At 64.6% G+C, this 56,500-nt stretch carries 54 protein-coding genes (1 of these 54 only partly in view); 30 read left to right on the forward strand and 24 right to left on the reverse strand.

The window, feature by feature from the left end; genetic code table 11:
* The 5 genes from NG900_RS23715 to pqqA form a co-directional block, all read right to left on the reverse strand.
* On the reverse strand, positions 1-643 hold a 643-nt coding region (locus tag NG900_RS23715; RefSeq protein WP_252684372.1), incomplete at its 3' end, for a radical SAM protein.
* Entirely contained in the window at positions 615-887 is a 273-nt protein-coding gene (gene pqqD, locus NG900_RS23720; RefSeq protein WP_252684374.1) for a pyrroloquinoline quinone biosynthesis peptide chaperone PqqD, read from the reverse strand. The genes NG900_RS23715 and pqqD, both read right to left, overlap by 29 nt.
* The gene (gene pqqC, locus NG900_RS23725; RefSeq protein WP_252684376.1) at positions 868-1,578 is read right to left on the reverse strand and encodes a pyrroloquinoline-quinone synthase PqqC; all 711 of its coding nucleotides are present in this window, start codon (positions 1,576-1,578) and stop codon (positions 868-870) included. The genes pqqD and pqqC overlap by 20 nt, the downstream gene beginning before the upstream one ends.
* Positions 1,575-2,495, reverse strand: a complete 921-nt coding sequence (pqqB, locus tag NG900_RS23730; RefSeq protein ID WP_252684378.1) for a pyrroloquinoline quinone biosynthesis protein PqqB — start codon at positions 2,493-2,495, stop codon at positions 1,575-1,577. The genes pqqC and pqqB overlap by 4 nt, the downstream gene beginning before the upstream one ends.
* Before the next feature lie 155 nt (positions 2,496-2,650).
* Positions 2,651-2,725: a pyrroloquinoline quinone precursor peptide PqqA gene (pqqA, locus tag NG900_RS23735; protein ID WP_009277446.1), complete on the reverse strand. Its 75-nt coding sequence runs from the start codon at positions 2,723-2,725 to the stop codon at positions 2,651-2,653.
* A gap of 109 nt (positions 2,726-2,834) precedes the next feature.
* Here pqqA and NG900_RS23740 point away from each other — a divergent pair, with 109 nt between their 5' ends.
* A complete protein-coding gene (locus tag NG900_RS23740) occupies positions 2,835-3,779 on the forward strand; it encodes an alpha/beta fold hydrolase (protein WP_252684380.1) in 945 nt (314 codons plus the stop codon).
* Here NG900_RS23740 and NG900_RS23745 read toward each other — a convergent pair.
* Positions 3,765-5,786, reverse strand: a complete 2,022-nt coding sequence (locus NG900_RS23745; RefSeq protein ID WP_252684382.1) for a sigma-54-dependent Fis family transcriptional regulator — start codon at positions 5,784-5,786, stop codon at positions 3,765-3,767. The genes NG900_RS23740 and NG900_RS23745 overlap by 15 nt on opposite strands.
* A 265-nt stretch (positions 5,787-6,051) precedes the next feature.
* Between NG900_RS23745 and pedF the strand changes: the two genes are divergently transcribed.
* Together pedF and NG900_RS23755 are read left to right on the forward strand one after the other, a co-directional pair.
* The gene (gene pedF / locus NG900_RS23750; protein ID WP_252684384.1) at positions 6,052-6,537 is read left to right on the forward strand and encodes a cytochrome c-550 PedF; all 486 of its coding nucleotides are present in this window, start codon (positions 6,052-6,054) and stop codon (positions 6,535-6,537) included.
* Between the two features lie 109 nt (positions 6,538-6,646).
* On the forward strand, positions 6,647-7,513 hold the full coding sequence (locus NG900_RS23755) for a substrate-binding periplasmic protein (RefSeq protein ID WP_252684386.1): 867 nt from the start codon (positions 6,647-6,649) through the stop codon (positions 7,511-7,513).
* A gap of 74 nt (positions 7,514-7,587) precedes the next feature.
* Here NG900_RS23755 and NG900_RS23760 read toward each other — a convergent pair whose 3' ends face one another.
* On the reverse strand, positions 7,588-8,055 hold the full coding sequence (locus tag NG900_RS23760) for a hypothetical protein (RefSeq protein ID WP_252684389.1): 468 nt from the start codon (positions 8,053-8,055) through the stop codon (positions 7,588-7,590).
* A 290-nt stretch (positions 8,056-8,345) separates the two neighbouring features.
* Positions 8,346-9,146 (reverse strand): MipA/OmpV family protein, encoded by an 801-nt coding sequence (locus NG900_RS23765; protein WP_252684391.1) that lies wholly within the window; start codon positions 9,144-9,146, stop codon positions 8,346-8,348.
* A gap of 220 nt (positions 9,147-9,366) precedes the next feature.
* Between NG900_RS23765 and NG900_RS23770 the strand changes: the two genes are divergently transcribed.
* Positions 9,367-11,103 (forward strand): alkaline phosphatase family protein, encoded by a 1,737-nt coding sequence (locus NG900_RS23770; protein WP_252684393.1) that lies wholly within the window; start codon positions 9,367-9,369, stop codon positions 11,101-11,103.
* A 65-nt stretch (positions 11,104-11,168) separates the two neighbouring features.
* Here NG900_RS23770 and NG900_RS23775 read toward each other — a convergent pair whose 3' ends face one another.
* On the reverse strand, positions 11,169-11,447 hold the full coding sequence (locus tag NG900_RS23775) for a hypothetical protein (RefSeq protein WP_252684395.1): 279 nt from the start codon (positions 11,445-11,447) through the stop codon (positions 11,169-11,171).
* 405 nt (positions 11,448-11,852) lie between these two features.
* On the opposite strand from NG900_RS23775, the gene NG900_RS23780 reads away from it, so the two are divergent.
* The 3 genes from NG900_RS23780 (at position 11,853) to NG900_RS23790 (ending at position 13,142) form a co-directional block, all read left to right on the forward strand.
* Entirely contained in the window at positions 11,853-12,065 is a 213-nt protein-coding gene (locus NG900_RS23780; RefSeq protein WP_252684397.1) for a signal peptidase, read from the forward strand.
* A 143-nt stretch (positions 12,066-12,208) separates the two neighbouring features.
* Entirely contained in the window at positions 12,209-12,769 is a 561-nt protein-coding gene (locus NG900_RS23785; protein WP_252684399.1) for a MerR family transcriptional regulator, read from the forward strand.
* The gene (locus tag NG900_RS23790; protein WP_252684401.1) at positions 12,669-13,142 is read left to right on the forward strand and encodes a carboxymuconolactone decarboxylase family protein; all 474 of its coding nucleotides are present in this window, start codon (positions 12,669-12,671) and stop codon (positions 13,140-13,142) included. Before NG900_RS23785 ends, NG900_RS23790 begins: the two co-directional genes overlap by 101 nt.
* Here NG900_RS23790 and paeA read toward each other — a convergent pair.
* Complete coding sequence (paeA, locus tag NG900_RS23795; protein ID WP_252684403.1) at positions 13,082-14,398, reverse strand: polyamine export protein PaeA; 1,317 nt, start codon at positions 14,396-14,398, stop codon at positions 13,082-13,084. The genes NG900_RS23790 and paeA overlap by 61 nt on opposite strands.
* Positions 14,399-15,049: 651 nt before the next feature.
* Here paeA and NG900_RS23800 point away from each other — a divergent pair.
* The 6 genes from NG900_RS23800 to NG900_RS23825 all read left to right on the forward strand — a co-directional run bounded on the left by NG900_RS23800 (position 15,050) and on the right by NG900_RS23825 (position 23,468).
* Positions 15,050-16,441, forward strand: a complete 1,392-nt coding sequence (locus NG900_RS23800; protein ID WP_252684405.1) for a TackOD1 domain-containing metal-binding protein — start codon at positions 15,050-15,052, stop codon at positions 16,439-16,441.
* Between the two features lie 3 nt (positions 16,442-16,444).
* Entirely contained in the window at positions 16,445-17,776 is a 1,332-nt protein-coding gene (locus NG900_RS23805) for a glycosyltransferase family 2 protein (protein ID WP_252684407.1), read from the forward strand.
* Between the two features lie 52 nt (positions 17,777-17,828).
* Positions 17,829-19,979, forward strand: a complete 2,151-nt coding sequence (locus NG900_RS23810; protein ID WP_252684409.1) for a TolC family protein — start codon at positions 17,829-17,831, stop codon at positions 19,977-19,979.
* On the forward strand, positions 19,976-21,013 hold the full coding sequence (locus NG900_RS23815) for an HlyD family secretion protein (RefSeq protein WP_252684411.1): 1,038 nt from the start codon (positions 19,976-19,978) through the stop codon (positions 21,011-21,013). The genes NG900_RS23810 and NG900_RS23815 overlap by 4 nt, the downstream gene beginning before the upstream one ends.
* A gap of 142 nt (positions 21,014-21,155) precedes the next feature.
* Complete coding sequence (locus tag NG900_RS23820; RefSeq protein ID WP_252684413.1) at positions 21,156-22,424, forward strand: D-amino acid dehydrogenase; 1,269 nt, start codon at positions 21,156-21,158, stop codon at positions 22,422-22,424.
* 111 nt (positions 22,425-22,535) lie between these two features.
* On the forward strand, positions 22,536-23,468 hold the full coding sequence (locus NG900_RS23825) for a glutamate/aspartate ABC transporter substrate-binding protein (protein WP_252684415.1): 933 nt from the start codon (positions 22,536-22,538) through the stop codon (positions 23,466-23,468).
* A 71-nt stretch (positions 23,469-23,539) separates the two neighbouring features.
* Here the strand turns inward: NG900_RS23825 and NG900_RS23830 are convergent, their stop codons facing one another.
* From NG900_RS23830 to NG900_RS23855, 6 genes are all read right to left on the reverse strand, one after another.
* On the reverse strand, positions 23,540-24,289 hold the full coding sequence (locus NG900_RS23830; RefSeq protein ID WP_289813959.1) for an amino acid ABC transporter ATP-binding protein: 750 nt from the start codon (positions 24,287-24,289) through the stop codon (positions 23,540-23,542).
* Positions 24,286-24,978, reverse strand: a complete 693-nt coding sequence (locus tag NG900_RS23835; RefSeq protein ID WP_252684417.1) for an amino acid ABC transporter permease — start codon at positions 24,976-24,978, stop codon at positions 24,286-24,288. The genes NG900_RS23830 and NG900_RS23835 overlap by 4 nt, the downstream gene beginning before the upstream one ends.
* Before the next feature lie 2 nt (positions 24,979-24,980).
* Complete coding sequence (locus NG900_RS23840) at positions 24,981-25,676, reverse strand: amino acid ABC transporter permease (protein WP_252684418.1); 696 nt, start codon at positions 25,674-25,676, stop codon at positions 24,981-24,983.
* A 60-nt stretch (positions 25,677-25,736) separates the two neighbouring features.
* Complete coding sequence (locus NG900_RS23845; protein WP_252684420.1) at positions 25,737-26,582, reverse strand: ABC transporter substrate-binding protein; 846 nt, start codon at positions 26,580-26,582, stop codon at positions 25,737-25,739.
* A gap of 361 nt (positions 26,583-26,943) precedes the next feature.
* Positions 26,944-27,522 (reverse strand): hypothetical protein, encoded by a 579-nt coding sequence (locus tag NG900_RS23850; RefSeq protein ID WP_252684422.1) that lies wholly within the window; start codon positions 27,520-27,522, stop codon positions 26,944-26,946.
* An 89-nt stretch (positions 27,523-27,611) separates the two neighbouring features.
* Positions 27,612-28,403 (reverse strand): IclR family transcriptional regulator, encoded by a 792-nt coding sequence (locus NG900_RS23855; protein ID WP_252684424.1) that lies wholly within the window; start codon positions 28,401-28,403, stop codon positions 27,612-27,614.
* A gap of 310 nt (positions 28,404-28,713) precedes the next feature.
* On the opposite strand from NG900_RS23855, the gene NG900_RS23860 reads away from it, so the two are divergent.
* The 10 genes from NG900_RS23860 (at position 28,714) to NG900_RS23905 (ending at position 37,323) form a co-directional block, all read left to right on the forward strand.
* On the forward strand, positions 28,714-29,403 hold the full coding sequence (locus NG900_RS23860; protein WP_252684426.1) for a 3-oxoacid CoA-transferase subunit A: 690 nt from the start codon (positions 28,714-28,716) through the stop codon (positions 29,401-29,403).
* Positions 29,400-30,062, forward strand: a complete 663-nt coding sequence (locus NG900_RS23865) for a CoA transferase subunit B (RefSeq protein WP_252684428.1) — start codon at positions 29,400-29,402, stop codon at positions 30,060-30,062. Before NG900_RS23860 ends, NG900_RS23865 begins: the two co-directional genes overlap by 4 nt.
* 25 nt (positions 30,063-30,087) lie before the next feature.
* The gene (pcaF, locus tag NG900_RS23870; RefSeq protein ID WP_252684431.1) at positions 30,088-31,290 is read left to right on the forward strand and encodes a 3-oxoadipyl-CoA thiolase; all 1,203 of its coding nucleotides are present in this window, start codon (positions 30,088-30,090) and stop codon (positions 31,288-31,290) included.
* 7 nt (positions 31,291-31,297) lie between these two features.
* Positions 31,298-32,659, forward strand: coding sequence for a 3-carboxy-cis,cis-muconate cycloisomerase (locus NG900_RS23875; RefSeq protein ID WP_252684433.1), 1,362 nt, complete (start codon positions 31,298-31,300; stop codon positions 32,657-32,659).
* A gap of 21 nt (positions 32,660-32,680) precedes the next feature.
* Positions 32,681-33,490 carry a 3-oxoadipate enol-lactonase gene (pcaD, locus tag NG900_RS23880; protein WP_252684435.1) on the forward strand — a complete coding sequence of 270 codons (810 nt, stop codon included), beginning with the start codon at positions 32,681-32,683 and terminating at the stop codon, positions 33,488-33,490.
* Positions 33,483-33,881, forward strand: coding sequence for a 4-carboxymuconolactone decarboxylase (gene pcaC, locus NG900_RS23885; protein WP_252684437.1), 399 nt, complete (start codon positions 33,483-33,485; stop codon positions 33,879-33,881). The genes pcaD and pcaC overlap by 8 nt, the downstream gene beginning before the upstream one ends.
* Positions 33,882-33,958: 77 nt before the next feature.
* Entirely contained in the window at positions 33,959-34,828 is an 870-nt protein-coding gene (locus NG900_RS23890; RefSeq protein ID WP_252684439.1) for a branched-chain amino acid ABC transporter permease, read from the forward strand.
* Positions 34,825-35,859: a branched-chain amino acid ABC transporter permease gene (locus NG900_RS23895; protein WP_252684441.1), complete on the forward strand. Its 1,035-nt coding sequence runs from the start codon at positions 34,825-34,827 to the stop codon at positions 35,857-35,859. The genes NG900_RS23890 and NG900_RS23895 overlap by 4 nt, the downstream gene beginning before the upstream one ends.
* The gene (locus tag NG900_RS23900) at positions 35,856-36,629 is read left to right on the forward strand and encodes an ABC transporter ATP-binding protein (protein WP_252684443.1); all 774 of its coding nucleotides are present in this window, start codon (positions 35,856-35,858) and stop codon (positions 36,627-36,629) included. Before NG900_RS23895 ends, NG900_RS23900 begins: the two co-directional genes overlap by 4 nt.
* Positions 36,622-37,323 carry an ABC transporter ATP-binding protein gene (locus tag NG900_RS23905; protein ID WP_252684445.1) on the forward strand — a complete coding sequence of 234 codons (702 nt, stop codon included), beginning with the start codon at positions 36,622-36,624 and terminating at the stop codon, positions 37,321-37,323. Before NG900_RS23900 ends, NG900_RS23905 begins: the two co-directional genes overlap by 8 nt.
* A gap of 14 nt (positions 37,324-37,337) precedes the next feature.
* Here NG900_RS23905 and NG900_RS23910 read toward each other — a convergent pair whose 3' ends face one another.
* Positions 37,338-38,507 carry an ABC transporter substrate-binding protein gene (locus NG900_RS23910; RefSeq protein WP_252684447.1) on the reverse strand — a complete coding sequence of 390 codons (1,170 nt, stop codon included), beginning with the start codon at positions 38,505-38,507 and terminating at the stop codon, positions 37,338-37,340.
* Between the two features lie 139 nt (positions 38,508-38,646).
* Positions 38,647-39,624: a LysR family transcriptional regulator gene (locus NG900_RS23915; protein ID WP_252684449.1), complete on the reverse strand. Its 978-nt coding sequence runs from the start codon at positions 39,622-39,624 to the stop codon at positions 38,647-38,649.
* 119 nt (positions 39,625-39,743) lie between these two features.
* On the opposite strand from NG900_RS23915, the gene pobA reads away from it, so the two are divergent.
* From pobA to infA, 3 genes are all read left to right on the forward strand, one after another.
* The gene (gene pobA / locus NG900_RS23920) at positions 39,744-40,967 is read left to right on the forward strand and encodes a 4-hydroxybenzoate 3-monooxygenase (protein ID WP_252684451.1); all 1,224 of its coding nucleotides are present in this window, start codon (positions 39,744-39,746) and stop codon (positions 40,965-40,967) included.
* A 139-nt stretch (positions 40,968-41,106) separates the two neighbouring features.
* Entirely contained in the window at positions 41,107-41,400 is a 294-nt protein-coding gene (locus NG900_RS23925; RefSeq protein WP_252684453.1) for a hypothetical protein, read from the forward strand.
* A 348-nt stretch (positions 41,401-41,748) separates the two neighbouring features.
* Positions 41,749-41,967: a translation initiation factor IF-1 gene (gene infA, locus NG900_RS23930; RefSeq protein WP_004631109.1), complete on the forward strand. Its 219-nt coding sequence runs from the start codon at positions 41,749-41,751 to the stop codon at positions 41,965-41,967.
* A 217-nt stretch (positions 41,968-42,184) separates the two neighbouring features.
* Here the strand turns inward: infA and galU are convergent, their stop codons facing one another.
* A complete protein-coding gene (gene galU, locus NG900_RS23935; protein ID WP_252684455.1) occupies positions 42,185-43,057 on the reverse strand; it encodes a UTP--glucose-1-phosphate uridylyltransferase GalU in 873 nt (290 codons plus the stop codon).
* 39 nt (positions 43,058-43,096) lie between these two features.
* Positions 43,097-45,973: a valine--tRNA ligase gene (locus NG900_RS23940; RefSeq protein ID WP_252684457.1), complete on the reverse strand. Its 2,877-nt coding sequence runs from the start codon at positions 45,971-45,973 to the stop codon at positions 43,097-43,099.
* Between the two features lie 153 nt (positions 45,974-46,126).
* On the opposite strand from NG900_RS23940, the gene NG900_RS23945 reads away from it, so the two are divergent.
* Positions 46,127-48,508, forward strand: a complete 2,382-nt coding sequence (locus NG900_RS23945; RefSeq protein ID WP_252684459.1) for a UvrD-helicase domain-containing protein — start codon at positions 46,127-46,129, stop codon at positions 48,506-48,508.
* 24 nt (positions 48,509-48,532) lie between these two features.
* On the opposite strand, the gene NG900_RS23950 is transcribed toward NG900_RS23945, so the two are convergent.
* From NG900_RS23950 to NG900_RS23965, 4 genes are all read right to left on the reverse strand, one after another.
* Entirely contained in the window at positions 48,533-49,330 is a 798-nt protein-coding gene (locus tag NG900_RS23950; RefSeq protein ID WP_252684461.1) for a BPSS1780 family membrane protein, read from the reverse strand.
* Entirely contained in the window at positions 49,321-50,325 is a 1,005-nt protein-coding gene (locus NG900_RS23955) for a homoserine kinase (RefSeq protein ID WP_252684463.1), read from the reverse strand. The genes NG900_RS23950 and NG900_RS23955 overlap by 10 nt, the downstream gene beginning before the upstream one ends.
* An 85-nt stretch (positions 50,326-50,410) precedes the next feature.
* Complete coding sequence (locus NG900_RS23960; protein WP_252684465.1) at positions 50,411-50,842, reverse strand: hypothetical protein; 432 nt, start codon at positions 50,840-50,842, stop codon at positions 50,411-50,413.
* Between the two features lie 95 nt (positions 50,843-50,937).
* Entirely contained in the window at positions 50,938-51,888 is a 951-nt protein-coding gene (locus NG900_RS23965) for an LOG family protein (RefSeq protein WP_252684467.1), read from the reverse strand.
* Between the two features lie 4 nt (positions 51,889-51,892).
* On the opposite strand from NG900_RS23965, the gene polA reads away from it, so the two are divergent.
* The 3 genes from polA to NG900_RS23980 all read left to right on the forward strand — a co-directional run.
* A complete protein-coding gene (gene polA, locus NG900_RS23970; RefSeq protein WP_252684469.1) occupies positions 51,893-54,706 on the forward strand; it encodes a DNA polymerase I in 2,814 nt (937 codons plus the stop codon).
* Between the two features lie 194 nt (positions 54,707-54,900).
* Positions 54,901-56,235 carry an NAD(P)/FAD-dependent oxidoreductase gene (locus tag NG900_RS23975; protein ID WP_252684471.1) on the forward strand — a complete coding sequence of 445 codons (1,335 nt, stop codon included), beginning with the start codon at positions 54,901-54,903 and terminating at the stop codon, positions 56,233-56,235.
* Positions 56,236-56,334: 99 nt separating this feature from the next.
* A protein-coding gene (locus NG900_RS23980; protein WP_252684473.1) for a dienelactone hydrolase family protein crosses the window boundary here: on the forward strand, positions 56,335-56,500 show its start. 716 nt of this gene lie beyond the right edge of the window; the window shows 166 of its 882 coding nt (coding positions 1-166); its start codon is at positions 56,335-56,337; its stop codon lies off the right edge, out of view.

Genomic DNA, 56,500 nt, shown 5'->3' on the forward strand with positions numbered 1-56,500 from the left:
ATTGTTCGAGCGTGGGCATCAGCGCCAGGCGGTTCTCCCAGGCCCAGCCGTAGTACTGCGTGTTGGCAAGTTCGAGGTACTCGGCGCCGATCTCCAGCGCCATGTCGATGATGGCGCCTACGTGCGGCAGGTTGTGCCGGTGCATCACGCAGTTCATCACCATCGGATAGCCGTGCGCCTTGATCAGATCTGCCACGCGGCGCTTGAGGTCGAAGGTGCGCGTGCTGGACAGGAAGTCGTTCAGCTCGCGCGTGGAATCCTGGAACGACAGCTGGATGTGGTCGAGCCCCGCCGCGCGCAATGCGCCCAGCCGTTCATCGGTCAGGCCAACGCCCGATGTCACCAGGTTCACGTAGAACCCGAGCTTGTGCGCGTGCGCGACCAGTGTTTCGAGGTCCTTGCGCAGCAGCGGCTCGCCGCCCGACAAGCCGAGCTGCACCGCGCCCAGCGCGCGCGCCTGCGTGAACACATCGCACCACTGCTCCGTGGTGAGTTCCCGATCGTGCTGCGTGTAATTGACCGGGTTGGAGCAGAACGCGCAATGCAGCGGGCAGCGATAGGTCAGCTCGGCCAGCAGCCACAGCGGCGGGCCGGGCACGGGTATCGGCTTGGCTTCAGACGAGCCAGCCGCGTTCGATTGCATGTTTGACAAAGGCGTGGACCTCCGGAGCGATGCCCTGCACGCCAAAGGCGGATTGCAGGTCATCGATCAGCATGTCGAGGGTATGGGCGCCGTCGCAGCGCTGCAGAATCGCGGCGGCGCTGTCGTTGAGCGTGACCATGCCTTCGGGGTAGAGCAGCACCCAGCTTTGCTGCATGTCTTCCCACTGCAGCCGGAAGGTCCGGTGCAGCGTCGGGCGGCCGGGATCAGGCAGGGATGGCGTCATGGGCGTGGGCTTGTTGAATGGCATCGAGCATCGACCAGAGGATGTCGAGCTTGAATTGCAGGATGTCCAGCGCACGCTGTTGCTGCGCCGGCGTGCGGAAATAGTCGAGTGTCACGCGCAGGCCGTGCTCCACGTCGCGCGAGGCCAGCGGAATGCGCGAGCGGAAATACGCCAGCCCCTCGGGCTGCACCCATGGATAGTGCTCGGGCCAGCCGGCCAGGCGTTCCTTGTGGATGTCGGGCGCGAACATCTCCGTGAGCGAGGAGCACACCGCCTCCTGCCACGGCGCCCGGCGTGCAAAGTTCACATACGCATCCACCGCAAAGCGCACGCCCGGCAGCAGATGCCGGTGCGACCAAAGCGCGTCGCGCGTGAGGCCCACGGCTTCGCCCAAACGCGTCCAGCTCTCGATACCGCCGGGCTGGTTCTCGTCACCGTCGTGATCGTGAATGCGGACGATCCACTCGCGGCGCGTTTCCCGATCCGGGCAGTTCGACAGGATGGCCGCATCCTTGAGCGGGATGTTGACCTGGTAGTAGAAGCGGTTGGCGACCCAGGTGCGGATCTCTTCCGGCGTGCATTCCCCCGCGCGCATGCGCAGGTTGAACGGGTGATGGATGTGATAGCCCGCCTGCTTGGCACGCAGGCGCGCCTCAAATTCTTCGGCGCTCCAGGCAACAGGATGTGTCATAGCGAAATTTCCATGCCGTCGTAAGCCACCTCGATGCCATGCGCGTCGAGCTCGCGCCGTTGCGGCGAGTCTTCGTCGAGGATCGGGTTGGTGTTGTTGATGTGGATGAGGATCTTGCGTGTCGACGTCGGCAACCGGTCGAGCGTGTCGATCATGCCGCCCGGGCCGGACTGTGCGAGGTGCCCCATGTCGGCTGCGGTCTTGTTGGAGAAGCCGAGCGCGAGCATTTCATCATCGCGCCAGCAGGTGCCGTCGACGAGCACCACGTCGGCGGCGCCCATCTCATCGAACACGTGTGGCTCGATGCGCGCCAGCCCCGGCGCATAGAACGCGCGTCGTCCGCTCTTGCGATCGATGATGCGCAGACCGATGTTGTCGCCCACGCGGCGCGCGTTGCGGCTCGGCGAGTAGGGTGGCGCCTTGCTCTCCAGTGGGATTGCCGTCAAGGCAATATCCGCGAGCGGCGGCACGGTGAACGCGCTGCCATCGAGGGGCAGCGTATGTGTATCCAGCCCGCAGTAGTACGACAGCATGTGCGTGAGCGGAAAGGCCGTGGACAGATCGCTGAGTACCGCCGCGCTGGCATAGAGCGGCAACGCTTGGCGATGCTCGCGCAGCATCAGCAGGCCGGTCACGTGATCGATCTGCGCATCCATCAGCACCACGCCGACGATGCCCGTGTCGCGCGGCGTGCGTGCCGGTTGCAGGGCAGGTGAGGCACGCAGCTGCGCGAGGATGTCTGGCGAGGCATTCACCACGAGCCAGTTGTGCTGGCCATCGCCAAGCGCGATGGAGGATTGCGTGCGCGGGGTGGCGCGCACGGTGCCGCGCCGCACACCGTCGCAATTGCGGCAGTTGCAGTTCCACTGTGGGAAGCCGCCGCCGGCGGCCGAGCCGAGAACTCTGAGTATCGTCATGATGCAAGCCCAACGTGTTGGGCGAGTTGAGCAAGAAGTCGGCCAGGGACGTGCGCGCTGGGGTCGCGAGTCGAGCGAGGAATCGGCGTGCAAAAAAAAAGCCCGCCGGGGAAACCGGCGGGCTTGCCGAGCCTGGCGAGCTCAGTCGCGCAACCTCAGCGGTTGGCGATGTACATCGTGATCTCGAACCCAAGTCGCAGTTCGGTGTAAGCGGGCGTCGTCCAGTTCATGTCTCCTCCTTGAGGGTTGGCATAGTTAGTGAGTGCTGTGCACTACATTGTTCAGCGGCTGGCGCAGGCACGTGCCGAGCGCAGCCGCATCTTCAGCAAGGCAACATCCATGCCCACTCCTGACTGGCCACCAGCATCCCGCTGCTTCGACCTGCGTACGCCGGACGGTCATGTCGTTCACGCACGGCAATGCGGGCCGGACAGCGGCGAGCCATGGCTTGTGCTGCATGGCGGCCCAGGTAGCGGCTGCTCGCCTTCGATGGCCGCGTGGTTCGATCCGCTGCGGCATCGCGCTGTGCTGCCGGACCAGCGCGGCGCGAGCCGTTCCCGCCCGGCAGGTACCCGGCGCCGCAATACGGTGACGGCGCTGCTGGCTGACCTGGAGCAACTGCGCACGACACTGGGCATTGCACGCTGGGGCGTGGTCGGCGGGTCGTGGGGCGCGGCGCTGGCGCTGGCGTATGCGGACCGCTTTCCCGATGCCGTGTCGGCGCTGGTCTTGCGCGGCACGTTCCTGACCGGCTTCGACGATGTGCAGGCACTCTTTAATGCGCGTGGTGCCGGCCGTGACCTGTTGCGTGGCATCGATGGGCGAGGTGAGGGTTTTCCCGCTGCGCGCGGACGCCTTCTCGTTGCAACAGAGATGTTGCAGCTTGGTACAGATGTTCAGAAATTGAACATCGCAACACAGTGGCAGCGCGCGGAGCGCCGGCTGCTGCGGCTACGGCCGCATGTGGGCCCTCAAACACGGCAGCAGCAGGTGGCTCTGGTGCACAAGTACCGGATCCAGGCGCATTACCTTTATCGCCGGGCGGGGCTGGGGAGAGCCGCGTTGTTGATGGCCGCAGCCCGCATCGGCGCACGCGGGTTACCAGTGACACTGCTGCATGGTCTGCAAGACAACGTTTGCCAGCCAGAAAATGCGCTGCGGTTGTCTGCAGCGATACCGCAAGCGCGGTTGGTGTGGGTGCCCGGCGGGCACTTGGCGGAAGGCGCGATGGCGCAGGCCCTGGGCGCTGCGATTCGCGCGTCGGCGTGGTCAGTCGGTGCCTGACGTGCCGCTTGATGTGCTACCTGAGGGCAGGCCGCCGGCTTCGTCGATCCGGCGGTAGATGGTGTTGCGCGAAATGCCAAGCGCCTTGGCGGCCGCCGAGATATTGCCGTTGTGGGCTTTCACCGCTGCCATGATGGCCATGCTTTCAACGTCGGCCAGCCGCTTGGGGTGGGCAGCGGCGGCAGACGTGACAGCGGCCTGCACGTCCACTGGTTTGACGGAGCTGGCTGTGGCCGGCTGGTCGCCATGGCGCGCCTGCCAGTCTTCCAGAAAATCGTCCGGCAGATGGTCTTCGGTGATCTCCGCTGCATCATCGGCCATCAGCCGCGCGGTGCGCAGCAGGTTGCCGAGCTGGCGGATGTTGCCCGGCCAGTGGTAGCTGCGGAACATCTGCATCACGGACTCGCTGATGGGTGGCGCGCCGGCCTGCTCCTGCTGCAGCAGCTTGTCGGCCACGACATCCAGGTCACTGCGCTCGCGCAACGCCGGAAGTCGCACGACAAGGCCGTTGAGCCGGTAGTACAGGTCTTCTCGGAACTGGCCGCTGGCGACCATCTCGCGCATGTTGCGGTGCGTCGCGCACACGACGGCCACGTCCACCTGGATCAGCTTGTTGCTGCCCAGAGGCGACACCGCGCGCTCCTGCAGCGCGCGCAGCATGCGGGCCTGGAGGTGCAGCGGCATGTCGCCGATCTCATCGAGGAACAGCGTGCCGCCGTTGGCCAGCACCATCTTGCCGATGCCGCCTTTCTTGCGCGCGCCGGTGAAGGCGCCTTCTTCGTAGCCGAAGAGTTCCGATTCGATCAGCGCTTCCGGAATCGACGCGCAATTCACGGCGACGAACGGGCCGGCATGGCGCGGACTGTCGGCGTGGATGGCGCGCGCCAGCAGCTCTTTGCCGGTGCCGGTTTCGCCCAGCACCATGACGGTGATGTCCTTGCCGATGACCTTGCGCAGCTTGCCGATGACGGTCTTGATCTGCGCGTCGCCGGTATCCAGCGCGTCCAGGCCGGCTGGCTGCCTGCTCGCCTCCAGGTAAGGCCGGCGCACCGCTGTCGATTCCCGTGCGCCCGCCATGTCGTTGCCGATGGCGGGGCCGGCGATCCGGTTGGCCTGCCGCTTCCACTCCACGCGCGCAAACACCTTCACACCGCTTGGCAACTGCAGCTGCACGATGCCGGCTGGCGCGCCGCGCTCGGTATCGATCAACTGCGACATCGACAGGCCGAACAGCGACGAGAAGGTATGCGCATGCAGCGCGCGAATCGACAGCCCGAGCTGGAATTCCCCGCTGCGGTTCGCCGACAGGAAGCGCCCCGCCGGCGTGAAGGCCGCAATGCCTTCGACCAGCGTGCCGATGAATTCCGGGCGCGAGTGAAAGTGGATGCACACCACGTCCTGGAACGTGTTGGCGAACAGCTGGTTCTCGATCATCTGCGCCGACATGCGCACCAGCGCCATGGTGTGCTTGTGGAAGCCGCGGTGGTCGCCCGTTACGTCCAGCGCGCCGACCGTGGCGCCATACGGGTCAAAGATCGGCGCGCACGAGCAGGTGAGGAACTGGTTGGCCTGCAGATAGTGTTCGGAGGCATGGACCAGCGTGGGCTTGCCCTCGGCCAGCGCCGTGCCGATGGCATTGGTGCCCCGGGTTTCTTCCGACCACAGCGCGCCCGGCTGCAGGGCCACCTTGCTGGCCTTGGCCAGGAAATCGTCATCGCCCAGCGAATGCAGGATCAGGCCCGAGGTGTCGGTCAGGATCACCATGCTCTGCGTGTTGACGATCTGGCTGTAGAGCGTCTCCATCACGGGCAGCGCGTGCGTGAACAGCGACTGGCTGCGCTCGATCTCGGTTTTCAGCTCGCTTTGCAGCACCGGGCAGAAGTCCGGCGATTCATAGGGCCGCAAGCCATAGGACTTGGATCGTTCGTGCGATTGTGCGATCAGCTCGGGCTGATCGTTGGAGGTGCTCTCGGAAGCGCGCGGATCGGCGGCCGCGTGAGGGGTCATGGTGGGTCTCCTTAAACCTCGCCCGCAATCTGTGTGCGGGTCGTCCGGATCGCGTCATTTAAGCAGGGTGCGAACCGGAAGTGTTGCGCCATGAAGCAAGACCCTTGCCAGGGTGTTGCATTCCGGAGCACCTGTGCCAACCCCCGCATCGGATATCCGGAGCGCGTGGTGGATGTCGGCTGCATTCGCCCGCAGGTCGGCGCCTTGGTATGGCTCTTGCAGAGATGCCTCCAAAAATCGTTTCAACGACACCAAGGAGACACTCTTGAAAACGCCTCGCAACTTGCTCGCGCTGCTTTCTGCCTGCGCACTTCTGGCCGGCGGTTTGCCCGCCACCGCATCCGCACACGGCGATGTCACGCCGCAGGCTGTGGACACGCACACCTTACCGCAACTGGGCGCCGATTGGCGTCAGGACAATCCATACCGCAACAGCCCCGCGCATGACGAGGCGCTGCGCATTGGCTCGTCCGCGTTCAACCAGAACTGTGCGCGCTGCCACGGTCTGGAAGCCATCTCTGGCGGCATCGCGCCCGACCTGCGCAAGCTCGACACCGACTGCATGTCACTGGCCGACGCCAAGAAGAAGGAGGCCTGCTATGGCGAGGTGTCGCAGTACTTCACGGCCACCGTGCGCCATGGCCGCACTCGCGACGGCCGTGTCTACATGCCGCCGTTCGAGGGCGTGCTGACCCAGGAGGCGGTCTGGTCGATCAAAACCTATCTCGAATCGCGCCGCGTAAAAGAGTAAGAGAGTAAGAGTAAGTAGGTCGGTCTGCCGGTTGGCAGTTTTGCGAACCGGTGCCGCACAAGCCTCCGTGTTGCATCGGTTCGCCTATTTATTCGCCAGGAGAAGTCTCATGAACGCCCGTCTTCGGCTGGCCCGCGGCCTCGCCAGCTTCCTGCTTGCTGCGGCAGCCATTGCGATTGGCGCTGCGCCAGCGTACGCCGACTTGGCGAAGATCCGCCAGAGCGGCAGCCTGAAGGTTGCGCTGTACAAGGGCCTGCCGCCGTTTTCTGACAACGTGGGTGGCCAGTTCACTGGCATCGACGTTGCGCTGGCGAACGCGCTCAGCAAGCAGATGGGGCTGTCGGCTGCGCTGCTGCCGTTCGATGCCGACGACGACGGCATGTCGGGCGACCTGCGCAACATGGTCTGGAAAGGCCATTACCTCGGATACGGCCCGGCCGACGTGATGCTGCATGTGCCGGTGGACCCCAACTTCGTCCGCCAGAACGGCCAGGTGCTGATTTTCGCGCCGTATCTTCGCGAGGGGTATGTGCTGGTCTACGACAGCGAACGTGTTCACAAGGTCAGCAGTTTCGAAGACCTTGCCGGCCAGGCAACCGGCGCTGAGCAGGGAACGGGCGGAGCAAGCGCGTTGCTCTCAAGCGCCAATGGTGCCTTGCGTGACAAGGTGAAGATTTACCCCGAGGCCAGCGAGGCTTTGCGCGCGCTGTTCTCCGGGCAGATCGCCGCCGCGATGGTGACGCGTGCGCAGTATGAAAGTGCCCTGCAGGCGCAGAACCAGCACGCTACGCGCTTTGTGGCCACGGAGTTGCAGTCCCCGCTGGTGCCCGCGCATGGCTGGGCCGTCGGGATGGCGGTCAAGGCCGATCAGCGTGAGTTGGCGCAAGCGCTGGAGAACGCGCTCAACGCGCTGCGCGCCAGTGGCGAGCTGCAGCGGATCTTCGCGCAGTACGGCGTGTCGATGATTGCGCCGTAAGCGCGCGGAGCCAATCGTGCTTGTGCAGCAACCGAGCTGGCTCTGCGGGGTCTCAGCCCCAGCCAGCTCGCGTGCTACAGCTTCTCTGCGGCCGCGTGTTTGGATGGCAGCGGACTCACGTTGTCGTCGAACTGCGGATCCACGGGAATCTTGGAGAAGTGGTGGATCTTCGGCCCATGCGACTCGTCGGCCTGGGCGTCGTGCGGCTCGATGAACGACATCGCCGTGCGGCGCTTGAGCATGTGCGAGTCGCGCGACTGCGATTCGCGCCATAGCTCGGCAGTGAACTTCAGGCCGGCGCGCAGTGCGTGGGCGCTTTCCTGCTTGCCCTTGCGCTGATCGGAGACACGCTCGATGCCCTTCTTGACGACGTCTTCCAGGAACGTGATGCGCGCGCGGTAATAGTCCGCGTGCATTTGCGCATCCATCACGCGTTGCTCCGCCTGGTACAGCTCCATGCGCAATTCGCTTAGCGCGCGTTCGGCCTGTTTCTCGGGAGAGGGTGCGTGGTTCACCGCCCAGTTTGCAATCCACCGCAACATGGTCAAGCCCTCCTGTCTTGCGGGTGCCGGCCGTTTGCGGGCAGACACCGTTCACTGCTCGCGCGTGGATCGGAAGTGATCGTCGCTTGCCAAACAGACTAGCAAAAAAAGCGGGGCGATTGCGTTAATCCACGTGCATGCCTGTTGTGAAAACGAAGCATGCTCCGTTTGGGTGAGAGGCGCGCCCGCAAACTTCTGGTTTGATAGGTGGTTGCCGCGCGCGTATCCGTTTGCGCGGCCGTTGTCACCGTATCCATGCAAGCGATTGCGCACATCGGTGCGCCGCCGTGTCAGCGGAACCGATAGGTGAGCGACGCCATGGCGGTCGTTTGCTGGCGGCGTTGCGTGATCGGGCTGTCTGCTGCATCGCCGCGCAGCCGCGCCACGGTCACCGATCCATTGGCCGTCCACCGGTCGTCCAGCTTGCACGTGACGATGGCGTTGAGGTGGACATCGCGCAGGCCCGCATGCGTGGAGAACACCGGCAGGCCCGAGCGCGCGCTCTGCCCATCATCCACGCCAAAGAACGTGCGCATGTACTGGCCGTTCGTCCACGACACGCCTGTGCCGAGGCTGAACAGCCAGCGGCCTACCGGCGCACTGGCATACACATCCGCATTGGCGATCAGCCCCTGGCGATTGCCCAGAATGTCCTGCTCGGCATCCGTCGACAGCGTGAGAAATGACACCGTGTATTGCGCGAACGCCTTGGCGCGCACCGTGGCGTTGACAATTCCGAGACCATTGAGCCGCGCGTCGTCGTGCGCATGCCGCCATGTCGGGTCGAACTGGAAGTTGCCGCCCACCTGCCAGGTATCGTCGTTGGCGAGGTAGATGCCGGCGAAATCCATCCCCTTGGAAAAGAACCGGTGCTTGTATTCGATCTCCTGATCGATCCACGGAAACACGAAGCTCGACTTCGCGCCCGGATATTTCGGCGACACGTACACAGCAGGGCCGATGGCGATGCTCCAGTCGCTGGCGTCGGCGCTGGCGGGGGGCGCGGTCTGCGCCTGGGCGGTGCTCGATGCCCCGAGGGCCAGGATAAGGACGAACGCGAAGCGCGACACGGCGCGCAAAGACAGCGGCATGAGCAGTCCGAAATAGAGAGAGGCGGTCGACGGAAATGACGGGCACGCCATTCTAGTGGAACCGCCCGAACGGTTGATGCCCTGCAAACGTTGGCTGAACCGGACGGTGGTGTGCGCACGACCAGTGTCACGCGGCTGACATGTCCAGGTCGCCGCGCAGACATACACGGGCGATAGCGTGGCCGGGCCGCCTCATGGCGGTATCCCAGAGGAGAAACCCGTGTCCCCCAAGAAACACCTCGCTATCGCGGTGCTGTCCACGCTCGCATGTGGCTTGTCCATCCATGCGCACGCCGACGACGATGACGCACGCTACCCGCACGCCAAGCATGTCCTGCTGATCTCGGTTGACGGCCTGCATCAGGCTGATCTCGACTGGTATGTCGGCAGCTATCCGGGTTCCACACTGGCGCGTCTGGTGCGCCAGGGCACGTCGTATCGCGACGCGCGCACGCCGTTCCCGTCGGATTCGTTCCCGGGCATGGTCGGCCAGGTGACCGGCGGCAACCCGAAGACCACCGGCATCTACTACGACGACGCATACAGCCGCAGCCTGCTCCCCGCCGGCACCACGGCCGCCGATTGCAAAACCGGCCATATCGCCAAGCCGGGCGCAGAGGTGTTCTACGCGGAAGTCATCGCCCGCGATCCGAACCGCCTCGACAGCGGCCAGGGCATCCCGGGCCTCTATGCCGATCTGTCGAAGATCTCGCAACTGACCGGCCGTGCGCAGGACCTGATTGATCCGGCGTTCCTGCCGGTGTCGCCGGTGACGTGCGCGCCGGTGTATCCGCACCAGTACCTAAAGGTCAACACGGTGTTCGAGGTGGCGCGCAAGCATGGGCTGCACACGGCGTGGTCGGACAAGCATGCCGCATATGAAATCCTCAACGGCCCGAGTGGCCAGGGCGTCGACGATCTGTTCGCGCCCGAGATCAACAGCTCGGTGACCGACCCGTCGCTGCCGGCAGGCCCCGGCCCCGACTGGACCAAGGACAATACCAACACCCAGCGCTACGACAGCTTTAAGGTGCGGGCCGTGCTGAACTGGCTTGCTGGCCACGATCACGCCGGCAACGGCACGCCGGGCGTGCCTGCCATCCTGGGCATGAACTTCCAGGCTGTGTCGACCGCGCAGAAGCTGAACAAGTCGGCGTATTACCCCGACCCGTCGAACACCGCCAACAAGGTGATGGGCGGTCTGGGCGGCTACACCAACAACGGCACGGTGCCGGGCCCGGTGCTGCAGAGCGCGCTCACGTTCGTGGACAACAAGCTGGGCGAACTGGTCAAGGCGGCCGATCCGTCCAACACGGTGGTGATCGTGTCGGCCAAGCATGGCCAGTCGCCGACCAGCCGCGCCGATCTCACCATCGTCAACGACGGCGACATGATCGACGCGCTCAACTGCGCATGGGAAAAGTACGCTGCCACCTGCAAGGACGCGACCCTGCCGCACCTGGTTGCGCACGCGATGGACGACGACGGCATCCTGCTGTGGCTGAACGACCGTTCGCCCGCCGCGCTGCAGTTCACGAAGCAGTTCCTGCTCGGCTACTCGGGCACGGGCATCGGATCAGATGCAGCCGGCAATGCCATTGCCAAGCCGTTTGCGCAGGCAGGTGCCGCCCGCTTTGTGATGGGAGAGGAAGTGGCCGACTTCTTTGGCGTGAAGCCCAGCGATGACCGCGATCCGGATGTGCTCGGCATCGCGCAGCAGGGCACGGTATGGGCTGGCAGCAAGCTGTCGAAGATCGCCGAGCACGGCGGCTTCCGTCCGGAAAACCGCCACGTGCCGATCGTGGTCTGGGGGGCGGGCGTCAACGCAGGCGTTGTGGATGAGCGTGTCGATACCAACCAGATCGCCCCGACCATCCTGAGCGAACTGGGCCTCAAGCCGCACGAGCTGCAAGCCGTGCAGATCGAAGGTACGAAGCGTCTGCCGCATCTGCATTGATGCGGAACAGGCGGGCATAAAAAAAACGCCGGGAATTTCCCGGCGTTCTTTATTGCGCGATCGCCTTATTGCTTGGCGGGTTCAGCAGCCTTCGGCGCCGAAGCGGCGTCGGTCTTGGCTTCCGACTTGGCTGCAGCCTTGTGGGCCTTCTTGTGCGCGTGGTGCTTCTTCTCGTGCTTGGCTTCAGCCTTCGGGGCGGAAGCGGCATCGGTGGTCGCCGTCGTCGTGGCAGCAGCGGCCGGAGCCGGAGCGGCAGCCGGTGCGGAGGCGGCGCCAGCGGCGAACACGGGGGCTGCGAAGGCACCAGCAACGATCAGAGCGGCCAGGGATTGAGCGACTTTCATGTGAGACTCCTTAAGCGGAAACAAGCGGGATATTGGCGGGACTCCAGATACATGGATCTCGTCCCATTTGCGATCCATGCCTCCAAAAACGCCCCACATCGTGAGCCGGTGGACCGCCGTTTGTAAGCGATCTGCTGACGATGTAAGCGCGCGTAACACGGTAGGCGGCAGGTCACCCGACGTCTGTTGCGTTTGGTTGAGACACATCAAGACGGCGGCCGGCGCCTGCGCGTACTGTTGAGCTTCGGGTGGACAAGCGCAGATGCGCACACCACGCTACGTGCAGATGCGTGCTCAAAGGCAGTCCCTGGCGCATTGCACAGTACGGGCGCGGGGGCGAACTGGATCACGCCTCACCCGATGGCAGAACGCGCCGCAACCTGGTCTCTTCCTAAGGACAACACGATGAACAAGCTCCTGGCTGCCCTCGTGGCTGCACTCTTCAGCGCTGGCGCATTCGCGCAGGCTTCCGCTCCGGCGGCACCAGCCGCCGCACCGGCACCTGCCGCCTCGGAACCGGCGGCGGGCGAGAAGAAGGCACAGCATCACAAGAAGAAAAAGAAGCGCGACCACCGTCCAAGGATGCAGGACAAGAGCGCATACGGCGTGGGTGGCTAATCCACCCAAGGCACCCCGTCGATTTCTGCACACCAAGGCGCCGGCCCCTTACAAGGGGGCCGGCGTTTCGCTTTGTGCGGGCGAAAAAGAATCGCGTTAAAGTCGCTTGACTTAGAGTGCGCTCTAACTTCTAAGCTCCGTTCATGACCACCTTCCTGACCATCGCCCAAGTTGCAGCGGCCACCGGCCTGTCGACGCACACGCTGCGCTATTACGAGCGCATCGGCCTGCTCGACAGCGTGCAGCGGCGCGACAACGGCCACCGTGTCTTCCGTGCCGAAGACATGACGTGGCTCGCCTTTCTGCTGCGCCTGCGTGAGACCGGCATGCCGATCGCGCAGATGCAGCAGTACGCCACGCTGCGGCGCCAGGGCGACAGTCTGGAGAGTGTGTCGGCACGCCAACGCCTGCTGGAAGAGCATGCGGCGGCGCTGGAAGCGGAGCTGCGCACGCGGGCCGAAACGCTGGCTGTGCTGCGCGCGAAGCTCGTCGTCTACGACGGCATCCGGGCCAGGATTGCCGCCGCAGAAAACGCACAGGGCTCCGCTTCCTCATCTCCTAAATCGAAACACCCGCCGAAACGCCAACCGAACGAGGAAGCCCATGACACTGATCGCACAAGCCGCACCGCAAGCCGCAAACCACGCCAACCCGCAGGACGACCGCTACGCCCGGGGCTGGCAAAGGCTGAAGGAGGTCGATGATGTGGCCGGCGAGCGTGTGGTCGAGGCCTTGGCCGACATCTCGCCCGACCTCGGCCGCTACATCGTCGAATTCGGCTTTGGTGACGTCTACAGCCGCCCGGGCCTGACGCTGCGCGAGCGCGAGGTCGCCTCCATTGCTGCGCTCACCGCACTCGGCAACGCGGCGCCGCAGTTGAAGGTGCACATTGCGGCAGGACTCAACGTGGGGCTCACGCGCAAGGAGATCACCGAGACGATCCTGCAGATGGCGCTATACGCGGGTTTTCCGGCGGCGCTCAACGGCATGTTTGCCGCCAAGGAAGTCTTCGCCGCTCACGACACCGAGGGCAGCGCGCCGGCCGGCGGATCGATGCGCCGCGAAACCAGCAACTGATCAATGCGGTGGTTGTCGATATCGAGCACTTCAATACGCAGCGGCCCGATGTCGACGCTCTCGCTTTTCTTGGGAATGCGCTTGAGCGCGTAGATGACCAGCCCGGCAATCGTTTCGACGTGATGCTCGCCGGGCAGGTCGTCGAGGTCGAAGGCGCGCTTGACGTCGCCCAGCGGCGTGACGCCGTCGATCAGGCATGAGCCGTCATCGCGGCGCACGATCTGTTCGTCTTCGCCCAGATACAGGATGTCTCCCATCACCGCGCCGACGATGTCGTCGAGCGTGACCACCCCCACCACCAGCCCATACTCGTTGACCACCGCGCCAAAGCGCTCGTGCATCTCGCGAAAGCGCGTAAGCGCCTGCGACAGGTTGAGCGTGTCGGGCAGCACCAGCAGGTTCTTGTCGTAGTGCTTGCTGATGTTGCGGATCACGGAAGACGATTCTTCTGACAGGATCTGCTGCAGGATGTCCTTGGACGCAATGAAGCCGAGCACCGAATCGATGTCTTCGCGGCAGACGAGGTATTCGGCATGCGGCTGCGCGATGATCTTCATCTTGATCGCCTCCACCGGCTCGTCCACCGTGAAGTAGATCACCTCGTCGCGCACGGTCATCACCGAGGTGATGGTGCGCGATTCCAGCTCGAACACGTTCTCGATCATGGTCAGCTCGTGCTTGCGCAGCACGCCGGCTTCCGCACCTGCGCCCACCATGGCGGTGATGTCTTCGGTGGTGATCTGCTCCACGCGGTGCGTGGGCACGCCGAACAGCTTCAGGAACATGTCGGCTGCGCCATTGAATAGCCATACCACCGGACGCAGCACGCGCAGGCATGCCTGCATCGGGCTGATGATCGACATCGCGCAGCGCTCGGGGTAGAGCACGGCCAGGCGCTTGGGCAACAGATCGGCAAACAGGATGAACAGCCCTGTCACGATGACGAAACCGGCAATGCTGGCGATGCGCTCGGCGCGCGCGGCCGGGAGCCAATCGCCCAGCACGGCGGCCAGCGGCCCCGAGATATGGCTATCGCCGATGACACCCGCGAGGATGGCCACCGCATTCACCCCGATCTGCACCACGGTGAAGAAGTTGCCCGGCATGTCCTTGAGCTGCAGCACACGCAGCGCACGGGCATCACCGTCGTCTGCCAGGGTTTGCAGGCGCGTGCGCCGCGACGCTGTGAGGGCGATTTCGGACGCGGAAAAAAAGGCGCTGATCAGGATCAGCAGGACAAGGGTGAGGGCAGACATGATGTCGGTTCGGCCGTCGCTGTTGCGCTGCACACGGGGATTGCTGCAGTCGTCATGCCGCGCGGCCGCTTGAAATGTGGCTTCGGACGATCATGGTGCAGTGCGAATCGCTTTGTCAAACCAGAACGTGAGGCGTGTACCGCAAACAATTGCCTATGTCCAGCGGCGGTGCTCGGACATCTGAAAAGTGGTTTGCCGCATACCCGCAGCATGGGCGATACTTGCTCCCGTCGGACCATACTGTCCCATCAGCGTTGCGGGGCCTGCGTTTACAGGCGGCAATCGAGAAAGAAGACAGATGTCCGGCACGGCGCAAGCACAGGCGCCGCGCAAAGTCAGGTGCCGGCGTGGACCGGCCAGAGGGCAGCTTTGACGTAGAGGAGCGGGTCACGTGGATTCTCTTAGCGCGAGAAAACACACCGGTATGGCCATGGCGATCACGCGGCAGGCGGGATTGCAGATGGGGCGCTCGCCTCAATGTCATGCGTGGCACCTATCCAACAGGTTCCCGTGCGTCGGGGGCCATATCTTCTGCGCCCGATTGCTCGGCGGCCCGCGCATATCGCGCCTTCGTAACGGGCCATCGGCCCGGATGCCGCGCCCGCTACCGGCCCCGTGGCAGCGTTCTGAACCGCATAACCATTCCATCCCATGACTTCCACGTCGCCTCGCATTGCCTCGATAGGGCCCGCCCAGCACGCGTTCGCTCACCAGAACGTCGAGGGTTGTGAATCCGTCACGAGCTTGCTTGCCGGCCCGCGGTACGACGTGGTGTTACTCAATTTGCCGGCGCCTCTGGCCGCGCAGGCATTGCGCGAATTGCGCCAGCATGCGCTCTACCGGTTCAACCTCATCTATTGCGCGCAGGCCGAAGACCCGCTGTGCGAAGCGCTCAGCGATGGTCCTGTACCGGTTGACCCCCAACAGCTGCTCGCGGAATTCCAGAACTGGAAGGAGCGGTATTCGCAGCTTGATGAACGTGTCCTGCAGGAGCGAGCTGAAGCGCGCCTGCTCGCGTGGCTGTGGCTGCGGCTGCCGCGACAGGTGCGGGCGGTGCGCAACCCGCAGGCGGCCGGGTACTACGAGTACCCGCTGCTCGCTGCGCTGACGGGTGAGGATCGGCGCGGCAGCCAGATGGTCTTGCTGCAGCTGGCGACCCAGCAGGGGTACCTGGCCGAAGGGGCGTTGATTGACCGCCTGCGCCTGTGTTCCAACTGCGGATCGGGGCGGCTCAACTACATCGACGTCTGCCCCGAGTGCCAGTCGATCGGCATCGCCCGGGAACCATCCCTGCATTGCTTCGTGTGCGGCCACGTCGGGCCGCAGGAGCGCTTTCTCAAAGACGGCGCGTTGCTCTGCCCGAACTGCATGACCCGCCTGAGGCACATCGGCAGCGACTATGACCGGCCGATGGAAAACTACCGCTGCCGCGACTGCCGGGCGTTTTTCGTGGATGCGAAAGTTCAGGCCCGCTGTCTTGATTGCGGTGAAGCCCATGCGCCGGACGAACTGCGTGTGTTCGAGGTGCGCAACTACACGCTCACCGATTCAGGGCGACTGCATTGCCGGCAAGGTTTCGGGGCCGTGGCCAGCGAGCAGCTCAACGCGCTGGGCTTGATCAGCGTCGGCACGTTCCGTTATCTGCTGGACTGGCTGCTGCAATTGCAGGTGCGTCACGACGAGCCGTTGTTCTCGCTGCTCGGATTGCGGTTCGTCAATTTTGCCAAGGCGCTCGAAAGCCTCGGCGAGCAGCAGGCGACCTTGCTGGTCGATAGCCTTGTCGACCGCCTGCTCGAAGGCATGCGCACGACCGATCGTTGCACGCGCACCAACGAAGAATGCCTGTGGCTGCTGCTGCCCTATACGGGTGAAGAGGGCCTGAATACCGTCAAGGGACGCATCTCAAAACTGGAGGAACTCTTCGCCGCATCGGGTGCGCACGAGATCGTGCTGCGGATGGCGGGCGTCACGGCGCCGGGCGGACTGCTCGAGGGCGAGAGCGCCGAACTGCTGATGGCGCGCCTGACTGGCGAACTGGACTAGCCCATGGACGCGGTACTGGAAGTGTGGCAGTCGTTCTTTCGCGAGCTCTCGGGGCCCAACGGCTTGACGCGGCTGTTCCTCATGCTGTTCCCGTATTTCCTTCTGTTCGAGCTGCCTTTCAACGTGATGGTGTTTCTGGGGGCGCTGCGCTGGTTTGTCCGCAAGCGCAGCATGGTGCAGCTCAACAACACGCATTACCAGCCGCGGGTGTCGTGCATCATCACCTGCTACAGCGAGGGGCTGGACGTGCAGAAGACCATTCTGAGCCTGTGCGAACAGACCTACCCCGGCCACATCGAGATCATTCCGGTGGTGGATGGCGCGGCAGTCAACCAGGTGACGATGGATGCGGTGCGCGACTTCCATCTGGATCCGCACATTTACCCGCGCCGGCACCTGCGGCCCATCGCCAAGTGGCAGCGCGGTGGCCGGGTGTCGTCGCTCAACGCTGGTCTTGCCCAGTCCAGCGGCGAGATCGTCATGGCGCTCGATGGCGATACCTCATTCGACAACAACATGGTCAGTGCCATGGTGCGGCACTTTGCCGACCCCGACGTGCCTGCGGTGGCCGGGAGTCTGCGCGTGCGCAACGCCTGGGCATCGGTGACAGCGGCAGTGCAGGCGCTGGAATACCTGATCTCCATCCACTTCGCAAAGATCGGGCTGGCCGAGTGGAACGTGGTCAACAACGTTTCGGGCGCATTTGGCGCATTCCGCCGGAGCTTTCTGGAAGTGGTCGGCGGCTGGGATACCCACACTGCCGAAGACCTGGATCTCACGTTGCGCATCAAGAGCTACGCACGTCGGCGCAACCTGCGCATCCCGTTCGAGCCCGAGGCCATCGGGCACACGGATGTGCCGGCCACCTTGCGGCAGTTTCTGATGCAGCGGCTGCGCTGGGATGGCGACCTGTTCTTTCTCTACATCCGCAAGCACAAGCACAGCATCACGCCGGGCTTGCTCGGCTGGCCCAATTTTCTTGCGGCGTTGGTCAGCGGCCTGTTCTTTCAACTCGTGCTGCCGTTCATCATCCTCACGTACACCATCATGGCAGTGGCCCTGCTGCCGTGGACGACGTTGATCTTGATCTTCATGTTGACCTACGGCCTGTACCTGCTGATTACCGTGGCCATGTTCCTGGGGATGCTGGTGATGACATCGGAGCGCCCGAGGCAGGACATCAAGCTCGCGATCCTGCTGCCGCTGTTTCCGCTGTTCATGATGATGGTGCGGCTGTGGAGCGTCGTGGCCATCCTGAACGAGGCGCTGCGCCGGGGGCACGAAGAGTCGAGCATGGCCCCCTGGTGGGTGTTGAAAAAAGCGACGCGATTCTGATTGCGCAGCCATGGATGACTTGAACACAATCAGCACGGATTCGCGCCAACGTATGCCACGTACCGTCTACCTTGCCGTGATTGCCTTATGTGCGACTGCAGCCCACGCAGCACCGCTGCCCTTGGCAGACGTCTTGAGCGGTGTCGACAATGACCCCGCGGTCCGTGCCGAATACGCTGACCTCGACGCCGCGCTCGGCGATCGCAAGCAGCGGGAGAGCGAGGCCGGGTGGCGCGTGGTGTCTTCGGCCGGCATCGGCAAATATCGCGAACTGGTGACAGACCAGATCATCACCGACTACTACGGCCGCAACATGGCGGTAGGCGTGGCCTATCCGCTGTTCGGCAGCCTCAAGCGGCAACTGGATGCGTTGCGCGGAAGCGAGTTTGCCGTGCAGCGCCAGCAGATCCGGATCACCCTGCGCCGGGCAGAGCGCCGTTTGGTTTTGCGCACCACCTATGCCGATTGGTGGCGCGCCCAGCAGGAGGGGCTGTTGTGCGGGCCCTTGCGCACCGATGCCTCCCAGGCGATGGATCAACTGGGCCGTCGCGAGCGCGCCGGTTGGCTGCGTGGGTCGGAGGCCAGCGAGCTGCGCGGGCAATGGCAGGCGCTGCTGAAATCTTGCCGCGTACAGGCGCAGATCGAGGCGGAAACGCGCGCCACGATTGAACGGCTCACCCAGAAGACGGTGCCCGATGGCACCACCGCAGTCGGTGAGCCGCTCGCCGCAAAGCCTGAGGCGCTTGCTGCGTGGCAGGGCCTGCTGGATCGCCAGCCCCGCGTGGTCGACCAGGAAACCCGTCTGCGTGAGGCGGACGGCAACCGGCAGCAACACTGGTACGACAGCATTGAGTCCAGCGCGAGCGTTGGATACAACCTGAACAACCGCGCCGGCGTCGCCAGCACGGGCAATTCTGTGGTGGCCAGCATCAATTTCTCCATGCCGTTCGACGTGGCCGGTGCAACTGCTGGCCGGCGTGACGCAGGAGATGCGCGCTACATCGCGGCCAAAGCGAGGCTGGATGCGGAGCGCCAGGAGGTTGCCACCGAGCTCGGACGCGCATTGCGCACGCATCGGGACGCGGCGCTTGAATTGCAGTTGCGTGAAGACCAGCTTGCCGCGGCCCAACTGCAACTGCATGAACAGCGCAAGCGCACGAGCCTGGACGGCGACCAGGCCATCGTGCGGGTGCAGGCGGCGCAGCGGCAGTACTACCAGGCGGCCTTTGCACGCGTTGCGGCATGGCACCAGCTGTGGGTGCAGGAATCCGCGCTGCGTACCTTCGTCGATGTCGACCAGGACCCGAGCGCCGATAGCGTGCTCGGTGAGCCGCGCTTGCGTTGGCAGGGGGATGGCCTCAACGCAGCCGCCGCCACGGAGTCTGCCGGGGCGGGGCAGGTGTCGGCGTCAGCGTCTGGCACGGACAAAACTTGGCGACAGGGCGTTTACTTGTGGGACAGCCAGGCCCTGCTCGACCCGGCGCGCATGGCAGATGAACTCCGCACGCTGCGTCAGGCACGGATCGACCAGCTCTACGTTGGTTTGAATCGGGCGCAGGTGACTCGGATGGCGGACACGCGCGAGGGGCTGCGCACGCTTATGGACGCCGCCGGCAAGCAGGGCATGCGCGTCAGCTTGCTGCTCGGTGACCCCGCCTGGTTGCACCCAGGCGAGCGAAAGAGCCTGCTCGGCCTGATCGGGCAACTGAAAGATCTTCCCTTTGCGAGCCTGCATCTGGACCTCGAAGTCGAGCAACTCGGCTGGCCTGTGCCCGACGGGCGCCTGCACGATTGGCTCGATACCCTGGCCGCGGCGGCCCGGACGAGCCCATGGCCGGTCGAGATCTCCAGCCACCCGCGGTGGTTCGGTGCGCAGGAGGCGGGGCGTCCATGCGTGCCGTGCCGGCTGCCGGACATCGGCGTCACGCATGTCAGCCTGATGATCTATACCCGCAATCCGCAAAAGAGCGCGGTGCTGGCGGACGACATTGCGCGGCGCTGGCCCAAGCTGGTCTTCCGGCTGGCGCAAAGCGTGGAAACGAAGTTGCCCGCCGACGAGACCTGGGCTGGCGCATCGCCGCGGCAACTGGAAGAACAGGTGGAGGGCTGGCGCACCAGGCTGGCACCTCAGGGTGTGACTGGAGTTGACTGGCAGGATTGGCATGACTATTCCCGCCTCTTTCGTGGCGGACGATCGCAATGAAAATTCGCTTTGATAGCAGCAAAGAACGCAGCCCCACGCAGGAGCAGGGCCTGAAGGTGCTCTATGCGCCCGGCAAGCGCATGGCTTTTCGCCTGCGGTGGTATTTAATCCTGCTCCTGGTTGCCAGCCCGCTGATCTGGTTCTTTGCCAAGCTGGCGGTGGGCGCATGGATGATCGAGGCGCCGGCGCAACTGGTCTTGCCGCAGATCGACATCCGCTCTCGCGAGCCGGCCTTGGTCAGCCGCGTGAACGTGCGTGCCGGCGACAAGGTCGAAGCCGGCCAGGTCCTGCTGGACATGGACAACCCCGAGTGGAAGCAACGGCTGCGGCAATTGCAGGCGTTGTCCAACGACGCGCAGGCTGCGCCCGTGCCGGCGGCTTCAACGCTGCGGGATGTTCTGCGCCGGCAACTGGATCGGTCATCGGAAAAGTTGGCCCTGACCCGGCGGCTGGTGCGCGAGGGCGCAGCAACGCAGGGCGAAGTGCTGGCAGCCGAGGCCGAGCGCGACCAACGGCAGGCCGAGCTCTTGTCTTATGAGCAACGCCAGGAGCAGGCACGCACATCGCCCGCGCTTGCCCGGGACGTCGCCATGCAGGGTGCAGAAGAACAGTGGCTGACCGGCCGGCTGCAGGCCCTGCAGTTGAAGGCGCCCGAACCCGGCGTGGTGTCGGAGGTGCTCGTCCACGAGGGCGAGAACGTCGGTGCAGGGACGCTGCTGGTGCGCGTCGCGCGCATGGCCGATGCGGTCATCTGGGTGTATCTCGATCCGGCGCACGCGGCGTACGGCAAGCCAGGGCAGCCATTGAGGCTGAAGTTGCCCGACGGCCATTGGCTTGACGCGAAAGTGCTGCAGAGCGCAGACCGCGCCAACCGCTTGCCGGAGGACTTGCGCTCCCCGTTTGGCGCGCCGCAGCGATGGCTGATGGTGCAGGTGGCCGTCGATGGCGCCATTCCGCAGCGTTGGCTTATCGATCAGTTGCCGCTGACGGCGCGTTTCCCGCATCGGCTGTCGTCGCTGTTCTCTTCCGATTGAAGGGACACTGCTGCGCGGGCGAACGGCGGGGTGCCGTTCACCCTATAGCTCCACAACATTCCCGCCAACAACTGCGCATTTGCGCAACTGCGCTCCACCTCCTTAAGCTGCCGACAACATTCCACCAAGTGGCAGCTTGTTCATGCAAATTGCAGTAGTCGGCGCCGGCATCATCGGCATCAGCACGGCCCATGCGTTGGCCCAGGAAGGCCACCAGGTCACCCTGGTCGAGCGCCATCCGGGCCCGGGCGAAGGTACCAGTTATGCCAACGGCGGTCAGTTGAGCTACAGCTACGTGGCGCCGCTGGCCGGGCCCGGCGTGCTCTCGCACGTGCCGGGCTGGCTGCTGCGCCGTGATTCGCCGTTGCGCCTGAAGCCTTCGCTGGATCCGGCACTGCTGCGGTGGGGGCTGCGCTTCATTGCCGCCTGCAACCGCGACCGTGCCGATCGCACCACGCGCGAGCTGCTGGCGTTGTCGTTCTATAGCCGTACCCGCATGGAGGCGCTGCGCGAAGCGTCGCCGGATCTGGCATTCAGTTTTGCCCGGCGCGGCAAGCTGGTGGTGCACCGCGATGCCGGCGCATTCGAATCCGCCCGCGCGCAGGTTGGCTATCAGGCCACGCTGGGCTGCGAGCAGCACGCGCTGTCGGTCGATGAGACCCTCGCACATGAACCAGCCCTCGCGGGTGTGCGTAGCGAAATCGTCGGTGCCATCTACACGCCCGACGAAGATGTGGCGGATTGCCATCAGCTCTGTGTCGGCCTATTCAACCGGCTGCGCGAGATGCCGAACGTGACGCTGCGTTTCAACACCGGCGTTGACGCGTTGTGGACCCAGGGCCGCCGCGTGCGCGGCCTCAAGCTGGCCGATGGCGAGCAGCTTGCCGTCGATGCGGTGGTGATGGCGGCCGGTGTGACGAGCGCGAAGCTGCTTGGGCCCCTGGGCATCGACCCCGGCCTGTACCCGCTCAAGGGCTACAGCATCAGCCTGCCGCTGGGCGAGGGCGATGTTGCCCCCGTGATCAGCGTGACGGATGCGGCGCGCAAGATCGTCTATGCGCGGATTGGCAAGACGCTGCGCGTTGCCGGCATGGCGGATCTGGTGGGCTGGTCGACGGCGCTCGATACGCGCCGCGTGCAGACGCTGTATGACGAAACCCGCGCGCTGTTTCCCGGTGCCATGCGTGCCAATGACGCCGGCGCCGACGCAGCGCCCTGGGCTGGCATGCGGCCTGCAACGCCCACGGGCGTGCCGGTGGTGGGCACATCACCGGTGGAGGGGCTGTGGCTCAACGTCGGTCACGGTGCGCTGGGCTTTACGCTGGCGCTCGGCAGCGCGGGCCTGTTGGCGGACTTGATTGCGGGGCGCAAGCCGGCGATTTCCCCAGTGCCGTATGCGCTGGCTGCATGACAAAAGAGCGAGATTCGAAAGACCGAGCGTGCTGGCCCGATGGTCCACATCTGGCCTACACCCATTGGTAACCCAAGTAGTCTGGAGCGAACATCCCTAAGGAGGGGAAGCATGAAGACGCTGCATCCGATGCACTCGACCAAACGTACCCTGTGCTGTCTGACGTTGGCTGCTGCCGGCGCGCTTGCCGCGCTGTCGACCGGCGCACAGGCGCAGTCCAACGACACGCTGGCCAAGATCAAGCAATCGGGCGTGATTTCCGTGGGTTATCGCGAATCGTCGATTCCGTTTTCGTATGAAGCCAGCAGCGGCAACATCACCGGCTATTCGCAAGAGATCTCCAACATGATCGTCGCCGGTGTGGAAAAGGCAGTAGGCAAGAAGCTGCAGGTCAAGCTCACGCCGATCACGTCGCAGAACCGCATTCCGTTGCTGCAGAACGGCACGATCGACTTCGAGTGCGGCTCGACCACCAACAACCTTGAACGCCAGAAGCAGGTCGCGTTCTCGAACAACATCTTCATCTACGGCATGCTGATGCTGGTGAAGAAGGATTCGGGCGTGAAGGACTTTGCGGACCTGAAGGGCAAGACCGTGGTGACGACCGCCGGCACCACTGAAGACCGCATCCTGCAGAAGATGAACGGTGAGGCCAAGGACGGCGACAAGATGAACCTGATCCTCGCGAAGGATCACGGCCAGGCGTTCCTGACGCTGGAGTCGGGCCGCGCCGTGGCGTTCGTGATGGACGAGCCGTTGCTGTACGGCGAGCGCACCAAGGCCAAGAACCAGGCCGACTGGGTCGTGACCGGCACGCCGCTGCAAACCGAAACCTACGCGTGCATGATGCGCAAGGACGATCCGGCGTTCAAGAAGGTGGCCGACGACGTGATTGCCGACCTGATGAAGTCGGGCAAGGCCAACGACCTGTACAAGAAGTGGTTCCTGTCGCCGATTCCGCCGAAGGGCCTGAACCTGAACTACCCGATGACGGCGGGCATGAAGGATCTGTACGCGCACCCGAACGACAAGGCGATTCAATAAGCTGAGTCATTGCGCTTCAAAACAAACGGGGGACATCGCGTCCCCCGTTTTTTATTGCGCGATGCCGTGGCTCAGGCGGGCTGGCTCCACGGTGAGCGGATGTCCGCCAAGAAGCGCTGCGCACGCGGGTGCTGCGGGCGCAGGAAGAAATCTTCGGGGGTGGCGCGCTCCAGCACCTGGCCCTGGTCCATGAAGAGCACGCGGTCGGCCACTTCACGCGCGAAGCCCATTTCGTGCGTCACGCAGACCATGGTCATGCCGTCGCGCGCGAGGTCCTTCATCACCTGCAGCACCTCGTTCACCATTTCGGGGTCGAGCGCGGAGGTGGGCTCGTCAAACAGCATCACCGGCGGTTTCATGGCCAGCGCGCGGGCAATCGCCACGCGTTGCTGCTGGCCGCCCGACAACTGGCTCGGGTAGGTGTCGGCCTTGTGCGGCAGGCCCACGCGTTCGAGCAGGCCCATCGCAAAGTCCTTCGCTTCCTGCGGCTGCATGCGCTTGAGCTGCACGGGCGCGAGGATGCAGTTCTGCATCACCGTCAGATGCGGAAACAGGTTGAATTGCTGGAACACGAAACCGATGCCGCTGCGCAGTTCGTTCACATCCACGCCGTGCGCGTGCACGTCGTGCCCGTTGACGGTGATGCGGCCTTTCTGGATGGCTTCGAGCCGGTTGAGCGTGCGGATGAGCGTGGATTTGCCCGAGCCCGACGGCCCGCACACCACCACCACTTCGCCCTTGGCGACGGTTTCGTTGACGTCGACCAGCGCGTGGTAATCGCCATACCACTTGTCGACGTGTTCGATCGTGATCATGTTCATGGTTTGGATGGCGCGTGCGCTGCGAGGCGCCGCTCCAGATAGAACGCCACGCGTGTCAGACTGAAACACATGACGAAGTAGCTGATGCCCAGCAGGCCATACACCTCGGCCGATTTGACCATCACGGCGGTGCTGATCTGCCCCGCCACGAACGACACCTCGGGCAGGCTGATGATGTAGCCCAGCGAGGTTTCCTTGATGGTCGACACCAGCTGGTTGACCAGCGACGGCAGCATGTTGCGCAGCGCCTGCGGCAGGATCACCAGCCGCATGGCCTGCATATACGACAGGCCGAGCGTGCGGGCGGACTCCATCTGCCCGCGCGGCAAGCCCTGGATGCCGGCTCGCACGATCTCTGCCAGGTAGGCGCCGTCAAAGATGACCAGCGCGGTCAGCATGGTGCTGAATTGATCGGTGCGATGCCCGGTGATGGTCGGCAGCAGAAAGTACGCCCAGAAAATCACCATCAGCAGCGGCGTGCCACGCACCACGTAGACCAGCGCCGTGGCCGGCCAGCGCAGCGCAGCGATCGGGCTCACGCGGCACAGGCCCAGGATGATGCCCACCGGCAGTGCGAGCACGAGCCCGGCCGACGCCAGCAGGAACGTCAGCGCCAGACCGCCCAGTGGCCCGTTCGGGTACTGGCCGATCAGGTAGTAGACGCCGTAGGTTTGGATGAGGTCGAGCATCGTTACAGCGTCCTCACCGGGAAACGATGCTGATACCAGGCCGAAAACACCGTAATCGCAATCGAGATGGTCAGATACGCCGCGGTGGCAAACGCAAACGCCTCAAAGCCGCGGAAGGTGGCGCTCTCCACCTGCTGCGCCTGGTACATCAGCTCAGCCACGCCGATGACCATGGCGATACTCGAGTTCTTCCACAGGTTCAACGTTTGGCTGACCAGCGGCGGGACGGTTACGCGCAGTGATTGCGGCAGGATCACCAGCCGCATCGCCTGCAGGAACGAGAGGCCCAGCGCGCGGCTGGCTTCAAGCTGCTCTTTCGGGATGGAGCGGATGCCGCTGCGGATGTCTTCCGCCATATAGGCGGCGGTGTAGAGCACAAGGGCGATGACCGCGCTCGCGGCCTCGTAGTTCATGCTGTAGAGCCAGTCGCGGATGAACTCCGGCAGGATCTGCGGCGCACCGAAATACCAGAACAGCATGTGGGCGAGCAGCGGCACGTTGCGGATGGCCTCGACGAAGGCCTGGCCGATGCCGCGCAGCGGCGCTGCGGGTGCCAGGCGCAGCAGCGCAACGACGATGGCAAGCGGCAGCGCCAGCACGAAGGCCAGCACCGAGAGCTTGATCGACAGGAAGAAACCGCTGACGAGCCACTGGTGATACTGCCCCGAGAGCAGCATCGACAAATCAAATTGGGGCATGGGAATTCACCGCCCGGACGCAGTTTAGACACCCGGTCCGGGCGGTCCGACGTTTAGCGATTAATCGATCTTGTCGGTCGAGATCTTGAAGGTGCGCTCCGGGAAGGCCATCTTGGTCTTCGGGCCGAACCACTTGTCGAACAGCTTCTGCGCTTCGCCGCTCTTCTCCATGCCGAGCAGCACGTCGTCGACTTGCTTCTTGAAGGCCGGCTCACCCTTGCGGATGCCCAGTGCCAGGTGCTCGGTCGACAGGTTTTGTGGCAGCAGCGTGTAGTCCTTCGCTGCCGGGCCCATCTTGGCCATGTTGCCGATCAGCGTGGTTTCGTCGTTCACGTAGGCGACGCCCTTGCCCTGTTGCAGGGCCAGCAATGCCTGCGGGCTGTTGTCAAACGAGACGACATCGGCGTTCTTGATGGTCTTGGCGATGTTGGCTTCCATGGTGGAGCCCTTGACCGTCAGGAGCTTCTTGCCGTCGAGTTGCGCGAGCGACGTGATCCCGCTGCTCTTCTTCACCATGGCCTTCTGACCGGTGATGAAGGTGGAGACCGAGAAGTCGATCTGCGCCTCGCGCTCCTTGTTGTGCGTGAGCGAGGCGGCCAGCAGGTCGACGCGGCCTTGCTGCAGTTCAGGCAGGCGCGCGGCCACGGCCAGCTGCTTGAGCACCGGTTTCACGCCCAGGCTCTTGGCCACCGCGTCGCACATGTCAACGTCATAGCCGACGATCTCGCGGCTCATCGGGTCTTTCAGGAAGCTGAACGGCTCGTCGGTGCCGAGCACGCCGCAGACCAGTTCGCCTTTCTTCTTGATGTCGGCGAGCTGGTCAGCATGGGCCGTGGTGGCGACCAGGGTGGCCGCGGCCAGGATGGTGGCACCAGCAAATTGCGTCAGACGTCGGCTTGTTTTCATCGGGTGTTCTCCTTGACGACTTGGGTGGTGGACAGTGCGCGAATCAGAGTCGCCCGCGAGCATACCGGCACACAGGCAATTCGGTTGCGCGGACTTCGGATAACCATATGACGGCGTGTGCAAAGCGCCCAACTATAGCCGACGCCGAAGCGGTGCAGACGCGGTTTGGCGGACGGTTTGGGGCGGGAAAGCACAGATGGGATGTCGGGATTGCCGGGCAGCGTGCGAGTGGGCCGGCGAGGCCCCTGCAGCAAGGATGGGGCCCGGCAGGCGTTTGATGAAAAGAGACTTTGTCTGCCATTAATGACATGGCAGTCGGCTGCGCTCCATCAGGGGATTCCCGGGGCGGGTGGCGCGCGTTTTACAGCGTGCCGCAGATCGATTCGTTGATGGGCACGTCGCCCACCGTCTCGTGGTCGTTGCCGCGGTAGCGGTAGACCAGGCTCAAGCCCAGGCGGGTGAGGATGCGCACATCGCCGTTGTTGCAGATGTTCTTCTGCAGGATCGGTACGAAATTGAGCCGAAAGCCCTGCGATGCGGCCGAGTGCGCGGCGTAGTTGGTGAGCGTGATGACGAAGATGAGGGTCTTCTTCTGCGCCAGCGAACATTGCACAAGCGCGGTCTCGCGGTCGAGCGGGACGGGGGTGAAGCGGTTGATCTCGGTACAGGCCTGGGTGAGGGCGCGATCTGCGTTGCGGGCGGGGCCGGTGAGGGCTGGCACGCCGGCAGCGGCGGTGCTGCGGCCCGTGGCAGCGCCCACCAGCATGCGGGCCAGCGGAGAGAGCTCCTGCATGGCGGCCGCCAGTGGCGACGATTGCGCCCACGCCGGGCTGGACAGAAGCGGCAGGGCAAGCGCCAGAACGCGCGAAACACGCGCCCGGCTGCGGCGACCTTCCACATCCAGACCGGCGCGAGTGGCGGTGTGTTGAGTCACAGACATCCTCTTTGCCCACGGAGCCACAATTTTATTGAAAAAAGTGCCGGGATGCGAGGCGCGCAGCGCACTACGCACTGCTGTTTTTGTTGAACTCAGGTCCGCACCCGGACCATGGCCGAAATACGCTCGGCCGCCTGCTGCAGCGGGCCGAGGAACTGCTTCGTCATCTGCTTGGCGGACGTCCGGTTGGCCTGTCCGCTGATATTCATGGCGGCGATGATGTCGCCGGCCCGATTGCGGATCGGCGCCGACAGCGAGATCAGCCCTTCTTCGAGCTCCTGATCGACCAGCGCCCAACCCTGCTGGCGCACGCCGGCAATGATGTCCTTCAACGCGTCGACCTCGGTAATGGTGCGCTGCGTGCGTGGGCGTCGATCGGATTCGCGCAGCACGATGTCGAGCTGATCTTCGGGCAGGCCCGACAGCAGCATGCGGCCCATCGACGTGCAGAACGCTGGGAGGCGGCTGCCGACCGATAGGTTCAGCGCGATGATCTTCTGCGTGGGTACGCGCAGCACGTAGACGATCTCCGTTCCATCCAGTACCGAAGCCGAGCAGCTTTCATGCACCGTCTGCACCAGTTCCTCTATCACCGGTTCGGCGAGGTTCCAGAACGGCATCGAGGTGAGGTAGGCGAAGCCCAGGTCGAGGATCTTGGGGGTCAGGCGGAACAGGCGGCCTTCAAAACTGACGTAGCCCAGGCTCACCAGCGTGAGCAGGATGCGGCGTGCGCCGGCGCGGGTCAGGCCCGTGGCCTCGGCCACTTCGGAGAGCGTCTGCTCTGGGCGCTCGGCATTGAACGCGCGGATGACGGAGAGCCCCCGCGCAAAGGACTGAACGTAGGAGTCGCTGGGTTTTTCGGCAGGAAGTTCGGCGGCAGACATGCAAAAAGAGGCGGAAAGCGGTGCAGTGGCCTCAAGACTACTGACATTGTTCCTGTTTCGCTACTCGAACGGCCGATCGGTATGCGTACGTCTTGACATGCCCCGGAGGGGAGGCGTAGATTCGTTCTTGGATCGAACGTGTGTTCGTATATCGAACAAATGGAGCGTGGCCAGACAGCAAAGGCCTGTGTCGATCCAGTTGTCCAACAGGAGACTCGCAGGCCGCACTGTGCGGCACGGCCATTCCCGGCCCGCGATGCTCCGCGGCGCCCGGTCATCCAAGCACGGCGCCCCCTGCCGGAGAATGCACGTGATCAACAAGCTTTGTCCGTCCGTCGAGGCCGCCCTGGCCGATATCCCGGACGGTGCCACCATCATGATCGGCGGGTTCGGTACCGCCGGCATGCCGTCCGAGCTCATTGACGGGCTCATCGCCCACGGCGCGCGAGAGCTCACCATCATCAACAACAACGCCGGCAACGGCGAGACGGGCCTCGCCGCGCTGCTCAAGGCGCGCCGCGTGCGCAAGATCATCTGCTCGTTCCCGCGCCAGGCTGACTCGTACGTGTTCGACGCGCTGTACCGCGCGGGCGAGATCGAGCTGGAACTCGTGCCGCAAGGCAATCTGGCCGAGCGCATCCGCGCCGCCGGTGCCGGGATCGGCGGGTTCTTCTGCCCGACCGCGTACGGCACGCAATTGGCCGAAGGCAAGGAAACGCGCATCATCGACGGCAAGCCGTATGTGTTCGAGTTGCCGTTGACTGCCGACTACGCGCTCATCAAGGCCCTGCGCGCAGACCGCTGGGGCAACCTCGTCTATCGCAAGACCGCGCGCAACTTCGGCCCGGTGATGGCCATGGCAGCCAAGTGCACCATCGCGCAAGTCAGCGAGACGGTGGAACTCGGCGAGCTGGACCCGGAGCACATCGTCACGCCGGGCATTTTCGTCAAGCGCGTCGTGCAACTCGGCGCCGAACAAGCCGCCAAGGAGGCCGCATGAGCGCCGAAGCCACCACCAAGATCCAGCGCTGGACGCGTGACCAGATCGCCACCCGCGTGGCGCGCGACATTCCGGACGGCTCGATCGTCAACCTCGGGATCGGCCTGCCGACGCTGGTGGCCAACCAACTGCCCGCCGACCGCGAAATCATCCTGCATACCGAAAACGGTCTGCTCGGCATGGGCCCGGCGCCCGCAGCCGGCGAGGAAGACGAAGACCTCATCAACGCGGGCAAGCAGCCGGTGACCGCGTTGCCCGGCGCATCGTTCTTCCATCACGCCGATTCGTTTGCCATGATGCGAGGCGGCCATCTCGACTATTGTGTGCTCGGCGGCTTCCAGGTGTCGGCCACGGGTGACCTGGCCAACTGGCACACGGGTGCGCCGGACGCGATTCCGGCCGTAGGCGGGGCGATGGATCTGGCGATCGGCGCCAAGCGGGTCTTTGTCATGATGGAGCACCAGACCAAGCACGGCGACAGCAAGATCGTGCCGTCGTGCACATACCCGCTGACGGGCATTGGCTGCGTCGATACCATCTACACCGACCTCGCCGTCATCGACATCACGCCCGAGGGCTTGGTGGTGCGCGAGATGGCCGATGGCCTGGATTTCGATACGCTGCAGACGCTGACGGCCGCGCCGCTGCGTCGCGCATAAGACAACAACCGGAGACAGAACAATCATGACGCAAGCCTTTATCTGCGACGCCATCCGCACCCCCATCGGCCGCTACGGCGGCAGCCTGTCCGCCGTGCGCGCGGACGATCTGGGTGCAGTGCCGCTCAAGGCGCTGATGGCGCGCAACCCGCAGGTCGACTGGTCGGCCGTTGAAGACGTGATCTACGGCTGTGCCAACCAGGCCGGTGAAGACAACCGCAACGTGGCGCGCATGTCGTCGCTGCTGGCGGGGCTGCCCGACGTTGTGCCGGGTTCGACCATCAACCGCCTGTGCGGCTCGGGCATGGACGCCACGGGCACGGCGGCACGCGCCATTCGCGCCGGTGAAACGTCGCTGATGATTGCCGGTGGCGTGGAAAGCATGAGCCGCGCACCGTTCGTGATGGGCAAGGCCGCGAGCGCCTTCTCGCGCGATGCCGCCATCTACGACACCACCATCGGCTGGCGCTTCGTCAATCCGCTGATGAAGGCCCAGTACGGCGTCGACTCGATGCCCGAAACCGCCGAGAACGTCGCCACCGACTACAACATCAACCGCGAAGACCAGGACCGTTTCGCACTGCGCAGCCAGGCCAGCGCCGCACGCGCGCAGGAAGATGGCACGCTCGCGCAGGAAATCACCCCGGTGACGATCCCGCAGAAGAAGGGCGACGCCATTGTGGTGAGCCGCGATGAGCACCCGCGCGCGACCAGCATGGAAGCGCTGGCCAAGCTCAAGGGCGTGGTGCGCCCGGACGGCACCGTCACCGCCGGCAATGCGTCGGGCGTGAACGACGGCGCCTGCGCGCTGCTGCTCGCCAATGAGGAATCCGCCAAGCGCTTTGGCCTGACGCCGCGTGCGCGCATCGTCGGCATGGCCACCGCCGGTGTGCCCCCGCGCGTGATGGGCATCGGTCCGGCGCCGGCTTCGCAGAAGCTACTCAAGCAACTCGGCCTGACGATCGACCAGATGGACGTGATCGAGCTGAACGAGGCATTTGCCGCGCAGGGCCTGGCCGTGATGCGGCAGCTCGGCCTGCGGGACGACGACCCGCGCGTCAACCCGAACGGCGGCGCCATCGCACTTGGCCACCCGCTCGGCATGAGCGGCGCGCGCCTGGTCACGACGGCGATGTACCAGCTGCACCGCACCGGTGGCCGCTACGCACTGTGCACGATGTGCATTGGCGTGGGCCAGGGCATTGCCATGGTGATCGAACGCGTTTGATGCGGCCATGACCAGCGGACTGCTCGATCGTGCGTTCTCCACACCGGCCATGCTGGCGGTGTGGTCCGATGCGGCCACCGTGCGCGCGATGTTGGATGTGGAGGCGGCGCTTGCGCAGGCCGAAGGCGCGGTCGGCGTGATTCCGGCGGAAGCCGTCGCGCCGATCCGCGCGGTGTGCGCTAAGGCCACGCTCGATCTGGAGGCGCTCGGCAGTGCCGCTGCCAGCGCGGGCAACCTGGCGATTCCGCTGGTCAAGCAATTGACCGCCGCTGTCGCGCAGCACGATGCCAACGCCGCGCGCTATGTACATTGGGGCGCGACCAGCCAGGACATCATCGATACCGGCCTGATGCTGCAGTGGCGGCAATCGGCTGAGTTGATCGAGGCTGATCTGCAAAAGCTTGCCGATGCGCTGGCCGCGCTGGCGCAACGCCATCGCAATACGCCGATGGTCGCCCGCACGTGGCTGCAACAAGCCTTGCCAACCACCTTCGGCCGCAAGGTCGCCGGTTGGCTGGAAGCGGTGCATCGCGCGCAGGATCGGTTTGCGGCGTTGCGTGCGCATGTGCCTGCGCTGCAGTTTGGCGGGGCGGCGGGCACGTTGGCCAGCCTGGGCGAACACGCGCGCGCTGTCGCCCAGACGCTGGCGCATGAACTCGACCTGCCGCTGCCCTCACTGTCTTGGCATGGCGAGCAGGACCGTGTGGCCGACATCGGCGCCACGCTGGCGCTGCTGACCGGCACGCTGGGCCATGTCGCGCGCGATCTCTCTTTGATGATGCAGATCGAGGTGGGCGAAGTTGCCGAGCCTGCGGGTGCGGGCAAGGGCGGTTCTTCCACCATGCCGCACAAGCGTAACCCGGTCGGCTGCGCCACCGTGCTGGCGGCGGCCGCGCGCATGCCTGGGCTGGCGAGCACGCTGCTGTCCGCACTGCCGCAGGAGCACGAGCGTGCGCTCGGCGGCTGGCAGGCGCAATGGGCGACGCTACGCGAGATGGTGTGCTTGGCTGCCGGCGCGCTCGATCGCATGCGCGACATCATCGAAGGCTTGCAGGTGGATGCGGCACGCATGCGCGTCAACCTCGACCTGACGCGTGGCCTGATCCTGGGTGAAGCCGTGATGCTCGCGCTCGGCGCAGATATCGGCCGCCTGCAGGCGCATCACGTCGTCGAAGCTGCCAGCCGCAAGGCCGTGCAGGACAACACAACGCTGCGCGACGTGCTGATGGAAGACGCCGACGTGCTGCGCATCTGGGGCAATGCCGCGCCACAACGGCTCGAAGCACTGCTTGACCCCACTCATTATCTTGGCGATGCGGGCGCCGCGGTGGACCGCGTTCTCGCGGAACACGCTCGCCGCCATCCCTGATTACGGATCCACGGAGACACCATGCCCTGGCTCGAACACGACAACGTCCGGCTGTATCACGAGTTTGACGACACACACGAGGCGGACAAGCCGGTGCTGGTGCTGTCGAACTCGCTGGGTACCAACCTCGGGATGTGGCAGCCGCAGCTCGAGGCCCTGCGCCAGCACTTCCGTCTGCTGCGCTATGACCAGCGCGGTCATGGTCAGTCAAGCGTGCCGGATGCGCCGTTCGGCGTGGCACAGCTTGGCGGTGATGTGCTCGCGCTGCTGGATCACTACGACATCGACCTTGCGCTGTTCTGCGGTCTGTCGATGGGTGGCCTCACGGGTTTGTGGCTGGCCGCGTATCACGGCGAACGTTTTCCTCGCATGGTGGTGACCAACACGGCTGCACTCATCGGTACAGCACAAGGCTGGAATGACCGCATCGCGCTGGTGGAGCGCGGCGGTATGGCCGCCATTACCGACAAGCTGCTGAGCTGGTTCTCGCCGGGCTATCCCGAGGCCAATCCGGCTGCGATCGATGGTTTCAAGAGGGTATTTCTTGCCACGCCCACCGCGGGCTACAACGGTTGCTGCGGGGCGATCCGCGACGCGGACCTGCGCGCGCAATTGCCGAACATCCGTGTGCCGATGCTGGTGATCGGCGGCACGCACGACATCTCCACGCCTCCGGCGCAAACGAAAGCCATTGCCGAGAGCGTGCCAGGTGCGCAATACGTCCAGCTCGCGGCCGGCCATCTGTCCAATTGGGAACAGCCTGAGGGCTATACCGAAGCACTGGTCAGCTTCCTCTCCACCGGTGTCGCACGCGAGGTGGCCCATGGATGACCGCGAACGCTATGCCGCCGGCATGCAGGTGCGTCGCGCCGTGCTGGGCGATGCCCACGTCGACCGCGCCAATGCCGCACAGACGGAACTGACGGCGCCGTTCCAGGACCTCATCACGCGCTATGCGTGGGGTGAGATCTGGACGCGCCCCGGCCTGCCGCGCCACACGCGCAGCCTGCTCACGATCGCCATGATGGTGGCCCTGGGCCGCGACGGTGAACTGCGCCTGCACTTGCGCGCCGCCTCCAACAACGGTGTGACGCGCGACGAGATCCAGGAGACGCTGCTGCAGACCGCCATCTACTGCGGCGTGCCGGCAGCCAACCACGCCTTCCACCTCGCGCAGACCGTGTTTGCCGAGATGGATGCGGAGGCCGCAGCGAAGACGTAACCCCGTCGTCCGGGACAGACACCACGCAACACACAGGGCAAACCGGCCGCCGAGCCGGAAGCCCCAGGAGGAGACCCTTGCTCAGCGCGATAGGTGTGTTGTTTGACGGGCTGGCTTACGGCAGCCTGCTGTTCCTGATCAGCATCGGCCTGTCGGTCACGATGGGGCTGATGAACTTCATCAACCTCGCGCACGGGGCGTTCGCCATGGCGGGCGGCTATGTGTGCGTGGTGCTGATGAACCGCCTCGGCGTGCCGTTCCTGGCGACGCTGCCCATTGCCTTTCTGGTCACTGCGGCCATCGGGTTTGTGCTGGAGCGCACGCTGTACCGGCGGCTCTACCGTGCGAGCCCGCTGGATCAGGTGCTGTTCTCCATTGCGCTCGTCTTCATGGCGATGGCCGGGGCTACTTACGTGTGGGGTCCGGCCCAGCAGCCGGTCGAGCTGCCGGAGATGCTGCGCGGCCAATTGCGCGCGTTCGACAGCGGGCTGGAAGTGGGCCGCTACCGGCTCTTCCTGATCAGCATCGTGATCGTGTTGACGGCGGTGCTGGCGTGGCTGATTGAACGCACGCGTTTTGGCGCGCAGGTGCGGGCCTCGGTGGACAACCAGCAGGCGTCGGCGGGATTGGGTATCAACGTGAGCCTGGTGTTCTCCGTTACGTTTGCGCTGGGCTCCGGGCTGGCGGGGCTGGGCGGTGGGCTGGGTATCGATGTGCTCGGGCTTGATCCGGCCTTTCCGATCAAGTACATGGTGTACTTTCTGCTCGTGGTGGCCGTGGGCGGCGCGGGCTCCATCAAGGGCACGCTGCTGGCGGCGCTGGTGCTGGGCGTGTTCGACGTGGCGGGCAAGTACTACGTGCCGGACTTGGGCGCGTTCGCTATCTACGGCTTGATGGTGGTGCTGCTCGTGTTCTTCCCGAGGGGTCTGCTGGGGAGGCGCGCATGAACGTGCTGCAGCAACTGATGCGGTCTCCGCAGGCCGCCGCGCACACGCAGGGGCATGGGCTGCCGAACGGGCGCTGGTCGCCGCTCGAGTTGGTGTTCTGGTGTGTGCCCGTGGCGGTGTTCTTTCTGCTTCCCGATTACCTCGTCTTCGGCAGCCAGGTGCTGATCGTCGGACTGTTTGCGCTGTCGCTGGATTTGGTGCTCGGCTGTGCGGGCATCGTGTCGCTGGGGCATGCGGGCTTCTTTGGGCTCGGCGCCTATACGGCGGGGTTGCTTGCAGCGCATGGCTGGGGCGAGCCGCTCACGGGGCTGGTAGCCGGCGCCATCGTTGCCGCGCTGGGTGGCTTCTGCGTGAGCTTCCTCGTGGTGCGCGGACAGGACCTGACCCGCCTGATGGTCACCCTCGGCATTGGCCTGATGCTGTATGAGGCGGCTAATAAGATGGCGTTCCTGACCGGCGGTGTCGACGGCCTTTCCGGCGTGACGATGGGCAACCTGCTCGGCACCTTTGCATTCGACCTGGAGGGCCGCACGGCGTACGTCTACAGCCTGGTCGTGCTGTTCCTGGTGTTCGTGCTGTTGCGCCGGCTCGTGCGCTCACCGTTCGGGCTGTCGCTGCGAGGGATTCAGCAAGGCCCGAAGCGCATGCCGGCCATCGGCGCTGATGTGCGCATGCGTCTGGTGGCGGCCTTCACCGTGAGTGCGGCGATTGCCGGTGTGGCGGGCGGACTGCTCGCGCAGACCACGCAGTTTGTCGGGCTCGACTCGCTTGGGTTCTCGCGCTCGGCCGAGTTGCTGATCATGCTGGTGCTGGGCGGCACGGGGCGGCTGTATGGCGCATTGATCGGCGCCGCGGTGTTCATGGTGGCGCAGGATGTGCTGGCCGGCATCAACCCGGTCTACTGGCAGTTCTGGATCGGGCTGCTGCTCATGGTGATCGTGCTGTTTGCGCGCGGCGGCATTCTCGGCGGGCTGGAGGCTGCGGTGTCCGCCATCCAGGCATGGCGAGCCCGCAACGGAGGCGCCGCATGAACGTGCTGACCATGCATCCCACGCCCACGCTGAGCACACGTGGCCTCTCCCGGCGCTGGGGCGCGTTTCACGCCAATTCCGATATCTCGCTGTCGTTCAAGCCCGGCGCGCGGCATGCGCTGATCGGCCCCAACGGTGCCGGCAAGACCACCTTCATCAACCTGCTGACCGGCACGCTGGCGCCCACCGCGGGCCAAGTGCTGCTGGATCAGGAGGACATCACACGGCTGCCCGCGCACCGGCGCGTCAAGCGCGGCATCACGCGCACATTCCAGATCAACACGTTGTTCCCGGGGCTGACGGTGCTCGAATCGGTGATGCTGGCCATCTTCGAGCGCACCGGTGCATCGTGGCACTGGCATCGCACGGTTGCGTCGCACAAGGAGGCGCGCGAAGAAGCGATGGCGCTGTTGGGCCGCCTGCAACTGGGCGCCGACGCGCTGTCGCCCACGCATGCGTTGCCGTATGGCAAACAGCGGCTCGTGGAGATTGCCCTGGCGCTGGCGACGCACCCGCGCATTCTGTTGCTCGACGAGCCAGCCGCCGGCATCCCCACCGGCGAGAGTACCGAGCTGTTCGAGGTGATTGCCAGCCTGCCGCGCGACATCACCATCGTCTTCATCGAGCATGACATGAACCTCGTCTTCCGCTTTGCCGAGCGGATCACCGTGCTGGTGGGTGGCCGCGTGCTGACCGAAGGCACGCCAGAGGAGATTGCCGCCGACCCGCGCGTGCGCGAGGTCTACCTCGGGGAGGCCGAACATGCCTGAGTTGCTGTCCTTCGAGAACGTAACGGCCGGCTACGGCAATGCCGTCGTGCTGGACGATGTGTCCTTCACGCTGGACGCGGGCGGTAGCCTCGCATTGCTGGGCCGCAACGGCGTTGGCAAAACCACGCTGCTGAGCACGCTGATGGGCTTCACGCGATTGCACGGCGGACGCATCCGCTGGCAGGGCGCGGACATCGCCAAGGTGGCGCCGCATCGGCGTGCGCGGGCGGGTCTGGGCTGGGTGCCGCAAGAGCGGTGGATGTTTCCGTCGCTGACGGTGGAGGAGCATCTCACCGCCGTCGCACGGCCCGGCGCGTGGGACGTGGCGCGCGTGTACAAGACGTTCCCGCGCCTGCAGGAGCGGCGGCGCAATCTCGGCAATCAGCTTTCGGGCGGCGAGCAGCAGATGGTCGCCATTGCCCGCGCGCTGATGACGAATCCCGCGCTGCTGTTGCTCGATGAACCGATGGAAGGCCTCGCGCCGATCATCGTGCAGGAGCTTGGCCGTGCCATCCGCGCGCTGGTGGAAGAGGGCGGCATGGCGGTAATCGTGGTGGAGCAGCACGCGCGCCTGGCGCTGGAGCTGACGCAGCGTGCGCTCGTGCTCGATCGCGGGCGCATCGTGCATGCATCGGCCAGCGCGGAGTTGCTGGCCGATGCACCGCTGCTGCAACGGCTCGTGTCCGTTGCGTAACGTTGAATTGGGCGTTACTTGCCCGGGTCCTTCACGTCGGCAAACTTGTCGAACTCGACGTTGTAAAGCTCGTTGCCGACCTTCTCCACCTTGCGGATGTAGACCGTCTGCACCACGTCGCGCGTAGCGGGGTCGATGGTGATCGGCCCGCGCGGGCTGTCGATCTTCATGCCCTTGAAGGCCGCCATGGCCTTCTCCCCGTCGATCTTGCCGCCCAACTTGTTGATGACGTTGTAGATCGCGCCGATGCCGTCATACGCAGCCACGGCCATGAAATTCGGACGGCCCGCGCCGGGGTTGGCATCCGCAAAGGCCTTCAGGAAGGTCTTGTTCTGCGGCGAGTCGTGCGCGGCCGAGTAGTGGAACGACGTGATGACGCCCAGCGTCGAGTCGCCCATGGCGGGCAGGACGTGGTCATCCGTCAGGTCGCCCGTGGCGATGACCTTGGTGCCGGCCTGCGCCAGCCCGCGCTCGCGGAAGCCCTTCATGAACGCCACGCCCTGTTCGCCAGCGGGCAGGAAGACGAACACCGCCTGCGGCTTGGCGTCCTTCACGCGCTGGATGAACGGCGCGAATTCCGGATTGCGCAGCGGCACGCGCACGGCTTCCACCACCTGGCCGCCGCCGGCCGTGAAGGTCTGCTTGAACGCGTTCTCCGCATCGACGCCGGGCGCGTAGTCGGCCACTACGGTCGCGACTTGTTTGATGCCGTTCTTCAGTGCCCACGAGGCGATCGGCGCGGAGATCTGGGGCAACGTCATCGATACGCGCGTCACGTAGTCCGACTTGGTGGTGATCGATGACGATGCGGCGTTGAAGATCACCATCGGCTTCTTCGCCTGCTGCGCGATGGGCGTGACGGCCAGTGCTTCGGGCGTCAGGCCGAAGCCGGCGAGGAAGTCGACCTTGTCGCGTACCACCAGTTCCTGGGCCAGGCGCTTGGCCACGTCGGGCACGGGGCCCGTCGTGTCCTTCAGGATGATCTGCACCTGGCGCCCGCCTGCGGTCGTGCCGTGCAGCTTCTGATACGCCTTGATGCCGCCTTCCATCTGTTTGCCGTAGTCGGCAAAGGGGCCGGAAAAGGGCGCGATCAGGCCGATCTTGATCGGCTCGTCGGCAAAGGCGGGCAGGGTGGTCGCGAGCGCAGCAGCAACGGCGGTCAACAGCAGGGCACGACGTTTCATGAAGGTCTCCAAGGGTGGGTCGGCAAACGTGAGCCGGTAGTCAGCACAACGGCGTCGTTTGCGCGTGGCGACGATGCTAAAGGCTCTGTGTTCGTGCTGCAATCGACTGCTCGGATTGTGACCACCAGCGGCCGGTCGATTACTTCGTGTTTTTGCGCTTGGCGGGCCGGTGGCCGGGCTCGCGCCATTCGTCCGCCTCGTCGTTGAACAGCGACGACACCAGCGCGCGGAACCACTGGCTGCGCGCATCGTTGTGGAACTTGCGGTGCCAGTGCTGCTTGAGGTCAAAGCTCGGCAACTCCAGCGGCGGCGTCATCACGCAGATGTTGGCGTGCGACTGCATGAACGACAGCCCTACCGCGTGCGGCACCGTGGCAATCAGATCCGTGCGCGCGAGGATGAACGGGATGCTCATGAAATGCGGCGTGAGCAGCGCAGGCGTACGGCGGATGCGCTTGCGTTCCAGAAAGCGCTCGTACAGCTCCTGACTGCGCCCCTCCGCACGCACCACGGCGTGCCCATATTCGAGGAACTGCGCCATCGACAGCTTCGTGTTGCCGCCACGCGTAACAGGATGGTCAGCCCGCACGATGCACGTGAAGTAATGCGTGAACAGCCGCTGCTGAAAGAAATTGTTCTTCTTCAGATCAGGGAAATAACCGACGGCGAGGTCCAGCGAACCGGTCTCCAGCGCGCGCTCGATCTGCGCGGGCGGCAGCGACACGGATTGCACTGACGCCCGCGGCGCCTCGCGTGCCATGGCCTCGACAATGCGCGGCAGGAACACCATCTCGCCCACATCCGAGAGCGCAATCGAGAACAGGTGCGTGGTGGTTGCTGGATCGAACGCTCCGGTTTCCAGGATGCCTTGCTGCACACGCGCCAGCACATCGCGCGCGGCTGGAATGAGTGCCAGTGCACGCGGCGTCGGCTCCATGCCGCGCGAGGTGCGTACAAACAGCGGGTCATCAAACGCGGCACGCAGTTTGGCCAGCGCCGTGCTCACGCCCGGCTGGCTCATGCCGAGCTGCTGTGCTGCCATGCTCACGCTGCGCGCATCGTGCAACGCCATCAGGATCGGCAGCAGGTTCAAGTCAAAGTCGGGCAGGGTGGACATGGCGAACGCGTTATCTGAATTGGCGATAAAGTTTATCGCCAATATTGCATTGTCGGATATCAAGGTGCGCGCCAACAATGCTTGCCAGAACGATTCCAATCCATCTGGAGACAACCACCATGCGCACACAGGTCGCCATCATCGGCGCGGGCCCGGCGGGCCTGCTGCTCGGGCAGCTTCTGCACCGCAACGGCATCGACGCCGTTATTCTCGAAACCAAGAGCCGCCAGTACGTGGAAGAGCGCATCCGCGCCGGCGTGCTGGAGCAGGGCACGGTCGACGTGCTCAACGAAGCGGGCGTAGGCGAGCGCATGCGCCGTGAAGGGCTGGTGCACCACGGCATCGACCTGCTGTTCGGCGGCAAGCGGCATCGCATTGATCTGACGGCGATGTCGGGCGGGCGCTCCATCACCGTGTATGGGCAGCACGAGGTGGTGAAGGACCTGATTGCTGCGCGTGTGGAGCAAGGTGCGCCGTTGCTGTTCGATGTGTCCGACGTGTCGGTGCACGATATCGAATCGGCCACGCCTTCGGTGCGCTTCGTGCACGACGGCGTGCCGCAGACACTGCAATGCGACTACATCGCCGGATGCGATGGGTTTCACGGTATCTGCCGGCCCGCGATTCCGGCGCAGCGGCAAGCCGTGTACGAGCGTGTGTATCCATTCGCGTGGCTCGGCATCCTCGCCGAAGCGGAACCGGCGGCCGACGAATTGATTTACGCAAGCCATGACCGCGGCTTCGCATTGTTCAGCATGCGCTCGCCCAAGATCACGCGGCTCTACCTGCAATGCAAGCCGGACGAGAACCTGGCCGAATGGTCCGACGCCCGCATCTGGGATGAACTCCACACGCGCCTGGAGAACAACGACGGCTGGCACCTCAAGGAAGGCACGATCCTGCAAAAGAGCGTCACGCCGATGCGCAGCTTTGTCTGCGAGACCATGCAGCATGGCAGGCTGTTCCTCGCCGGCGACGCGGCGCACATCGTGCCGCCAACAGGCGCAAAAGGCATGAACCTGGCGGTGGCTGACGTGCGCGTGCTGGCGCAGGCACTGACGGCGCGGTACCAGCGGAACGACATCGCGCAACTCGCGGCCTACTCCGAGCGCTGTCTGCAACGCGTCTGGCGCGCCGAGCACTTCTCGTGGTGGATGACGTCAATGCTGCATCGTTTTGACGATCACTCGCCTTTCATGCAGAAGCTGCAGCGCGCCGAACTGGATTACGTGACGAGTTCGCCGGCGGGTGCACGCGTGCTGGCCGAGAACTACGTCGGCCTGCCGTTTGCCGATGCCCCAGCCAGCGCCCTGAGCGTGGTCAGCGGGACGAGGGCGGCGTAGTCCGGATTGCCGGCCGGGGCAACCCTTCTCCTGGCGGAGGCACGGCGCTGATCAAACGTTGGCGCCACTTTCATCGCCATGAAAAACGGGCAGGTGTATAGTCGGACAGCACTCGACGTTCAAGAAGGGGGCATTTCAGATGGACACTTCGCCGGCGGGCCAATACAAAGGCTTCGACATTTATCCGTTGGCTTTCCAACATGAACGCACGGCACGCTGGCCCGAGGCCAGGGAAGACCGCAGCTATAACGCGGCCGTGATGATCTGTCGGGAGGGGGAGTCGCCCGAACCCGGGCAAACGCAGGTGTTTCGCCTCTCAGGGGACCAGCAGTTCGCCAATGTAGGTGATGCGCGCCTCGCAGCGCTGCGCTTTGCCGAGAGCATCATTGATGGCGGCGTGCCGGATCTGTCGCTCACAGCCGACGGTGCCTGAAGCCGAATCCCCCTGCCCGTGATAGAATATCGGGCGAATCCGGCACGCCGCCGGGCCAATCATGGCCGGTGGCTGCCGAATCCAGCACCGGGGATCACCCCGCGCCGAGTCGGGCGGCGCGCATCTGCGACCGCCACCCATTCCTCGCTCTCGCTTGTACCAAGCACCACGTGCCACTGGCGGGCGCGATTTGTGTTTGGTGCAGCCAGGTACCCCCCCGCCCGCTGTCCGGGCAGATGATCGCGGCGATACAGCTGCATGCCCATGGGGTGTGCAGTGTGGTTCGGGTGGGTCATCACATCATTGCAACCATCGGCGCAGCCGCGTGCTGCATACAAAGGAACGAGTTTGGCCAAGGAAGAACTGATTGAATTTGAAGGGGTGGTCTCTGAAGCACTGCCCGACAATCGTTTTCGCGTGCAACTGGAAAACGGCGTAGAGATTTGGGCTTACGCATCGGGCAAGATGCAGAAGCACCGCATCCGCATTCTCGCAGGCGACCGCGTGAAGCTGGAAATGTCGCCGTACGACCTCACCAAGGGTCGCATCAACTACCGGCACAAGTAAAAACGGCTGTGCCGTGAAGGCGTCCATCCTGTGGACGTTTCAAAGAAACCGCGCGTCTGCAAGGATTCGCGGTTTTTTGTTGTCACGGTGCGGGTGATGCCGGGCTCACAAGGCGCCGGTCCCTCGCATGGTCCCGGGTCGACCACGAGCCGGATTCGATCGACAAAAAACCCGCATCAGCTCGCGCTGGGCGGGTTTGTTGTTGCGCAGGTGCAACTCAGCCGCGCGAAGCGAGGTAGGCGCGGAACTCGTCCGCCACTTCTTTGTGCTTGAGGGCGAATTCCACGGTGGCCTTCAGGTAACCCAGCTTGCTGCCGCAGTCATAGCGCACGCCCTTGTAGCGGTAGGCCAGTACCTGCTCGGCCGACAGCAGCGACTGGATGGCATCCGTCAGTTGCAACTCGCCGCCGGCGCCCGGCTTCAGGTTGCGGATGTGATCGAAAATGCGCGGCGTCAGGATATAGCGGCCGACCACGCCCAGGTTCGACGGTGCGTTCTCGGGTGCCGGCTTTTCGACGATGCCTGACATCTTGATCACGCTGCCGTCTTCTTCCCACGGGCGGCCATCCACCACACCGTACGAACGGCTCTGCTCACGGTCGATCTCTTCCACGCCGATCACCGAGCAGTTGTAGTGGTCGTACAGATCGACCATCTGCTTCATGACGGGCGGGTTGCCGTCGAGCAAGTCGTCAGCCAGGATGACCGCGAAGGGCGCATCGCCGACCAGCTTCTCGGCGCATTGCACCGCGTGGCCGAGGCCCAGCGCTTCGGGCTGTCGCACGTAGAAGCAGTCGACGTGAGATGGCTTGATCGAATGCACCACCTCGAGCAGGGCGGTCTTCTGCTTGGCTGCCAGTTCGGCTTCGAGCTCGTAGGCCTTGTCGAAGTGGTCTTCAATGGCGCGCTTGCTGCGGCCGGTCACGAAGATCATCTCGGTGATGCCGGCGGCCATGGCTTCTTCCACGGCGTACTGAATCAGCGGCTTGTCCACCACCGGCAGCATTTCCTTCGGGCTGGCCTTGGTGGCCGGCAGAAAACGGGTGCCGAGTCCAGCAACAGGGAAGACGGCTTTGGTGACACGTTGCATCGTGGTTTCCTTGACGACGTTTGATTCTTGACCCGACGCTCAGGCAGCTTGCACCGGCAGGCGCGCAACCTGAGCTTCCAGTTTGGCGAGCGTGGCCTTGAAATCCGCCACACGCTTCTGTTCTTGTTCCACTACCGCGGCCGGTGCACGGGCGACAAATGATTCGTTGCCCAGCTTGCCTTCGCACTTGGTGATCTCGCCGCGCAGGCGGTCGATTTCCTTAGAGAGGCGAGCGTGCTCTGCCGCCACGTCGATTTCGATCTTCAGCAGAAGTTTGGTGTCGCCGACGATGGCGACCGGGGCGCCGGCGCCATCTTGCTCCATGGCGGCGGCGTCCGTGTAGACCTTCACTTCCGACAGCTTGCCCAGTGCCTGCACGTATGGTGCGGCCACCTGCAGGAACTCGGCATCACCGTTGGCGTACAGCGGCACGCGTTGCGCCGGGGAGATGTTCATCTCGCCGCGCAGGTTGCGACAGGCGTCCACCAGCGCCTTCAACTGCTGCACCCACTGCTCGGCCTGCTCGTCGATCTTGCTGAGCGCGGCGCGCGGGTATTCCTGCAGCGCGAGGCTCTCGGTGCCGTCGCCCTTGGCGCGGCCAGCCATCGGCGCGACCTTCTGCCAGAGCTCTTCGGTAATGAACGGGATGATCGGGTGGGCCAGGCGCAGCACGGTTTCCAGCACACGCAGCAGCGTGCGGCGCGTGGCGCGCTGCTGGGCCGGCGTGCCGGTCTGGATCTGCACCTTGGCGAGTTCCAGGTACCAGTCGCAGTACTCGTCCCAGACGAACTTGTAGATGGCGTTGGCGATGTTGTCGAAGCGGTAGTCGGCAAAGCCTTTCTCCACTTCGGTTTCCACGCGCTGCAGCAGCGAGACGATCCAGCGGTCGGCCTGCGAGAAGTGCAGGTAGCCTTCGGGGCCGCAATCGCCGACGCATTCCTGCATGCCGCAGTCCTGACCTTCGGTGTTCATCAGCACGAAGCGCGTGGCGTTCCAGAGCTTGTTGCAGAAGTTGCGGTAGCCCTCGCAACGGCCCGGGTCAAAGTTGATGCTGCGGCCCAGCGTGGCGAGCGACGCGAAGGTGAAGCGCAGCGCGTCGGCGCCGAACGCCGGAATGCCTTCCGGGAATTCCTTGCGCGTGCGCTTTTCGACCTTGGGCGCGTCCTTCGGGCGGCGCAGGCCGGTGGTGCGCTTGGCCAGCAGCGGCTCCAGCGCGATACCGTCGATCAGGTCGACCGGGTCGAGCGTGTTGCCCTCGGACTTGCTCATCTTCTTGCCTTCCGAATCGCGCACCAGGCCGTGCACATAGACGGTGTGGAAGGGCACTTCGCCGGTGAAGTGCAGGGTCATCATGACCATGCGCGCCACCCAGAAGAAGATGATGTCGTAGCCCGTGACCAGCACGGTGGAGGGCAGGAAGTGCTTCAGCTCCGGCGTGTCGGCTGGCCAACCCAGCGACGAGAACGGCACCAGCGCCGACGAGAACCACGTGTCGAGCACGTCGTCGTCGCGCGTAAGTGCGCCGGTGTAGCCCTTGGCCGCAGCCTGCGCCTTGGCTTCGTCTTCGGTGCGACCGACATAGACGTTACCGGCATCGTCGTACCACGCCGGAATCTGGTGGCCCCACCACAGTTGGCGCGAGATGCACCAGTCCTGGATGTTGTTCAGCCACTGGTTGTACGTGTTGACCCACTGCTCGGGCACCAGCTTGATCTTGCCGCTCTGCACGGCGTCCAGCGCCACCTCGGCGATGGAGCGGCCCGGGAAGCGCGTGCCTTCCGGTGCCGGCTTGCTCATGGCAACGAACCACTGGTCGGTCAGCATCGGCTCGATCACGACGCCGGTACGATCACCGCGCGGCACCATCAGCGTGTGCTTCTTCACTTCGGCCAGCAGGCCTTGCGCTTCGAGGTCGGCGACGATCTTCTTGCGGGCGTCGAAGCGGTCCATGCCGGCATAGGCGGCCGGCGCATCGGCGACGATCTTCGCGTCGAGCGTCAGGATCGACAGCTGCGGCAGCTTGTGGCGCTGGCCCACGGCGTAGTCGTTGAAATCGTGGCCCGGCGTCACCTTGACCACGCCGGTGCCGAATTCGCGGTCGACGTATTCGTCGGCAATCACGGGGATCTGGCGATCGGTCAGCGGCAGGTGCACGAACTTGCCGATCAGGTGGGCGTAGCGCTCATCTTCCGGGTGCACCATCACGGCCGTGTCGCCGAGCATCGTCTCGGGGCGGGTGGTGGCGACCGTCAGGTGGGTCAGGCCGCGCACGGCGTCCGGTTCGGCCAGCGGATAGCGGATGTGCCACAGCGAGCCTTCTTCCTCTTCGCTCACCACTTCCAGGTCGGACACAGCGGTGCCGAGTACCGGATCCCAGTTGACCAGGCGCTTGCCGCGGTAGATCAGGCCCTGCTCATACAGGCGCACGAACACGTCGCTGACGGCGCGCGACATCTTCGGGTCCATCGTGAAGTATTCGCGCTCCCAGTCGATCGAGGCGCCCATGCGGCGCACCTGGCGCGTGATGGTCGAGCCCGACTGCTCCTTCCACTCCCAGACCTTCTCGACGAACTTTTCGCGGCCCATGTCGTGGCGCGACACGCCTTGCGCATCCAACTGGCGTTCCACGACGATCTGCGTGGCGATACCGGCGTGGTCGGTGCCCGGCACCCACAGCGTGTTGGCGCCCGACATGCGCGCGTGGCGCGTCAGGCCGTCCATGATGGTCTGGTTGAACGCGTGGCCCATGTGTAGCGTGCCCGTCACGTTCGGCGGCGGCAGCTGGATACAGAAATCCGGCTTGCCGGCTTCGAGCGTCGCACGGGAGACGCCCATCGCTTCCCACGCCGCGCTCCACTTCTGCTCGATGGTGGCGGGTTCGAAACTCTTGGCGAGGGCTTGGTTTTGATCGGTCATGCTGACAGAGGCGCGAAGGGGCGCAAAAGAGACGTTTGGCCCAAGAAAATGCTGGGCGAAAGCTTGGAATTATACGACTTGTCCGTGTCTGCCACGGGCGAGGCGCGGGAGGGCGCCGGTATAATTTGAGGATTCTGCCGAGGCTCCTCCCGCATGTCCGACCTGCTCGCCAATCTGAACCCCGAACAACGCGCTGCCATCACGCTTCCCGATGAATCGGCGCTGATCCTGGCGGGGGCGGGCAGCGGCAAGACGCGCGTGCTGACCACCCGCATCGCCTGGCTGATCCAGAGCGCACGCGTGTCGCCGTCGGGTGTGCTGGCCGTCACGTTTACGAACAAGGCGGCCAAGGAAATGACGGCCCGCCTGCAGGCCATGCTGCCGCTCAACACGCGCGCCATGTGGATCGGCACGTTCCATGGCTTGTGTAACCGCCTGCTGCGCGCGCACTACCGCGATGCCGGCCTGCCGCAGACCTTCCAGATCCTGGATACGCAAGACCAGCTTTCCGCCGTCAAGCGCCTGCTCAAGTCGCTCAATATCGACGACGAGAAGTTTCCGCCCAAGAACGTCCAGTACTTCATCAACGGGGCCAAGGAGCAGGGCCTGCGCGCGGGCGATCTGGAAATCGCCAATGAATACGACCGCCGCATGGCCGACCTGTACGCCGCCTACGACGCGCAATGCCAGCGCGAAGGCGTGGTCGACTTTGCCGAACTGCTGCTGCGCTGCTATGAACTGCTGCGCTACAACGATGCGATCCGCGCGCATTACCAGCGGCGCTTCAAGCACATCCTGGTCGATGAGTTCCAGGATACGAACAAGCTGCAGTACGCTTGGCTGAAGGTTCTCGCGGGTTTGGGCGAGCCAGGTGTCACGCCCAACGCCATCTTCGCCGTTGGCGATGATGATCAGAGCATCTACGCGTTTCGTGGCGCCAACGTCGGCAATATGGTCGACTTCGAGCGCGAATTCCGCGTCGAGCACCGGATCAAGCTGGAGCAGAACTACCGCTCGCACGGCAATATTCTCGACACGGCTAACCACCTCATCTCGCACAACTCGCGCCGCCTGGGCAAGAACCTGCGTACCGACGCAGGCCATGGCGAGTTGGTGCGCGTCTATCAGGCCGCGACGGACGGTCAGGAGGCCGGCTGGATCGTCGACGAGATCCGCGACCGCATTGCCACCGGCATGTCGCGCTCGGAAATCGCCATCCTCTATCGCAGCAACGCGCAGTCGCGAGTGATCGAGCACGCGCTGTTCTCGGCGGGGATTCCGTACAAGGTGTACGGCGGCCTGCGCTTTTTCGAGCGCGCGGAAATCAAGCATGCGCTGGCGTATATCCAGTTGCTGGAGAACCCGGACAACGACGCTGCATTTGGGCGCGTGGTGAACTTTCCGGCGCGTGGCGTCGGGGCGCGTTCGCTGGAGCTGTTGCAGGATGCTGCCAAGCTGTATGGCATCTCGCTGGCGGCCTCGGTGCCCTATCTGACGGGCGCGGCGGCCACCAAGCTCTCCGCATTCGTGCGCCTGATCGAGCAGATGCGTGCCGACACGCGCCAGATGACGCTGCCCGAAATTGTTCAGCACGTCATCCACGCCAGCGGCCTGATCACGCATTACCAGGGCGAGAAGGAAGGCCAGGACCGCATTGAGAACTTGCAGGAGTTGGTGACCGCCGCCCAGGCGTTCGTGGCCGAAGAGGGTTACGGCGTAGATGCGATTGCGACCGCGCTACCGGTGCGCCACGACGCCATGCTGCGCATCGAAGGCGGCGAGATTGACGAGAACCGCGGCGATACCGTCTCCGAACTCGTCACCGACGAGGCGCCGGCGGAGATGACGCCGCTGGTCGCCTTCCTCACGCACGCCTCGCTGGAGGCTGGCGACAACCAGGCCCAGGCCGGCCAGGACGCCGTGCAGATGATGACCGTGCACGCAGCCAAGGGGCTGGAGTTCCACGTCGTCTTCATCACCGGGCTGGAAGAGGGCTTGTTCCCGCACGAAAACAGCCAGATGGAAAAGGATGGCCTGGAAGAAGAGCGCCGCCTGATGTACGTGGCCATCACTCGGGCGCGCGAGCGGCTCTATCTGTCGTTCGCGCAGAGCCGCGTGCTGCATGGCCAGATTCGCTACCACATCCGCTCACGCTTCTTCGATGAGCTGCCGGAAGACACATTGAAGTGGCTGACGCCCCAGCAATCGGGCTACACCGCGACGCGTCGTGCGCAAGGCGAAAGCGGCGCGTGGGGCAAAGATTGGTTCAAGCGCCCCGAGCGCGGCGACGAAGACGCCTACACCGGCACGCGCCCCACCGGCGGCATGGACACCGGCAAGAACTACGCCGATGCCAAACGCGCCGAGGCCACGGGCTTCCGTGTCGGCCAGTCGGTGTTCCACAACAAGTTCGGGGAAGGCGTCATCACGACGCTGGAAGGCGAGGGCGCCGAGGCACGCGCTCACATCAAGTTCAACCGCCACGGGGTGAAGGTGCTGGCGTTGGGCATCGCCAAGCTGGACCCGATCAACTGAGCGTCGATCGAGTCCGGGTGCGGGTCAGACCGTCGTGTCGGTGGTCTGGCCTGCGGCCTGCGTCACGTTGAAGCAGCCGCGATACGTCGCGTAGAATGAGCAGTACAGCACCGCCATCACCAGAATCCGGTACGGCGTGGCGATGATCGGGGCGATGTTGTTGGCGCCGCTCGAAGCGAACAGCGCATCGATGAACAGCGGCACCGCAATCAGCAGGATCGCGACCAGCACTCCATACGCGATGAACGCGGCGCGGTTGCGCCACACGGCCATCCAGCTGAAGAACAGCGCCTTGCCGACCGGAATGCCGTGCCACGCCACCAGCAGCGGCGCAAACCAGAACAGCACCGCCACCGGGATATACAGCACCGAGCCCATCACCATCGCCAGGTAGAACTCGCGGATGGCGTCGGTGGTGAGCGGCTTGTCGCTGACCACGGTCATCAGCGTATCGACGTCCACCATCGTCATCAGCACGCCGCTGACCACCAGCACCAGCACGCCATAGATGCCGCCCAGCTTGAGCAGCGCGCGCATCGCATCCTTGCCATACGCACGGAAGCCCGCGATGAGCGAGGCGGGCCCGACGCGCTTGCCCGCCACCGTATCGCGGCACGCCGACATGAACCCCACAAAGATGGCCGGGTTGACCAGCAGAATCGCGAACACGCCCACTGGGGGTGCCAGCAGCATCAGCAGGTTGACGGCAAACAGGTAGATGAACAGCAGCAGCAAGAAACCGATCGGGTTCTTGCGGAACAGCCACGCGCCCTGGCGCAGCCAGACGTAGCCTTGCTTGGCCGGTACTTCAATCAGTTGCATGGTTGAGGGAGGTCCAGAGTCAGGCCGCCTGGGCCCACCCGTTCGCGCAGTACGCGCTCGAAGTGGGTCGGGTCGTGCGGCTTGAGCAGTTCGGCATCGCGCGGCAGGTAGAAATCCCACAGACGCGACACCCAGAAGCGATAGGCCGCGGCACGCAGCATGTCCTGCCAGTGCCGCGCTTCAGCATCGGTGAACGGGCGCACGGCGTGGTAGGCGTGCAGCATCGCCCGTGCCCGCTCGGCATCCAGCACGCCAGTGGCCAGGTCGATGCACCAGTCATTGACGGTCACGGCCACGTCGAAAAGCCACTTGTCGACGCCGGCAAAGTAGAAATCGAAGAAGCCGCCCAGGCGTTCCGGCTGGCCGTCGGTGGCCGGCTCGAACAGCACGTTGTCGCGGAAGAGGTCGCAATGGCACGGGCCTTCAGGCAGCGCGGCGTAGTCGGCGCTGGCGAAGAAGCGTTGCTGATGCGCGAGTTCGCTCTCGAGCAGCGCGCGCGTGTCGCCGTGCACGAAGGGCGCCACGTCGGGCACCACCTCGTTCCACCAGGGCAGGCTGCGCAGGTTCGGCTGGTGACGCGGATAGTCGCGTCCGGCCAGATGCATGCGCGCGAGCATGTCGCCGACGATGGCGCATTCCGACACGGTGGGCGCCAAGTTCGAGCGGCCCGCCAGGCGTGTCACGATGGTTGCCGGCTTGCCGCCCAGCGTGCGCAGGATCTCGCCATCGCGGCCCGGAATCGGCGCCGGCACGCTGATGTCGTGCTGCGCAAGATGCTGCATCAAATACAGATAGAACGGCAGTTGCTCAAGCGTCAGCCGCTCGAACAGCGTGACGACGTATTCGTGCGTCTGCCCGTCCTTCTCCGTGGTCAGGAAGAAGTTGGAGTTCTCGATCCCGGAGGGGATGCCGCGAAATGCGCGCACGGCGCCCACATCGTATTGATCCAGCCAGAGAGCGATCTCGGCATCGGAGACCGGGGTGAAAACAGCCATGCTTCGCAGGTGGGAAACGGGTGGAAGAAAACGCAACCGGCCCGCGATGGAGCCGGCTTGCGGGCGCCGAAGGTGCGGCGCGGGCTTAGAACTTCAGGACGTTGACCGAGGGTACCCGGTCGATGTCGCCGCGCTCACGAATGCGCGGCGAGCTGTCTTCTGGCTTGCTCATGTTGTAGGACGTTCCCATGCCGGATTTGACATGGATGTCCGGTGCCTGGCCTTTCTGAAAGCGGTATTCCTCGACCTGCGTGCCGTCGTTGTCGCGGTAGTCAAAGCTCGGCTTGACGGCTTCATGGTGGATGGCGCCCTTGGTGGGCTTGGCGATCGGCTGGCTGTTGATCGCCTTGACATCGGGCAGGTCCAGGCCGGCGCTGTCCGCCGTCACCTCGGCGTGCGCGGGCAGGGCGAAGCAGAGGGCGGCGCCAGCCAGCAGGCCACCGTGGCGCATCAGACGCGCGACATTGGCGAAGCCGGAGCGGACTGCAGCGGCGGACGGGTGAAGCAGCGAATCCATGATGGACTCCGGCGAGTGATCTGAGACCCTGCATTCTAGCAGTCCAGCCCCCTCGCCATCGTCCGTTCGCATGGCGCCGAATGTCACACCTGCGCTTACAGGTAGAACATCTCTTCCTTGGGCGGAATCGGCGAGGTGCCTTCGCGCTTTTCGTAGAACTCGTAGACGGCATCGAGCGCGTCCTTGGGTTCGTCGACGATGCGCATGATGTCGAGGTCGTGCTCGGCAATCAGGCCCATCGGCAGCAGCGTGAAGCGGAACCAGTCGAGCAGGCCCTTCCAGAAGTGGCTGCCGAACATGACCACCGGCACGCTGCGCGACTTGCCAGTCTGCACGAGCGTGAGCACCTCGGCCAGTTCATCCAGCGTGCCGAATCCGCCGGGCATGACGATGAACGCGTCCGAGTTCTTCACGAAGGTCACCTTGCGCGTGAAGAAATGGCGGAAGCGCATCGAAATGTCCTGATACGGATTGCCTTGCTGTTCATGCGGCAACTCGATGTTCAGCCCGACGCTGGCCGACTTGCCCGCGTGCGCGCCCTTGTTGGCCGCTTCCATGATGCCGGGGCCGCCGCCGGAGATGACGGCGAAGCCTGCGTCCGAGAACAACCGGGCGATTTCGATGGTGCGTTCGTAGTACGGAGAATCCTCGCGCAGGCGCGCGCTGCCGTAGATCGAAACGGCCGGGCGGATCTCCGAGAGGTACTCGGTCGCCTCGATGAACTCTGCCATAATCGTGAACATCTGCCAGGAGGCGCGCGCTTTCTTTGCGGTGGCGCGTTCTTCGTCAGCGAGTGCCCGCAGGCTGGGGATCATCTTGCGATCGGTGCGGCCATGAGCCACGTCGGCTTTGGGCTCGTGTTCAACGCCCACCGTCACGTTGACGTCCATGTCGGCCGTGGTGGCCTGGCGCGCGGGGCTCACCCCCGTCAGTTCAGCCGCGGACACATCTGCAGCCTGCTTTGCCACGCCGCCAGGTGCCGAGCCTTCAGCGGAAGCGCCATTATCGGAAACGCCGTTTGGCGTTCCAGTCACTTTAGAGTCCATGGGAATGTCGGAAAGTCAAGAAACGCTGTTGCTCGTCGATGGCTCGAGTTATCTGTACCGTGCCTATCACGCACTGCCCGACTTGCGAAACGGAGAAGGGTTTCCTACGGGGGCCATCTACGGCATCGTGAACATGCTGCGCAAATTGCGCAACGACTACCCGGCCAAGTATAGCGCCTGCGTTTTCGACGCCAAAGGCAAGACGTTCCGCGACGACCTCTATCCGGCCTACAAGGAGCACCGCGCGCCGATGCCGGACGACCTGCGCGCGCAGATCGAGCCCATCCACGAAGCCGTGCGCGCACTGGGCTGGCCCATCCTGGTGGTGGAGGGCGTGGAGGCCGACGACGTGATCGGCACCCTGGCCGAACGTGCGGCCAAGGAAGGCGTCCGAACCATCGTCTCAACGGGGGATAAGGACCTCGCCCAATTGGTGAATGACCACGTCACCCTGGTCAACACCATGACCAACGAAACGCTCGATCCGGCCGGCGTGCAAGCCAAGTTCGGCGTGCCGCCCGAGCGCATCGTCGATTATCTTTCGCTGATTGGCGATACGGTCGACAACGTGCCGGGCGTGCCGAAAGTGGGACCGAAAACCGCCGTGAAATGGCTGACCGAATTCGGCTCGCTCGACAACGTCATCGCCCGCGCGGGCGAGATCAAGGGCGTGGTGGGCGAGAACCTGCGCAACACGCTCGAATGGCTGCCTAAGGGCCGCGAGCTGCTGACGGTGAAGCTCGATTGCGATCTGTCGAAGGAAGTGCCGACATTTGACGCACTGATCGACGGCGGTGAAGACAAGACCGAACTTGTCGAGTTCTTCTCGCGCTACGGTTTCAAAACGTGGCTGCGCGAGGCCTCGGGCGAGGCGCTGCCTGACACGCGCAGCGTCGGTGCCGCCCGCAAGGCCGCGACGCCCGTGAAGAACTACGCCGGTGAAGCCGCGCAACTGCAGGCCCAGGCCAACCTGTTCGACGTGGAAGCGCCGCCCGACGAGGTCCAGTACGAAACGGTGACCACCGAAGCGCAACTCGAATCGTGGATGCAGCGTCTGGATGAAGTGGACCTCGTCTGCATCGATACGGAGACGACGTCCATCGATCCGATGCTCGCGCAGCTCGTCGGTATCTCGCTGTCGGTCAAGCCGGGCGAGGCGTGCTACATCCCGGTCGCGCATCGCGGGCCGGACGTGGTGGGCCTCGACGCTGCCGCGCAGCTCCCGCGCGACATGGTGCTCGCGCGCATGAAGCTGTGGCTCGAAGATGAATCGCGCAAGAAGGTCGGCCAGCATCTGAAGTACGACGCGCACGTGTTCGCCAACCACGGCATCGCGCTGCGCGGCATCGAGCACGACACGATGCTCGAATCGTACGTGCTGGAATCGCACCGCAATCACGGTATGGACGCGCTGGCCGAGCGGGTGCTGCACCTGAAGACGATTACCTACGAAGCGGTGTGCGGTAAGGGCGCATCGCAGATCGGCTTTGATGAAGTGCCGCTCGATCGCGCGACCGAATACGCGGCCGAAGATGCCGACATTACGCTGCGCCTGCATCGCACGCTGTTTCCCAAAGTGGCCGAAGACGACAAGCTGCGCTACGTCTACGAGCAGATCGAGATGCCGACCTCGATCGTGCTGCAAAAGATGGAGCGCAACGGCGTGCTGGTCGATGGTGATCGCCTGTCCAAGCAGAGCAACGAACTCGGCTTGCGCCTGATCGAGCTTGAAACACAGGCCCACGCGCTGGCCGGTCAGCCGTTCAACCTCAGCTCACCCAAGCAGATCGGCGAGATCTTCTTCAACCAGATGAAGCTGCCGGTTATCAAGAAGACCGCCAGCGGCGCACCGTCGACGGATGAAGAGGTACTGCAGAAGCTGGCCGAAGACTATCCGTTGCCGAAGCTGCTGCTCGACTACCGGGGCTTGGCGAAGCTCAAGTCCACCTACACCGACAAACTGCCGAAGATGGTCAACCCGCGCACCGGCCGGGTCCATACCACCTACGGGCAGGCGACGGCCGTGACGGGGCGCCTGGCCTCGACCGATCCGAACCTGCAGAACATTCCGGTGCGCACGGAAGAAGGGCGGCGCATCCGCGAGGCGTTCATTGCGCCGGAAGGCAGCGCGATTGTCTCGGCCGACTACTCGCAGATCGAACTGCGCATCATGGCCCACCTGTCGCAAGACGAAGGCCTGATGCGTGCGTTCCGCGAAGGTCAGGATGTGCACCGCGCGACGGCCGCCGAGGTGTTCAACGTGACGCCGCTGGAGGTCACGCCCGACCAGCGCCGCGTGGCCAAGGTCATCAACTTCGGCCTGATCTACGGCATGAGCGCGTTCGGGCTGGCCAGCAACCTGGGCATCGGCCGCGACGCCGCCAAGCTCTATATCGACCGCTACTTCGCCCGCTACCCCGGCGCCGCGAGCTACATGGACGAAACCCGCCAGAGCGCGCGCGAACGCGGTTACGTGGAGACCGTCTTCGGCCGCCGCCTGTGGCTGCCCGACATCAACGGCGGCAATGGCCCGCGCCGCCAGGCCGCCGAGCGCGCCGCCATCAACGCGCCCATGCAGGGCACGGCGGCGGACCTGATCAAGCTGTCGATGCTGGCCGTGCAAGGCTGGCTCGAAGCCGAAGCGATGCGCTCGCGCCTGGTCATGCAGGTACACGATGAGCTGGTGCTGGAAGTCCCGCAGGCCGAACTGGCCGTGGTGCGTGAGCGCCTGCCAGAACTGATGTGCGGCGTAGCGACGCTGCGTGTGCCGCTGGTGGCCGAGGTTGGTGTGGGCGCCAACTGGGAAGAAGCACACTGAGCAACGCTTCGCGGCGCGCGCCACAAGCCATGGCGCGGGTTTGTCTGCCGCGGCAGCCTGTGGAAGCCCGTGGCATGCGGTTGTCATGATTCGCCATATCCATACGCTTGGGGTTGCGGCGGGTTTTGCGTTGCAGCAGACTGCACCTGACAGATCACGTGATCGAAAAGATTCAACGGCTCAGGGAGAAGCACATGGCAGGGCAAGCGAACGGCGCAACGGCTACGAACGGGCCGCGCATTGTGGTGGTCGGCGGAGGCGCCGGCGGTTTGGAGCTCGCAACGCGGCTGGGCGACAAGCTCGGCAAGCGCGATGCGGCACACGTCGTTCTGGTCGACCGCAACCCCACCCATATCTGGAAACCGCTGCTGCACGAAGTGGCTGCAGGCAGCATGGATCCGAATACACATCAGCTCGAATACGCGGCTCAGGCGCGCTGGCACGGCTTCGAATTCCAGCAGGGCGAACTGAAGGGCCTCGATCGCGCGGCCAAGACCATCCTCGTATCCGGCTGCGTGGATGCGGACGGCACGGAGGTGTTGCCCGAGCGTGCGATCCCGTATGACACGTTGATCCTGTCCATCGGCAGCGTGACCCATTTCTTCGGCGTGCCCGGCACTGCGGAGCACGCCATCGCACTCGACACCGCATGGCAGGCCGAGCGCTTTCGTCGCAGGCTCATCGCTGCGTGCATGCGCGCGCAGAACGGTGTCGGCGATGCCCGCCCGCAGGTAGACATCGCCATCGTCGGTGCGGGCGCGACCGGTGTGGAGTTGTCGGCCGAACTGCGCAACACGGCCCACGTGCTGGCGGCCTATGGCCTGCACAAGATGGACCCGCGCCACGACATCCGCATCCATCTGATCGAGGGCGGCCCGCGCATCCTGCCGGTGCTCAAGGAGCGTATTTCTGCCGCAACGACCGGGCTGCTGCACAAGCTCGACGTCGACGTCATCACCAGCGAGCGCGTGACGGAAGTCACCGCCAACGCCGTCAATACCGCCAGCGGCAAATCCATTCCGGCGGATCTGACCGTGTGGGCCGCCGGCATTCGTGCGCCGTCGGTGCTGGGCGAGTTGGGGCTGCCCGTCAACAAGCTGGGTCAGGTGGTGGTTTCGCGCACGCTGCAGGTGGAAGGCGAGGATTCGATTTACGCTTTTGGAGACTGCGCCAGCTGCCCGTGGCCCGAGGCCTCGACCAGCGTGCCGCCGCGTGCGCAGGCCGCGCACCAGCAGGCGACCTATCTGTACGACGCGCTGCGTGCGCGCATGGACGGCAAGCCTGTACAGCCGTTCGCCTTCAAGGATCTGGGCTCGCTGGTGTCGCTCGGCCACTTCAGCGCGGTCGGCAGCCTCATGGGCGGCCTCATTGGCGGGTCGATGTTCATTGAAGGCCTGATGGCGCGGCTGATGTACACCTCGCTGTATCGCATGCACGTGCTGGCACTGCACGGCTGGGTGCGCATGGCGCTCGATACGGTCACGCACTGGCTGCGCAGCAAGACGAATCCGCGGGTCAAGCTGCACTAGCGGTTGAGGTCGGATACCTGGCTCGGCAGCGATGCATTCCCTTCGGTAGACTAGCCGCTTCGTTCACCGTAACCGCCCCGAGAATGCGAGGAGAGTGCGATGCAGCAGCTTGATGCAGAAGTGGAGAGTCTGGTACCCGGCCGCAGCTTCGATCGGCGCGGTTTCATGAAGACGGCATTGGGGTCGGCCTTTGCGGCGGCGGTGCTGCCGGTGTCGGCGCAGACCATCCACACCGACTTTAACGGGCTGACGGCGGGCGAGGTGA

It is taken from the genome of Ralstonia soli (genome assembly GCF_023955655.1).
Lineage (GTDB): Bacteria > Pseudomonadota > Gammaproteobacteria > Burkholderiales > Burkholderiaceae > Ralstonia > Ralstonia soli.

Coding starts and splice junctions, on each gene's coding strand:
- galU (WP_252684455.1), bottom strand. CDS start 43,057: ATGCAACGTGTCACCAAAGCCGTCTTCCCTGTTGCTGGACTCGGCACC.
- pqqB (WP_252684378.1), bottom strand. CDS start 2,495: ATGACGATACTCAGAGTTCTCGGCTCGGCCGCCGGCGGCGGCTTCCCA.
- NG900_RS23790 (WP_252684401.1), top strand. CDS start 12,669: ATGACACTGATCGCACAAGCCGCACCGCAAGCCGCAAACCACGCCAAC.
- NG900_RS23820 (WP_252684413.1), top strand. CDS start 21,156: ATGCAAATTGCAGTAGTCGGCGCCGGCATCATCGGCATCAGCACGGCC.
- NG900_RS23760 (WP_252684389.1), bottom strand. CDS start 8,055: ATGTTGCGGTGGATTGCAAACTGGGCGGTGAACCACGCACCCTCTCCC.
- NG900_RS23755 (WP_252684386.1), top strand. CDS start 6,647: ATGAACGCCCGTCTTCGGCTGGCCCGCGGCCTCGCCAGCTTCCTGCTT.
- NG900_RS23875 (WP_252684433.1), top strand. CDS start 31,298: ATGACCAGCGGACTGCTCGATCGTGCGTTCTCCACACCGGCCATGCTG.
- pcaD (WP_252684435.1), top strand. CDS start 32,681: ATGCCCTGGCTCGAACACGACAACGTCCGGCTGTATCACGAGTTTGAC.
- NG900_RS23975 (WP_252684471.1), top strand. CDS start 54,901: ATGGCAGGGCAAGCGAACGGCGCAACGGCTACGAACGGGCCGCGCATT.
- NG900_RS23925 (WP_252684453.1), top strand. CDS start 41,107: ATGGACACTTCGCCGGCGGGCCAATACAAAGGCTTCGACATTTATCCG.
- NG900_RS23865 (WP_252684428.1), top strand. CDS start 29,400: ATGAGCGCCGAAGCCACCACCAAGATCCAGCGCTGGACGCGTGACCAG.
- NG900_RS23845 (WP_252684420.1), bottom strand. CDS start 26,582: ATGAAAACAAGCCGACGTCTGACGCAATTTGCTGGTGCCACCATCCTG.
- pobA (WP_252684451.1), top strand. CDS start 39,744: ATGCGCACACAGGTCGCCATCATCGGCGCGGGCCCGGCGGGCCTGCTG.
- NG900_RS23910 (WP_252684447.1), bottom strand. CDS start 38,507: ATGAAACGTCGTGCCCTGCTGTTGACCGCCGTTGCTGCTGCGCTCGCG.
- NG900_RS23810 (WP_252684409.1), top strand. CDS start 17,829: ATGCCACGTACCGTCTACCTTGCCGTGATTGCCTTATGTGCGACTGCA.
- pcaC (WP_252684437.1), top strand. CDS start 33,483: ATGGATGACCGCGAACGCTATGCCGCCGGCATGCAGGTGCGTCGCGCC.
- NG900_RS23805 (WP_252684407.1), top strand. CDS start 16,445: ATGGACGCGGTACTGGAAGTGTGGCAGTCGTTCTTTCGCGAGCTCTCG.
- NG900_RS23905 (WP_252684445.1), top strand. CDS start 36,622: ATGCCTGAGTTGCTGTCCTTCGAGAACGTAACGGCCGGCTACGGCAAT.
- pcaF (WP_252684431.1), top strand. CDS start 30,088: ATGACGCAAGCCTTTATCTGCGACGCCATCCGCACCCCCATCGGCCGC.
- NG900_RS23830 (WP_289813959.1), bottom strand. CDS start 24,289: ATGAACATGATCACGATCGAACACGTCGACAAGTGGTATGGCGATTAC.
- polA (WP_252684469.1), top strand. CDS start 51,893: ATGTCGGAAAGTCAAGAAACGCTGTTGCTCGTCGATGGCTCGAGTTAT.
- NG900_RS23965 (WP_252684467.1), bottom strand. CDS start 51,888: ATGGACTCTAAAGTGACTGGAACGCCAAACGGCGTTTCCGATAATGGC.
- NG900_RS23775 (WP_252684395.1), bottom strand. CDS start 11,447: ATGAAAGTCGCTCAATCCCTGGCCGCTCTGATCGTTGCTGGTGCCTTC.
- NG900_RS23955 (WP_252684463.1), bottom strand. CDS start 50,325: ATGGCTGTTTTCACCCCGGTCTCCGATGCCGAGATCGCTCTCTGGCTG.
- NG900_RS23745 (WP_252684382.1), bottom strand. CDS start 5,786: ATGACCCCTCACGCGGCCGCCGATCCGCGCGCTTCCGAGAGCACCTCC.
- NG900_RS23815 (WP_252684411.1), top strand. CDS start 19,976: ATGAAAATTCGCTTTGATAGCAGCAAAGAACGCAGCCCCACGCAGGAG.
- NG900_RS23800 (WP_252684405.1), top strand. CDS start 15,050: ATGACTTCCACGTCGCCTCGCATTGCCTCGATAGGGCCCGCCCAGCAC.
- NG900_RS23900 (WP_252684443.1), top strand. CDS start 35,856: ATGAACGTGCTGACCATGCATCCCACGCCCACGCTGAGCACACGTGGC.
- NG900_RS23840 (WP_252684418.1), bottom strand. CDS start 25,676: ATGCCCCAATTTGATTTGTCGATGCTGCTCTCGGGGCAGTATCACCAG.
- NG900_RS23940 (WP_252684457.1), bottom strand. CDS start 45,973: ATGACCGATCAAAACCAAGCCCTCGCCAAGAGTTTCGAACCCGCCACC.
- pqqD (WP_252684374.1), bottom strand. CDS start 887: ATGACGCCATCCCTGCCTGATCCCGGCCGCCCGACGCTGCACCGGACC.
- NG900_RS23850 (WP_252684422.1), bottom strand. CDS start 27,522: ATGTCTGTGACTCAACACACCGCCACTCGCGCCGGTCTGGATGTGGAA.
- NG900_RS23765 (WP_252684391.1), bottom strand. CDS start 9,146: ATGCCGCTGTCTTTGCGCGCCGTGTCGCGCTTCGCGTTCGTCCTTATC.
- NG900_RS23945 (WP_252684459.1), top strand. CDS start 46,127: ATGTCCGACCTGCTCGCCAATCTGAACCCCGAACAACGCGCTGCCATC.
- NG900_RS23960 (WP_252684465.1), bottom strand. CDS start 50,842: ATGGATTCGCTGCTTCACCCGTCCGCCGCTGCAGTCCGCTCCGGCTTC.
- NG900_RS23835 (WP_252684417.1), bottom strand. CDS start 24,978: ATGCTCGACCTCATCCAAACCTACGGCGTCTACTACCTGATCGGCCAG.
- NG900_RS23895 (WP_252684441.1), top strand. CDS start 34,825: ATGAACGTGCTGCAGCAACTGATGCGGTCTCCGCAGGCCGCCGCGCAC.
- paeA (WP_252684403.1), bottom strand. CDS start 14,398: ATGTCTGCCCTCACCCTTGTCCTGCTGATCCTGATCAGCGCCTTTTTT.
- NG900_RS23950 (WP_252684461.1), bottom strand. CDS start 49,330: ATGCAACTGATTGAAGTACCGGCCAAGCAAGGCTACGTCTGGCTGCGC.
- NG900_RS23740 (WP_252684380.1), top strand. CDS start 2,835: ATGCCCACTCCTGACTGGCCACCAGCATCCCGCTGCTTCGACCTGCGT.
- NG900_RS23855 (WP_252684424.1), bottom strand. CDS start 28,403: ATGTCTGCCGCCGAACTTCCTGCCGAAAAACCCAGCGACTCCTACGTT.
- pqqC (WP_252684376.1), bottom strand. CDS start 1,578: ATGACACATCCTGTTGCCTGGAGCGCCGAAGAATTTGAGGCGCGCCTG.
- NG900_RS23785 (WP_252684399.1), top strand. CDS start 12,209: ATGACCACCTTCCTGACCATCGCCCAAGTTGCAGCGGCCACCGGCCTG.
- NG900_RS23780 (WP_252684397.1), top strand. CDS start 11,853: ATGAACAAGCTCCTGGCTGCCCTCGTGGCTGCACTCTTCAGCGCTGGC.
- NG900_RS23825 (WP_252684415.1), top strand. CDS start 22,536: ATGAAGACGCTGCATCCGATGCACTCGACCAAACGTACCCTGTGCTGT.
- NG900_RS23915 (WP_252684449.1), bottom strand. CDS start 39,624: ATGTCCACCCTGCCCGACTTTGACTTGAACCTGCTGCCGATCCTGATG.